Annotated in this window: 55 protein-coding genes (1 of these 55 running past the window's edge); 31 read left to right on the top strand and 24 right to left on the bottom strand. The window is 71.2% G+C overall.

Annotated features, from left to right (window positions below):
- Together ACLHRZ_RS31825 and ACLHRZ_RS31820 are read left to right on the top strand one after the other, a co-directional pair.
- Window positions 1-647 carry the 3' portion of a hypothetical protein gene (locus ACLHRZ_RS31825; protein WP_490422060.1) on the top strand. It extends 913 nt beyond the left edge of the window, so only the last 647 of its 1,560 coding nucleotides appear in the window; the start codon falls outside the window, past its left edge; it ends in the stop codon at window positions 645-647.
- Window positions 644-1,912 (top strand): glycosyltransferase family A protein, encoded by a 1,269-nt coding sequence (locus tag ACLHRZ_RS31820; RefSeq protein WP_490422059.1) that lies wholly within the window; start codon window positions 644-646, stop codon window positions 1,910-1,912. The genes ACLHRZ_RS31825 and ACLHRZ_RS31820 overlap by 4 nt, the downstream gene beginning before the upstream one ends.
- Here ACLHRZ_RS31820 and ACLHRZ_RS31815 read toward each other — a convergent pair.
- Window positions 1,899-2,942: a phosphotransferase gene (locus ACLHRZ_RS31815; protein WP_490422058.1), complete on the bottom strand. Its 1,044-nt coding sequence runs from the start codon at window positions 2,940-2,942 to the stop codon at window positions 1,899-1,901. The genes ACLHRZ_RS31820 and ACLHRZ_RS31815 overlap by 14 nt on opposite strands.
- Before the next feature lie 80 nt (window positions 2,943-3,022).
- Here ACLHRZ_RS31815 and ACLHRZ_RS31810 point away from each other — a divergent pair, with 80 nt between their 5' ends.
- The 7 genes from ACLHRZ_RS31810 (at window position 3,023) to ACLHRZ_RS31780 (ending at window position 8,580) form a co-directional block, all read left to right on the top strand.
- Window positions 3,023-3,682: an AAA family ATPase gene (locus tag ACLHRZ_RS31810; protein WP_490422057.1), complete on the top strand. Its 660-nt coding sequence runs from the start codon at window positions 3,023-3,025 to the stop codon at window positions 3,680-3,682.
- Entirely contained in the window at window positions 3,679-4,572 is an 894-nt protein-coding gene (locus ACLHRZ_RS31805; RefSeq protein ID WP_490422056.1) for a phosphotransferase, read from the top strand. Before ACLHRZ_RS31810 ends, ACLHRZ_RS31805 begins: the two co-directional genes overlap by 4 nt.
- A complete protein-coding gene (locus ACLHRZ_RS31800; protein WP_490422055.1) occupies window positions 4,572-5,204 on the top strand; it encodes a class I SAM-dependent methyltransferase in 633 nt (210 codons plus the stop codon). The genes ACLHRZ_RS31805 and ACLHRZ_RS31800 overlap by 1 nt, the downstream gene beginning before the upstream one ends.
- Window positions 5,205-5,233: 29 nt before the next feature.
- A complete protein-coding gene (locus ACLHRZ_RS31795) occupies window positions 5,234-5,938 on the top strand; it encodes an HAD family hydrolase (RefSeq protein WP_490422054.1) in 705 nt (234 codons plus the stop codon).
- Window positions 5,935-6,399 carry an NUDIX hydrolase gene (locus ACLHRZ_RS31790; protein ID WP_490422053.1) on the top strand — a complete coding sequence of 155 codons (465 nt, stop codon included), beginning with the start codon at window positions 5,935-5,937 and terminating at the stop codon, window positions 6,397-6,399. Before ACLHRZ_RS31795 ends, ACLHRZ_RS31790 begins: the two co-directional genes overlap by 4 nt.
- Before the next feature lie 514 nt (window positions 6,400-6,913).
- Entirely contained in the window at window positions 6,914-7,687 is a 774-nt protein-coding gene (locus tag ACLHRZ_RS31785) for a ParA family protein (protein WP_490422052.1), read from the top strand.
- Window positions 7,687-8,580 carry a hypothetical protein gene (locus ACLHRZ_RS31780; protein WP_490422051.1) on the top strand — a complete coding sequence of 298 codons (894 nt, stop codon included), beginning with the start codon at window positions 7,687-7,689 and terminating at the stop codon, window positions 8,578-8,580. Before ACLHRZ_RS31785 ends, ACLHRZ_RS31780 begins: the two co-directional genes overlap by 1 nt.
- 62 nt (window positions 8,581-8,642) lie before the next feature.
- On the opposite strand, the gene ACLHRZ_RS31775 is transcribed toward ACLHRZ_RS31780, so the two are convergent.
- From ACLHRZ_RS31775 to ACLHRZ_RS31715, 13 genes are all read right to left on the bottom strand, one after another.
- Window positions 8,643-8,894 carry a hypothetical protein gene (locus tag ACLHRZ_RS31775; protein ID WP_490422050.1) on the bottom strand — a complete coding sequence of 84 codons (252 nt, stop codon included), beginning with the start codon at window positions 8,892-8,894 and terminating at the stop codon, window positions 8,643-8,645.
- A 61-nt stretch (window positions 8,895-8,955) separates the two neighbouring features.
- On the bottom strand, window positions 8,956-9,438 hold the full coding sequence (locus ACLHRZ_RS31770; protein ID WP_490422049.1) for a hypothetical protein: 483 nt from the start codon (window positions 9,436-9,438) through the stop codon (window positions 8,956-8,958).
- 96 nt (window positions 9,439-9,534) lie between these two features.
- On the bottom strand, window positions 9,535-9,681 hold the full coding sequence (locus ACLHRZ_RS31765; protein WP_490422048.1) for a hypothetical protein: 147 nt from the start codon (window positions 9,679-9,681) through the stop codon (window positions 9,535-9,537).
- 49 nt (window positions 9,682-9,730) lie between these two features.
- Window positions 9,731-11,125, bottom strand: coding sequence for a DNA/RNA helicase domain-containing protein (locus ACLHRZ_RS31760; RefSeq protein ID WP_490422047.1), 1,395 nt, complete (start codon window positions 11,123-11,125; stop codon window positions 9,731-9,733).
- Window positions 11,126-11,129: 4 nt separating this feature from the next.
- Complete coding sequence (locus ACLHRZ_RS31755) at window positions 11,130-11,972, bottom strand: hypothetical protein (protein WP_490422046.1); 843 nt, start codon at window positions 11,970-11,972, stop codon at window positions 11,130-11,132.
- A gap of 100 nt (window positions 11,973-12,072) precedes the next feature.
- The gene (locus ACLHRZ_RS31750; protein WP_490422045.1) at window positions 12,073-12,486 is read right to left on the bottom strand and encodes a hypothetical protein; all 414 of its coding nucleotides are present in this window, start codon (window positions 12,484-12,486) and stop codon (window positions 12,073-12,075) included.
- 3 nt (window positions 12,487-12,489) lie between these two features.
- A complete protein-coding gene (locus ACLHRZ_RS31745) occupies window positions 12,490-14,625 on the bottom strand; it encodes a hypothetical protein (protein WP_490422044.1) in 2,136 nt (711 codons plus the stop codon).
- 143 nt (window positions 14,626-14,768) lie between these two features.
- Window positions 14,769-15,008 (bottom strand): hypothetical protein, encoded by a 240-nt coding sequence (locus ACLHRZ_RS31740; RefSeq protein WP_490422043.1) that lies wholly within the window; start codon window positions 15,006-15,008, stop codon window positions 14,769-14,771.
- 3 nt (window positions 15,009-15,011) lie between these two features.
- Window positions 15,012-15,461, bottom strand: coding sequence for a hypothetical protein (locus tag ACLHRZ_RS31735; protein WP_490422042.1), 450 nt, complete (start codon window positions 15,459-15,461; stop codon window positions 15,012-15,014).
- Window positions 15,462-15,540: 79 nt separating this feature from the next.
- Window positions 15,541-17,553 carry a hypothetical protein gene (locus ACLHRZ_RS31730; RefSeq protein ID WP_490422041.1) on the bottom strand — a complete coding sequence of 671 codons (2,013 nt, stop codon included), beginning with the start codon at window positions 17,551-17,553 and terminating at the stop codon, window positions 15,541-15,543.
- A gap of 56 nt (window positions 17,554-17,609) precedes the next feature.
- Entirely contained in the window at window positions 17,610-18,035 is a 426-nt protein-coding gene (locus ACLHRZ_RS31725; RefSeq protein WP_490422040.1) for a hypothetical protein, read from the bottom strand.
- Window positions 18,032-18,676 (bottom strand): hypothetical protein, encoded by a 645-nt coding sequence (locus tag ACLHRZ_RS31720; RefSeq protein ID WP_490422039.1) that lies wholly within the window; start codon window positions 18,674-18,676, stop codon window positions 18,032-18,034. The genes ACLHRZ_RS31725 and ACLHRZ_RS31720 overlap by 4 nt, the downstream gene beginning before the upstream one ends.
- Before the next feature lie 130 nt (window positions 18,677-18,806).
- Window positions 18,807-19,193: a hypothetical protein gene (locus ACLHRZ_RS31715; RefSeq protein ID WP_490422038.1), complete on the bottom strand. Its 387-nt coding sequence runs from the start codon at window positions 19,191-19,193 to the stop codon at window positions 18,807-18,809.
- 431 nt (window positions 19,194-19,624) lie between these two features.
- Here ACLHRZ_RS31715 and ACLHRZ_RS31710 point away from each other — a divergent pair, with 431 nt between their 5' ends.
- From ACLHRZ_RS31710 to ACLHRZ_RS31680, 7 genes are all read left to right on the top strand, one after another.
- Window positions 19,625-20,377 carry a GntR family transcriptional regulator gene (locus tag ACLHRZ_RS31710; RefSeq protein ID WP_490422037.1) on the top strand — a complete coding sequence of 251 codons (753 nt, stop codon included), beginning with the start codon at window positions 19,625-19,627 and terminating at the stop codon, window positions 20,375-20,377.
- A complete protein-coding gene (locus ACLHRZ_RS31705; protein WP_490422036.1) occupies window positions 20,374-20,949 on the top strand; it encodes a P-loop nucleotide/nucleoside kinase family protein in 576 nt (191 codons plus the stop codon). The genes ACLHRZ_RS31710 and ACLHRZ_RS31705 overlap by 4 nt, the downstream gene beginning before the upstream one ends.
- A gap of 564 nt (window positions 20,950-21,513) precedes the next feature.
- Window positions 21,514-21,708 carry a hypothetical protein gene (locus tag ACLHRZ_RS31700; protein WP_490422035.1) on the top strand — a complete coding sequence of 65 codons (195 nt, stop codon included), beginning with the start codon at window positions 21,514-21,516 and terminating at the stop codon, window positions 21,706-21,708.
- Complete coding sequence (locus ACLHRZ_RS31695; protein WP_490422034.1) at window positions 21,705-22,760, top strand: helix-turn-helix domain-containing protein; 1,056 nt, start codon at window positions 21,705-21,707, stop codon at window positions 22,758-22,760. The genes ACLHRZ_RS31700 and ACLHRZ_RS31695 overlap by 4 nt, the downstream gene beginning before the upstream one ends.
- Window positions 22,761-22,855: 95 nt before the next feature.
- The gene (locus ACLHRZ_RS31690; RefSeq protein ID WP_490422033.1) at window positions 22,856-24,268 is read left to right on the top strand and encodes a replicative DNA helicase; all 1,413 of its coding nucleotides are present in this window, start codon (window positions 22,856-22,858) and stop codon (window positions 24,266-24,268) included.
- Window positions 24,269-24,391: 123 nt separating this feature from the next.
- The gene (locus ACLHRZ_RS31685; protein WP_490422032.1) at window positions 24,392-24,682 is read left to right on the top strand and encodes a hypothetical protein; all 291 of its coding nucleotides are present in this window, start codon (window positions 24,392-24,394) and stop codon (window positions 24,680-24,682) included.
- Entirely contained in the window at window positions 24,675-24,971 is a 297-nt protein-coding gene (locus tag ACLHRZ_RS31680; RefSeq protein ID WP_490422031.1) for a hypothetical protein, read from the top strand. The genes ACLHRZ_RS31685 and ACLHRZ_RS31680 overlap by 8 nt, the downstream gene beginning before the upstream one ends.
- A 153-nt stretch (window positions 24,972-25,124) precedes the next feature.
- On the opposite strand, the gene ACLHRZ_RS31675 is transcribed toward ACLHRZ_RS31680, so the two are convergent.
- Window positions 25,125-25,325, bottom strand: coding sequence for a hypothetical protein (locus ACLHRZ_RS31675; RefSeq protein WP_490422030.1), 201 nt, complete (start codon window positions 25,323-25,325; stop codon window positions 25,125-25,127).
- 7 nt (window positions 25,326-25,332) lie between these two features.
- Window positions 25,333-25,713: a DUF6415 family natural product biosynthesis protein gene (locus tag ACLHRZ_RS31670; RefSeq protein ID WP_490422029.1), complete on the bottom strand. Its 381-nt coding sequence runs from the start codon at window positions 25,711-25,713 to the stop codon at window positions 25,333-25,335.
- A 226-nt stretch (window positions 25,714-25,939) separates the two neighbouring features.
- Here ACLHRZ_RS31670 and ACLHRZ_RS31665 point away from each other — a divergent pair, with 226 nt between their 5' ends.
- Entirely contained in the window at window positions 25,940-27,223 is a 1,284-nt protein-coding gene (locus ACLHRZ_RS31665; protein ID WP_490422028.1) for an NsdA family TPR-like regulatory protein, read from the top strand.
- Window positions 27,220-27,756 carry a GNAT family N-acetyltransferase gene (locus ACLHRZ_RS31660; RefSeq protein WP_490422027.1) on the top strand — a complete coding sequence of 179 codons (537 nt, stop codon included), beginning with the start codon at window positions 27,220-27,222 and terminating at the stop codon, window positions 27,754-27,756. The genes ACLHRZ_RS31665 and ACLHRZ_RS31660 overlap by 4 nt, the downstream gene beginning before the upstream one ends.
- 94 nt (window positions 27,757-27,850) lie before the next feature.
- Here the strand turns inward: ACLHRZ_RS31660 and ACLHRZ_RS31655 are convergent, their stop codons facing one another.
- The gene (locus ACLHRZ_RS31655; protein ID WP_490422026.1) at window positions 27,851-28,228 is read right to left on the bottom strand and encodes a hypothetical protein; all 378 of its coding nucleotides are present in this window, start codon (window positions 28,226-28,228) and stop codon (window positions 27,851-27,853) included.
- Between the two features lie 408 nt (window positions 28,229-28,636).
- Between ACLHRZ_RS31655 and mobF the strand changes: the two genes are divergently transcribed.
- Window positions 28,637-32,566, top strand: coding sequence for a MobF family relaxase (gene mobF / locus ACLHRZ_RS31650; RefSeq protein ID WP_490422025.1), 3,930 nt, complete (start codon window positions 28,637-28,639; stop codon window positions 32,564-32,566).
- A gap of 67 nt (window positions 32,567-32,633) precedes the next feature.
- A complete protein-coding gene (locus tag ACLHRZ_RS31645; RefSeq protein ID WP_490422024.1) occupies window positions 32,634-34,205 on the top strand; it encodes a Helicase associated domain protein in 1,572 nt (523 codons plus the stop codon).
- 72 nt (window positions 34,206-34,277) lie between these two features.
- On the opposite strand, the gene ACLHRZ_RS31640 is transcribed toward ACLHRZ_RS31645, so the two are convergent.
- From ACLHRZ_RS31640 to ACLHRZ_RS31630, 3 genes are read right to left on the bottom strand one after another with little or no spacing between them, the layout of a single operon-like run.
- Window positions 34,278-34,862, bottom strand: a complete 585-nt coding sequence (locus ACLHRZ_RS31640) for a hypothetical protein (protein ID WP_490422023.1) — start codon at window positions 34,860-34,862, stop codon at window positions 34,278-34,280.
- 22 nt (window positions 34,863-34,884) lie between these two features.
- Entirely contained in the window at window positions 34,885-35,976 is a 1,092-nt protein-coding gene (locus ACLHRZ_RS31635) for a C40 family peptidase (RefSeq protein ID WP_490422022.1), read from the bottom strand.
- 26 nt (window positions 35,977-36,002) lie between these two features.
- A complete protein-coding gene (locus ACLHRZ_RS31630) occupies window positions 36,003-36,164 on the bottom strand; it encodes a helix-turn-helix domain-containing protein (RefSeq protein ID WP_490422021.1) in 162 nt (53 codons plus the stop codon).
- Between the two features lie 293 nt (window positions 36,165-36,457).
- On the opposite strand from ACLHRZ_RS31630, the gene ACLHRZ_RS31625 reads away from it, so the two are divergent.
- From ACLHRZ_RS31625 to ACLHRZ_RS31585, 9 genes are all read left to right on the top strand, one after another.
- Window positions 36,458-37,381 (top strand): hypothetical protein, encoded by a 924-nt coding sequence (locus tag ACLHRZ_RS31625; RefSeq protein ID WP_490422020.1) that lies wholly within the window; start codon window positions 36,458-36,460, stop codon window positions 37,379-37,381.
- Entirely contained in the window at window positions 37,350-37,655 is a 306-nt protein-coding gene (locus tag ACLHRZ_RS31620; RefSeq protein WP_490422019.1) for a hypothetical protein, read from the top strand. Before ACLHRZ_RS31625 ends, ACLHRZ_RS31620 begins: the two co-directional genes overlap by 32 nt.
- Before the next feature lie 2 nt (window positions 37,656-37,657).
- Window positions 37,658-38,392: a DUF8175 domain-containg protein gene (locus ACLHRZ_RS31615; protein WP_490422104.1), complete on the top strand. Its 735-nt coding sequence runs from the start codon at window positions 37,658-37,660 to the stop codon at window positions 38,390-38,392.
- Window positions 38,382-40,202 carry a hypothetical protein gene (locus ACLHRZ_RS31610; RefSeq protein ID WP_490422018.1) on the top strand — a complete coding sequence of 607 codons (1,821 nt, stop codon included), beginning with the start codon at window positions 38,382-38,384 and terminating at the stop codon, window positions 40,200-40,202. The genes ACLHRZ_RS31615 and ACLHRZ_RS31610 overlap by 11 nt, the downstream gene beginning before the upstream one ends.
- The gene (locus ACLHRZ_RS31605; RefSeq protein WP_490422017.1) at window positions 40,199-41,728 is read left to right on the top strand and encodes an SCO6880 family protein; all 1,530 of its coding nucleotides are present in this window, start codon (window positions 40,199-40,201) and stop codon (window positions 41,726-41,728) included. Before ACLHRZ_RS31610 ends, ACLHRZ_RS31605 begins: the two co-directional genes overlap by 4 nt.
- A 1-nt stretch (window position 41,729) precedes the next feature.
- Entirely contained in the window at window positions 41,730-43,256 is a 1,527-nt protein-coding gene (locus ACLHRZ_RS31600; RefSeq protein WP_490422016.1) for a type VI secretion protein, read from the top strand.
- Entirely contained in the window at window positions 43,253-44,965 is a 1,713-nt protein-coding gene (locus ACLHRZ_RS31595; protein WP_490422015.1) for a type IV secretory system conjugative DNA transfer family protein, read from the top strand. The genes ACLHRZ_RS31600 and ACLHRZ_RS31595 overlap by 4 nt, the downstream gene beginning before the upstream one ends.
- Window positions 44,958-45,488 (top strand): hypothetical protein, encoded by a 531-nt coding sequence (locus ACLHRZ_RS31590; protein WP_490422014.1) that lies wholly within the window; start codon window positions 44,958-44,960, stop codon window positions 45,486-45,488. The genes ACLHRZ_RS31595 and ACLHRZ_RS31590 overlap by 8 nt, the downstream gene beginning before the upstream one ends.
- Window positions 45,489-45,859: 371 nt before the next feature.
- The gene (locus ACLHRZ_RS31585) at window positions 45,860-48,214 is read left to right on the top strand and encodes a hypothetical protein (protein ID WP_490422013.1); all 2,355 of its coding nucleotides are present in this window, start codon (window positions 45,860-45,862) and stop codon (window positions 48,212-48,214) included.
- Window positions 48,215-48,309: 95 nt separating this feature from the next.
- Here ACLHRZ_RS31585 and ACLHRZ_RS31580 read toward each other — a convergent pair whose 3' ends face one another.
- From ACLHRZ_RS31580 to ACLHRZ_RS31565, 4 genes are all read right to left on the bottom strand, one after another.
- Window positions 48,310-52,344, bottom strand: a complete 4,035-nt coding sequence (locus ACLHRZ_RS31580; protein WP_490422012.1) for an NUDIX domain-containing protein — start codon at window positions 52,342-52,344, stop codon at window positions 48,310-48,312.
- Between the two features lie 71 nt (window positions 52,345-52,415).
- Window positions 52,416-52,985 (bottom strand): hypothetical protein, encoded by a 570-nt coding sequence (locus ACLHRZ_RS31575; protein ID WP_490422011.1) that lies wholly within the window; start codon window positions 52,983-52,985, stop codon window positions 52,416-52,418.
- A gap of 53 nt (window positions 52,986-53,038) precedes the next feature.
- Window positions 53,039-53,962, bottom strand: a complete 924-nt coding sequence (locus tag ACLHRZ_RS31570; protein WP_490422010.1) for a CehA/McbA family metallohydrolase — start codon at window positions 53,960-53,962, stop codon at window positions 53,039-53,041.
- 325 nt (window positions 53,963-54,287) lie between these two features.
- Window positions 54,288-55,031: a hypothetical protein gene (locus ACLHRZ_RS31565; protein WP_490422009.1), complete on the bottom strand. Its 744-nt coding sequence runs from the start codon at window positions 55,029-55,031 to the stop codon at window positions 54,288-54,290.
- A 171-nt stretch (window positions 55,032-55,202) separates the two neighbouring features.
- Between ACLHRZ_RS31565 and ACLHRZ_RS31560 the strand changes: the two genes are divergently transcribed.
- Entirely contained in the window at window positions 55,203-55,541 is a 339-nt protein-coding gene (locus tag ACLHRZ_RS31560; RefSeq protein WP_490422008.1) for a hypothetical protein, read from the top strand.
- 577 nt (window positions 55,542-56,118) lie between these two features.
- A partial coding sequence (locus ACLHRZ_RS31555; protein ID WP_490422007.1) for an RNA polymerase sigma factor occupies window positions 56,119-56,423 on the top strand: 305 nt, incomplete at its 3' end.

The following is a 56,423-nucleotide window of genomic DNA, read 5'->3' as shown; positions in this document are numbered from 1 at the left end:
ACCTGGCGCACTGTGTCGGGCACGGCTTGTTCGTCCGCGGCGACCAGTGGGCGGCGTGGGGCGGGCTGCCGGTCGAGACGATGAACGAGGACCTCGCGGCCGGTTTCTTCGCCTGCGCGGCGGGTGTGCCGATCGATCCGCTGCCGGTGCTGGAGACCGGGGACTCCCCCACCAGCCCCCGCGCCCTCATCTCCCAGCAGTCGCAATGGTTCTGGTCCTACGTCCAGTACCCGGCCATGGGCCGCCTCGCCGCCGATCGGGGCCTGGGCACGCGGGCCGTGCGGTGGCGGCTGGCCGCATCCGGTGTGGGGCGCGGTGTGCTGTGGCTGGGGCAGTCCCCGGCCGTGGCCGTCACGCTCGCGCTGCCGCTGCTGCACCGCCGGGCCGGCGGCTCGGCCCGCTCCTGTGCTCTGGCCGCGCTGATCTCCGCGGCCGCCGTGGGCGCCTACGTGGTGCTCCCCGCCCGTCTGCTGGCCGCCCGCGCGCAGGCCGATGGAGAAGCGGCCAGCGGGGTGTGGCGGCGGGCGACGGCCGGGACGCTTCCGGCGGCGCTGCTGTTCTCCGCCGGGCCCTGGCACTGCCTCGCCCGCGCCGCGTACTGCCGCCTGAGTGGACGTCAGGCCCGGCACGGGAAGACCGAGCGGTGAGCGCGGCCGAGGGGCCCGTGCTGCGCGAGGTGGTGGCTGCCCTGCGCGCGGAGGAGCCGCTGCTGACCGAGGTGCTGGGTACGGCGCCGCCCGCGCTGGGTCCGGTGTCGGCGGTGCTGGCCACCTACAACCGGTGCCCCTTCGTCCCCGAAGGCCCCCAGGGTGGCGACAACCCGCTGGTGTGGGCGCTGGATTCGCTGCGGGCCCAGGCGGGGAGCGCGCTGGCGGAGATCGTTGTGGTGGACGACGGGTCCGCCGATCACACCGTCGCCGTCCTCGCCGCGTACGAGCACCGGGTCGGCGGGGTGCCGGTGCGGGTGGTGCGGCTGGGCGGGCACGCCGGGTCGGCGGCCGCCCGGACGGCCGGGGCACGCGCGGCCCGGCACCGATGGCTGCTGTACGCGGACGACGACTGCGTGATGCCGCCGCTGTGGGCCGCCGGCGCAAGCGCCACCCTGGCCGCCGTACGGCGCCGGGACCAGGGGGCGGCGGCGCTGATGCTGCCGGTCTACTACCGCGCCCTCTCCCCCGCCGAGACCGCCCAGGCGTATACCGTCGGGCGGCTGGACATCGAGCGGGCCCAGTTCTCGACCCGGTTCCACTGCTGGCCCGACAGCCACCTGCCGCCCCGGCGTCTGCCCGGCGCCGGCGGGCTGCTCGCCCCGCTGCAGGTGCAACTGGTCGGCGGCATGCTCCTGCTCGACCGCGACGCGCTCCTCGCGGTCGGCGGGTGGGCGGACCAGAGCGCCTGGGCCACCTCCTACGCGGACCAGATGACACTCTCGGCCGACCTCACCGACGCCGGGCACTCCCTGCACTTCACCCCCGACGTCCGCCTGGGCTCACCGCACCTGAAGTTCGGCGCCGCTGGCCGCTACCCGGCCGGGGAGCGCGACCAACCGGTGCCCGGCTGCGGCCGACCCCTGGGGGAACTCGTCGACATCTCCGCCGTCCCGCGGACCGCGACCGGCTGCCGCACCAGCCCGGAAGCCTTCTTCGAGGAGGAGACCGGCGCGCTGTTCGCCTTCTTCGCCGCCCGCAGCCCCCGCGGCGCCGCGGCGTGGGCCCAGCGCACGCACGCCGAGTTCGTGGTGCAGGGCATCGTGCACTCCCGCGCAGTGGCCGCGCGGCCGCCGCTTCAGGAACGGCGGCGGCTCTGGCGCCGAGGTCTGGCCCGCGGCGCGGCCGCCGCCGGGCCCAGAGGCTGGGAGATCGCCGCCCGGGCGGCCGCCGCCGTCGGCGAGGAGCCGCTCAGCCCCGCGTGAGGGCGTCCGCGACCTGCTCGCGGTTGCGGCACCACCAGCCGATCAGCGCCGACGCGGCCGTGAACAGGTGGTCACACGAAGGGTCGCCCTTGTCGTAGTGGACCTTGAGCTGCCACACGTCGCAGATGCGCTCCCACCGCAGCCGCTCGGCCGCCTCCGCCAACGGCGCCGCGGGCATCCCGCTCGCCTTGCGGTAGCCGGCGACGAACGCGGTCACCAGCGGGAGGTCGAGCCCGTACTCGTCCCCGCTTCCGAACATCAGCGGCAGCGTCGCGGTGCGCACGACCTCGTCGGCGTAGGGGCGCACGCCCAGCCGGTCCCAGTCCAGCACCGCGCTCACCTCGTGCCCCTGTCGGAGGAGGTCTTCGGACCCCTGCCAGAGGAGGTTCAGATCGTGGAAGTCGCCATGGCACCATCCGGCCGGACCGCGCTCGCCGCCGTCCGGCTGCTGCCCGGCCCACTCGGCCAGCAGCCCCTCACGCTCTGCGAGCGCCCGCTCCACGACACGGTCGAACGGCTCGTCGCTGGCGGCGGCCTTGCGGCGGTAGTCGGCGATCCGGGCGGCTGCCTTCTCCGGGGCGGTGACGGTCACTGGCACGGTGTGCGGGGCGGGCGGCATGGCGGTGGCCAGCTCGGCGTGCAGCTCGGCCAGCAAGACCCCCACCGCGGCCGCCTGGACCAGGTTCCAGGAACGCGCGGGCACCATCTCCCCCGGCGCCCAGGGCGTGAGCGCGTACGGACGACCGTCGACGGTTGCGAGGGTGTCGCCGCCGGGCGTGGACAAGGAGGCCGGGACAGGCAGGCCGGCGTCGGCCAGAGCCCGCGTCGCGGCGTGCTGCCTACGGGCGGCGTCCGGGCCGACGTCCAGGACCTCCTTCACCGCGTACCGAGTCCCGCCGACGGTGCGGACGTCCCAGTTGCGGTTCATCAGCCCCTCAGGGATCGGCCGCACCAACTCCGGGGCGGGCAGGCCGAACGCGGCCAGCACCATGCCGCACAGCTGCACGTCTGTTCGGTCCACGCTCTCCACGCCCGTTCTCCTCACCGGCCCCGCTGCTCTCTGGAGTGCCCGAGGGTAGCGAGCGCACCCGAGATCACGGAGGCGTTCCGGTGAAGCGGCCCCCGAACGCGCACACCGCCCTGGTCGGGCAGGCGCAGGTGGCGGTCGAGGGCCTGTGCGGGGCCGGGAAGACCAGCCTGGTCGGCCCGCTCGCCGAAGTTCTGGGCGGGCACGTGGTGCCCGAGTACGCCGATCTTGCCTCGCTGCCGCCGTGGCCGCCGGCCGATGCCGCAGCCGCCCGCGCCGGGCTGGATCATCTGGCCGCCGTCGAGCAGGCCCGCCAGCGCGCGGCCGCCACCCACGCGGTGGTGGTGTTCGACCGGTGCCCACTGTCGCTGGCCGCGCACGAGGCCGGGATGCGCGCCATCGGCGTCCCCGATGACCTCGCCTACGCGGTCCGCCTGTTTACCGGGCTGCGCCCGCCGGACGCCGTGCTGCACCTGACCGTTCCCGAACCCGTCGCCCGGGCCCGGCTGCACGCCCGCGGTCCCCTCCCCGCCCACCTGGTCGCCCCAGCCGTACGAGCGGCGATGGCCCGCTACTACGCCGCGGCGCTCGCCCGGCTGCCCGGCCGGGTGCTGCACCTGGACGCCACCGCCGCGCCGGCCGTGCTGCTCGACCAGGCGCTCGGCTTTCTCCGCGGTCTGCCGCCGCAACCGCCCGGCCGCTGGCCGCTGCCCGTCCCCGCCACCGAAGGGAGCACCCCGTGACGACCGTGTTCGTCGCCTCGGCCGTGGAAGAGGCCGTCGCCGCCGCCCGAGCCTGCACCCCCGGCTTCACGCCCGACGGCGCGCCGCTGGCGACCGAGACCTCCCTGCTGGTTCCCGGCACCGTCGACGACCGGCATGCCTTCGTGAAGGTGCCGGTCGACCGCCGCCCGTTCTGGCTGGGCCGGGCCCGCCACGAGATCGCCGTCTACCGCGCCCTGCAACGGGCCCGGCCGCCGGTGACGATGCCCGAGCTCCTCGGCGCCGACCACCAGTCCCCTGCCCTGGTCATCTCCCGTCTACCCGGACGCCCCCTCGCCCCCGAGCGGTACCCGCGCGCACCGTTGCCGCCGGATGCCCTCGGCGCACTGCTGGGCGCCCTGGACGCGGTGCATCGCTGGCGGCCGCGCGGCGCGTGGGCGGACGACAGCGACTACCCCGGCCAGCTCGCCGCCCTTGACCTGCTCACCCCCCAACAGCTCGACACCGCACGCCACGCCTTCGAATGCGCCCGCCGACGCCTGCCGCTGCGGCTCGAATTCGGCGACGGGCACCCCGCCAACACCCTCGCCCCACCCGGCGACGGGCCGCTCGCCCTGGTCGACCTGGAGTTCCTCGCTCTGCGCCTGCCCGGCTACGACCACGCCGTGCTGTGGGTCCTCCTCGGCGACCACCCCGCCAACCGTCACGCCATCACCATCGCCGTGCCCGCCGGGCTTTCGCATCAGGCGGCCTTCTGGCTCGCCGCCGCCCTCGCCAGCGCCCGCGAACTGCGCTCCCACCAGCGATGGGCCCCCACCCCCAACCGCCGCCATCGCATCCCGCGCCTGCACGCCGACCTGCACCACGCACTCGACCAGCTCACTGCCCTCACCCCGAACGGAGCTCAGTGATGACGCAGCCCGCCCTCCAGCTCCCGAGCGTGCCGGTCTCGGACTTCTACGGCTACGACCGCGGCACCCCCGTCGACCGCCACTACATCGACCGCTTCCTCGCCCGCCACACGCACCTCATCCACGGCCACGCCGCCGAGATCAAGGACGACACCTATCTGCGCACCCACGGCACCGGCGTGAGCACCACCACGGTCATCGACATCGACCCGGCCAACACCCGCGCCACCCTGCACGCCGACCTCACCGTCCCCGGCTCCCTGCCGCCCGCCGCCTTCGACGCGATCGTGCTCACCCACACCCTCCAGCTCCTCGCCCCGCCGGACGCCGCGCTGGACAACTGCCACCGCGCGCTCGCCCCAGGCGGCACGCTGCTGCTGACCGCCCCCACCGTCGGCCAGCTCTCCAAGAGCACCCCGGACAGCGACTTCTGGCGCCTCACCCCGCCCGGACTCGCCCGACTGCTCTGCCGCTGGAACGGCGACGTCACCGTCACCGGTCACGGCAACCTCACCGCCTGCCAGGCCATGCTCCTCGGCCTGGCCGCCGAGGAACTCCCCGCCGAGGCCCTCGACCGCGACGACCCCGCCTACCCGCTGCTCGCGTGCGCCGTCGCCACCAAATCCCGCTGAACGCTCCTCACCAGGAAGGACACAGCGTCATGACTCTCACTCGGTTATCCCGGCAGCAGATCCGGCACGCCGCCGTCGTCTTCGACTGCGACGGACTCCTGGTCAACACCCAAGGCGCCTGGGACCGCGCCTACGAGACCCTCGCCGCCCGGCACGGCCGGCGCCTGCAGCCCGCCGACCGCCGCGGCCTGGTCGGCCTCCAGCTCATCCCCCTCGGACACCGCCTCGCCGAGCTCCTCGGCCACCCCGCCCCGCCACACGTCCTGGGCCAGCAGCTGTACGACCTCGTCCAGACCAACCTCGGCGACGGCCACGCCCCCATGCCCGGCGCCGTCGAACTCGTCGACGCCCTCGCCGGCACCCGGCCCCTCGCCATCGCCTCCAACACCCCGGCCCCCATGGTCCGCGCCTACCTCGAACCCCACTTCGACCTCGGGGCCTTCAAGTCGATCCTGGGCAGCGACACCGCCGCCCACCCCAAGCCCGCCCCCGACGTCTACCTCGATGCCTGCGCCGCACTCGACACCGACCCCAGGCAGACGATCGCCCTCGAAGACTCCCCCACCGGGGCCACCGCCGCCCGCGCCGCCGGCATGCACCTCATCGCCGTCCCCTCCGCGCCGGACCTCCACTTCGACGCCCACCTCCACGTCCCGAGCCTCACGGCCCGAGAACTATGGGACCACCTGGGCATCCGGTCCGCACAGGCCGAACCGGCCACACTGGCCCCATGACCCCGCCACCCACTCGCCAGGCCGCCCGCGCCATCGCGCTCGACGACCAGGACCGCGTCCTCCTCCTCCACTACGACGAGCACAGCGGATTCTGGGCAACGCCCGGCGGGTCACTCGACGAGGGCGAGGACCACGAGACCGCCGTCCGGCGGGAGCTACGCGAAGAGCTCGGCGTCGATGACGCCGAGCTCGGCCCCCAGGTCGCCGAGCGCAGCCAGGACCACGGGGTCGGCGGGCAGACCGTCCACCAGGTCGAGCGGTACTACCTCGTCCGCCTCGCCGCTGGCGCCGCGGACCTCGCCCGGGCCACCCAGCCCGACACCATCCGCGCACTGCGCTGGTGGACCGTCACCGAGCTGCGCATGACCAGCGAGACCATCCACCCCGGCGGGCTCGCCGACCTCGTCACCAGGCTGCTGGCCAACGGCGCCCCCCAAGAACCCGTCGCCCTCGGCAGTTAGCCCACACTTCCGGGTGTCCGTCTCCGACCTCTTCTGGCTGGCATGAAAGAGTGTCTCCGCCGCAGGCGGTAGGTGCTCCCGATGAGCAGTGAACCAAGCCGGCGGCACTCCGCAGTACCCGAGCGCTTCGACGCACGGGGACGCGATGCGCCCGTCCGCACCGAAGACGGCGCTGGAGGCCCGGGACAAGCTCCGCCGCCAGGTCGTGACTGTGGGAGACCTGCTGCGGGCTGCCGTTGCCCGCGCCAGCCGCGACGGTCAGCAGACGGAAGTGCCTGTCGAAGCGTCACCAGTGCCGCCCGTCGCGGAGGAAAGCGCTCGACCGTAAGCAGGTCGTTGTCCAGGGTCCGCGCCACGCTATGCAGTGAAGTGGCTCCAATTGGAGCCTTCCGCTCTTCACGTGCCTGGCTTCGAAACTGCAGACGGCGCGGTGGTCATTGGCACCGTGTTACCTCTGGCAACATTTAGCGCGTCCGAGTACCCACCCGGGGAAGCCCACGGAGGAGAGTTCCGCATGCCCCTGCCCCCCACCTCGCGAAGAGCGGCTAGTACCGCTCACCGCGCCAAAGTCATCTCGTTCTTCCAGCAGAAGGGCGGCGCGGGGAAGTCGACCGACGCCGTCAACATCGCGGCTGTGATGGGCGAGAACAACCCTCCCCCATCACCGGATGCTCCGTGCCCGGTCGTCGCCGCCGGCATCGACCTTCAGGGATCCCTGGAGAAGTGGGCCCGTAAGGTCCCTGAGGACCGCCTGCCGTTCGACTACGTGATCACCCGTGGCAAGGTCGGCGAACTCACCAAGCTCGCCGAGGACCCAGACGTGCTGAGGATCATCGTCGACACCCCCGGCTTCGCCGACATCGACCCGGACGCCGACATCGACGCCCTCGACCCGCTCAGCCACAGCCCTGCCGCAGAGGCGATGCGCGAGGTCATGGCCCTGACCGACCTCGCCCTGGTGCCAATCGTGCCGGTGGAGACGCTCACCCACGACCCGGCGGAGTACACCATCGAGCGGCTGCTGCGCCCCAACGGCGTTCCCTTCCGGGTCGTCATCAACAACTGGGACTCCGGAACCGACCGCACCAAGGCAGATCTCAAAGAGATGCAGGAGTGGTGCACAAAACGGGGCTACCAGTACATGACCCAGCCCATCCGCCGCTACAAGATGCACGCCCAGGCGCCGGCCAAGGGACTGACGGTCATCCAGTACCCGGAGAGCGGGACGGCGCTGCGAGCCCGCGAAGACTTCTACAAGCTCGCCCTGGGCGTGGAAGGACTGATCTGATGGGCAGGCAACGAGGCGGCTCCGCGCAGGAGCGGTTCGAGTACAAGAGCGCCATCGACATGGCGAAGGCGCTCCAGCCGCTGCGCCGGCCTCTGTCTGAGCAGCCGAAAACTCTGACCTCGGAAGAGCAGGAGATGCTGGCCCAGTGCAAGGCTGCGGTCGACACCCTGCAGTGGGCTTTCTGGCTGGCGGGCAAGGCGCTGGAGAACATTCGCGAGGGCCGGCTCTACCGTGTCGAGGCCGATTCCTTCGACGAGTACGTCTGGAAGCACTGGCGGATGCGGAAGGCGTACGCCAACAAGCTGATCCGAACGTGGCGGATCGCCGAAGCCACGTTCGAGGTGCTCGAGAAGGCGGTGGCTCCAATTGGAGCCACCGCCAAGAAGCAGACCGCGCTGAGCGCGAATGCCGAGAAGGCACTCAGGGCCCTGAACCAGGCCCAGGTGTGGGAGCTGGTGCCGGTGGCTGACGCCTGGGACGTCGACGCGGCGGTGCTCGTCTACCAGACCCTGGTCGAGGTCGACGGCGTGAGCGTCACGGCAAAGGTCCTCAAGGGCGCGGTGGAGGCCCTACCGGAAGGCGACTTCGATGCCGAGCAGGTAATCGACCATGTTCGGGCCTATCTGGAGTCCCTCCGCGAAGACGAGGAAGAGGACGACGAGCCGTTCGACTTCGCGGCCCAGGTGGAGAAGGCGGTGCCGTCACGCTGGATGCGTCGTCTGGCGAGGAAGGACTCAGCAGCCGCCCATCGCTACCTTGACGAGTTGCAGGCCCACATCGACAAGGTGCGCTCCGAGTTGAAGCCGACGGCGCGGAAGGCCAAGGCTGTACCCGAGGCGCGTGGTAGCGAGGAGGCCCCGGCCGAGCAGCACGAAGAGCCGGCAGCGGCCTGATACTCCCACAACGCAGAAGAGGCCCCGTCCATCAGGACGGGGCCTCTTCTGCGTTGTGGGGCTTAGTTGTTCTGGGCGTTGTCTTCCGGCGTAGTGGCGAAGACGTCGTCATGGCGGGAATCCTGATCCGCTTTGAGCGCACGACGCAGGGCGTCGTTGTGTGGGATGTCGAGCTCATCGAGGAGCTGCACGGTCTGCCGGATGCGCTGTTCGGCATTGTCAGCACGGGTCTTCTCGACGCTGGCGCGGTCGTGGAGTTCTGTGATCGAGCGGTCGAACTGGTTCAGAGTGCGGGTACGGATGATGCGAAGCACGGCGGTCTCCCGTGGGATCAGGCGTACTGACGTGGTCGATGGCTCTGGGCAGAGGCAAAGGTCAGCGGCGCAGGTCGTTGTGGGTGCGGGCGATCAGGCCGCGGGTGTGGGTGGTGATGGTGGTGCGGTCCTGCACGACGGTGCCGGTGTAGTGGTGGTGGTGTTCGGTGTGGAGGCCCTTGAGACCGCGGAGGAGGGCTCCGAAGGCGATGACGAGGCCGATGGGGGCGCCAGCAGCGATGGCGAGGGTGGCCGGGGCGACTTGGCCGAGGCCGTGGAGCACGAGGGCGGTGGAGCCGCCGACGGGCAGGGAGGCGATGCCGCCCGCGATCATCACGCCGCTGATGTCGGTGGCGCGCTGGCTCATTGGGGGCCGTCCGGGCTGGGGGACGGGCGGGGTGGTGCCGATGGCGGGGACGGGGCTGGTGTCGCGGTACGAGGTAGGTACGGCCGGTGCGGGGCGGTAGAGATCGTCGATCAGGCGGCGGGCCTCAGCGGCGGCCTCGGATTCGGTCAGGGGCGTGGAGTTGGCGGGTTGGGGCACGGTGACGGGGCTTCCTTCCGCAACGGGTTGGGGTGGGTGAGAGAAGGCCCTGGAGGGCGAACCCTCCAGGGCCTTCGGCGTGTGTGCAGTTGTTGATCAGTCGTCTGGGGTGATGTTGGTGGCGCCGCAGCGCCAGCAGTCCCATTCGCCTGGTAATCGGTACTGCTCGGTCCAGAAGCCGCACGGCTTGCCGTAGACGGCGTTGGTCTCGCCACAGCACCAGCAGTCGTATTCGAAGTCCATCCCGTCTCCCCTTCTCCGGGGACAGGATGGCGGGCGGCACCGACAGCCACTAGAGCGGGACGATGCGCCCGGTGCCGTCGGGACGGGCGAGCAGGGGCGGGCTTTGGTTGCGCAGGTTGCTGATGGTGGTACGCAAGGTGCCGCGCCGGACTTCGCGGCCGCCGTCGTCGTCCAGGGCGGCCGATAGCTCCGTCTCGGTCATGCCGTCCGGTGGCAGGGCCGCGAGGATGCGCTCCGCGATCGTCATGGCCGCAGCATCGGGTGCGGGTCCCTGACCGGGCGGTGCTGGCTTGCCGTCATCGTCGCCCGTGCTGTCGCCACCGCGGGCTTCCTTGAGTTCCTTGTGGGTCATGTATGCCTCCAGGTCGATGGGTTCGCCGGGAGGTGCGCTGTCGCCGTACAAGGCGAGGATCAGCGGGTCGTGGCCGGGGCACGGGGCGACGGAGCCGACGACGTGGGTGCGGGCCATGCTGGTGGGGCGTGGCCCGGTCAAGTGGTAGAGCATGCCTTGGCTGTTGACGTCGTCGTCATCGTCGGATGCCGTCTCGTTGTAGCGGCGGATCCGTTGCACGCGGCCGACCACCTTCGGGATCGGCTGCAGTGCTTCGCCGCTGGGGACCAGGCCGTCGCCGACGAGCTGCTGCATCATGGCGGACGACCAGCGCAGCAGAATGACTTCGCCTTCCTTGAGCATGGCGCGCAGGGTGTCGCTGCCGCCGAGCTCGTCCAGGTGGCCGGCCTGGGCGGCGATGATGATGCCGACGCCGACGGACCGGCCGGTCCTGCCCAGTTCCTTGATGAGCCTGGCCGCCTCGTCGCGGAACGGGGCGCCCTTCTCCAGCAGGCGGTTGGCCTCGTCGACGATGCCGTACATCAGCGGGTCGGGATCGCCGATGACGAATCCGCTGCGGCCCAGCGCGGCGTATTCCTTCATGCGGCGTTCGGCCTCGGCGACCAGGCCGCGCAGCATCAGGATCGCCTCGTACTGCGTGGTGACCCGGGTGGCAACGTGGCCGGCGGCCTCGGGGACGGACTGCCCGCGTTTGAGGTCGGCCAGGTGGACGACGATCCCGGAGTGCTTGCAGGCGACCAGGATCGCCTGCATCAGGCGGGACTTTCCGGCGCCCGTGGTGCCGAAGACAGCGCCGCGCTGCGCATTGCCGGTCTTGGGGTCGAACAGGCGGAAGCGCAGCGGCGCTCCGTCGTAGTAGGTGCCGATGGTGATGCGCCCGCGCTCGTCCATCAGCAGGTCCTGCACGCTGATGTCGCGCATGTTCATGAGCGGGTTCGCCGGGTAGATCCGGACGATGGCCTCCCGCCCCACGCCCTGCTCGAAAATGACCCGCGACCGGTCCTCCACATCCAGCAGGTCGCACAGCGCGTCGTGGTCATAGCGTTTGACCCCGCCCGGGGGAGTGCGCAGGACGTATTCCTTCACGGCCATGGCGTCAGGTCAGTTCCTTTCGCATCTCGTAGGTGTTCACTTCGAGGAGTTCGACGCCGGGCATGGCCGTGGCCGCGATTTCCGCCCAGGTGGCTACGTCGCCCGAGGCAGTCGTCGGTTCAGGTTCGGGGGGCTGTGGGCGTCGGCCCACGATGAGCAGCCGCACGCCGGCGCCGCGGCCCGGGACCGGTTCGATTTCAATCAGGTCTTCCGGCAGGTCCAGATGCGCCGAAAGGCGGGCCTTGGAGATTTTGGGCACGGGCATGGCGTGCTGTGCCGAGCCGATGACGGCGGCCACGCAGTGCGGGCTCACCTGCTGGTGTTCCAGGAGCACGGTCCCGGGGGCGATGCCGTCCTCGGTGGCGATCTCCTCGGCCCACCAGCGGGCCGCCCGACTGGCGGGAGGGGCGGGGGAGTCGACAACGGCGTCGGGCTCCGTGCTCTCCTGGTCCGTCCCGGCGGCCTCGGCGGCCTCCTGACGCGCCGTCTCCTCCACCACCTCGCGGGCGAGACGGCCCGGGCGCACGTACCACGTGGCGCCGGTCCACAGTGCCGCCGCGCCTGCCTGCACCAGCAGGCTGACGCCGCCGACGGGTGCCAGGAGCTCGCCGACGAGGATGGCCGCGCAGCCTGCGTGCGGTGCGGCGTAGACGGCAATGGCCGTAGCCCTCACCGGCGCCGGAGCACGCAGGATCTTGAAGTTCGTCGCCAGGCCGACACCGGCCACCCCGACGGCGGCGAGTGCGCCAGGAGCGGTCAGGGAATCGGTGGCAAGGCCGCCGGTGAGCACCACGGCTCCGGCCACGGTGGCGATGCGGCCGGCCCCGGCGCGCACACGAGCAAGCATGGTGTTCTCCTCCGTGAAGGGGCGAGGACGGCGCGCTCGTGTGCACCGCCCTCGCCCTGCTGCCCTCAGCTGTTGTCGTAGACCGGCTGCAGCGTCCGGCTCACCGGTTGCTGTAATACGTGCGGTCGGCCACGGCGCCGGGCTTGGTCGTCATGGCCTCGTGGACGGGTCCGTACTCGGCCTCGTGGTCGTTGCTGGCCTGCTGGAAGTCGGCGGCCATGGCGGCGGCCTCGGCGGCCAGGGCCTCGGCGTCGTCGAGCACGCGGCGCATGACGGCCGCCGCGTCGTGGTGGGCGCTGGTGACAGCGTCGTCGACGCCGAGTCCGGCAGCCGTGTCGGCCAGGTTGTCGACCGACTTGGCGCACCCTTCGACGTAGTTGTAGGCGCCGCGCACGGACTCGCTGAGGGCGAGCATGGCGGCCGACGCGAGAGCCAGCCGCGCCGTGATGATCGTGTAGGTGACGCCCGTGCCAATGGTGTCGGCGACCCTGGCGCCGACGCGTGCGAGATCCATGAGCTACTCCCGGTGGTACGAGGCGGCGGCGGGTGCGGTGTGGCCCATGTCGCGGGTCACGTCAGCGGGGTGCTTGTCGTAGTCGGCGGCCACCTGCCCGGCGTGGGCGATGGCCTCCGACGCGCGGGGCAGGCCCTGGGCAAGCACTTCGGCCTTGGACTCCACGACCCCGGCCCGGTCGATCAAGCGGGCGCACCACCTGATCAGGGTGCCGGGGACGCTCTTGGCGATGAGTGCGACGCGCAGCTCGTCCAGCGTGCTCGCCAGGCGCTGGCAACGGTCGGCGACGAGCTTGGCGTGCTCGGCGCCCGCGAGGATCTCCTCCGCCATGTCCTCGTCTGACTCGATGACGTCGTAGACCGTCAGTTCGGCGTCGGCGAACTGGGTGTCTCCTACGGCTAGTGCTCCGCCCATGGGCCGTGCTCCTTTCCTGTGGTGCCTTGGGGCCGGGCCACTCGGCACGGCGGTCTTGCTGGTCACTGCTGCCGCCGACGGCGGCGGGGTTGCGGCCTGAAGTTCCAGGCGGCCGCGGGTGATTGCGGCTGGCGCTCTGGTGCTGGGGGGCTTGCCGTGGTCGAGCCGGGTGAGCGTGACGGAGTAGGTCGCCGTCATCCCCGGAGGCGGCCGCAGCCACTGTCCGTCCGCACGGGGCTGCTGCCGCGGCGGTGGCTGGTGCTGACGGTTGCGGCGAGACCGCGATCCGGGCCGGGGGCCCTTCGTGTTCCCGCTGCCCGTCGGGCCGCTACTGCCGTTGCCCTTCGGGGGCTTGGCGGTGGGACCGGCCGCCGGGCCCTTGCGCCACGGCCGCGCCCCCGCCTTCCCACCCGGCGTGTACGTCGCCCGTGGCGGCGACTTCGCCGAGGGCCCCTTCGGCGGGGCGGTGTTCGCGTTCTTGCCGCCCGTCGGGCCGCTACTGCCGTTGCCCTTCGGGGGCTTGGTGGTGGGACCGGCCGTCGGCCCCTTGCGCCACGGCCGCGCCCCCGCCTTCCCACCCGGCGTGTACGTCGTCCGCGGCGGCGGCTTCGGCGACGCCCCCTTGGGCGGGGTCGTGGGGGCTCCCTTCGGCGCCTGGGGCTTCTTGGTGAGATCCACCTTCTGCCCCGCGGGATCGCCCTTGCCGCCCTGGGCCTGGCCGGGCTTCTTCGTCAGGTCGACCGGCTTGGTCTTCGGCGACCCGCCCGGCCCCTTCCCGCCGGGTCTGGTCCTCCCGGCCGACGGCTTGGCGCCGGGGCCCTTACCACCCTGTGCGCCGCCCGTACTGCCCGGCTTCCCGGACCTGCCCTTTGCCGGATAGGCGCCGCCCTGCGCCTTGCCGCTTGGGGAGGCCTGATTCTTCGCTCCGTTCCTCCCGGGCCTGTCGTCCTTGTTCGCGTCGTTCTTGCGGCGCAGGCGTTCCAACGGGCCCTGCTTCTTGGTCTCCGGCCTGGCAGAGTCCTTCTTCGCCTCACGGCGAGCGGCGGCCGCGTGCTGGGCGTCAGGCGTCTTCCCTGCCGTCTTCCTGGCCGGCAGGGCGCCCGAGGAGTGGCCCAACGCCCTTCCTTTCGGCCCGGTGCCCGTCGCCCCGGGCTTCGCGCCGCCCTTGGCTGCGCTGCGGCCGAAGTCCGTGGGCGACTGGATCCGGCGCTTGGAGCGGGCCTGCACCGCGCCGTCGTGGATCTGCTGCAGCACCGCCGCGTGCTCCGCCTGGGCCTTGATCTTCTCGGCCTGAGCCTTCGCGGCGGCCTCGCGGACGGGGGAGTGGTCCTGGAATCGCTGCCGTCGGTCGTCCAGCCACTGGGTCATGCCACGCAGGGCAGCGACCGCGATGCCGACGGCGACGACCATCGCGCCCCGGGCACCGTCCTGGCCCACCCCGTCGTCGGCGCCTTCGTCCGCGGCCTCGGACCGCAGTACGGCCGGGATCCCCGGCGAGCCGGCGCCGGGCAGAGTCGGGACCGGCGGGGGAGGAACCGCGGGAGCGGGGATGGCGAGGGTCGGGTGGGTCGGTGCCTCGTCGTCGTCCGGCGCGGGGCCGCTGTCGGCCTCCGGGGCCGGCGGCGCGGCGGGCGGCGGGGGAGGTCCTGGGGGTGGGGGAGGCGGTGGCGGGGGTGCCCCCGCCGGAGGCCGGAACGGGATCACCCGGCCCTCGTCGTCACTCATGCTGCTCTCCAAGGGGGTTGACAGGCTGTGACGGCCTCGCGTAAACGCGCGCGTCCGCGCGCCCGTGTGCCCGCGCGCCCGCATAATGCGCGCGCGAGGCCGTCACAGCCTGGATTGACCGGTGAATTGATTGACCGTCGCGGTCACGCCTCGTAGCGGCTGACCCAGGTGGAGACGGTGCGGGCGAGGTCGTTCCACGCCGCCGCCGGGTCCTCGCCCGCCGCGCGGGCCGCGCTCTCGTGGGCGGCGGCAATCGCCCGGGCCCGCTCGATCCACGACTCGGCCAGGCCGCGCGGGCCGCGTGCGCTCCGCTCCTGCTGGCGCTGGTTGAAGTGCGCCAGGCGGTTGGCCGCCTGGCGCTCGGCCTTGGACTGCGCAGCCATCGGTCAGGCCCCCTTGCGCAGCCCGTCGAAGACGTCCCCGAACCGGGCTTCCCCCGGGGGCGCTTTTCCGTCGGCCGATTCGAGCGCCTGCGGCTGCTTGCCCTTGCCCAGCGCCTTCTCCGCCTTCTCCGCGCGCTTGTCCGCGCGCTTCTGCGGCAGGTCCTCGTACGCCCGCTTGAAGCGGGCGTTGAACGCAATCAGATCGGTGATCGCGCGTTCCACGTCGTCAGCGGCCTTGAACAGCGGCCGGGTGACGTGCCAGGCCCGGACCCGGGACTGCCCCGGCAGGTCGCCCTCGATGCGGTCGTACTCCTTGGCCGCGGCTTCCATCTCGCGCGCCAGGCGGCGCAGGTCGTCCACGATCGGGTGCAGCTGCGCCCGGCGCTGCTCCAGGTGGATCGCCCGGAGGCCCGGGCTCTGCAGACCCTCCGGGGTCCACTTCTCGGCGCTCATGAGCGTCCTCTCAACTGTCGTGCTGGGGCTGGGGGAAAGGGGGAGCGGGCCCGGCCCGCGACGTGCTCACCGCACCGCATCAGCGAACGGCGCGGATCTGGTTGCGGAACCACTCGGGGTCCGCGATACCGAGCTCGGAGAACTCGGCCTGCAGAGCGGTAGGCGAAGGGGCCTGCCCCGCCGCGATGATCGCGGCGGCGCGGTCCCGAACCGCCTTGCGCTGGGCGGCGGTAGGACGCCCGCCGGGCCCCTTGCTGCCGCCGGGAGAGCTCTTGCCGTTGGGGTGAGGTCCCCGGTTACCGGGGTGGCGACCGGCACCGGCAGGACGGGGTTTACCGGTACCGGCAGACGGCGGTTTACCGGTGCCGTTACCGCTGCCGGTAGCTGCGGGTTTACCGGTACCGGTAGGTGCCGGATTACCGCTGGTGGTACCGGTACCGGCCGGGGCTCGCTTACCGGTCTCGCTACCGGCTGCCTCGGCGGGGGCAGTTGTGCCGGGCGCCTCGTCGTGACCGTCTTCGTGGAGGCGGTGGACCCGCCAGAGGATGGCGACCACGACGATCACCGCGACGACGATCAGTGCGACGCTCGGGTGTGTCCTGCCGCCGGTCACTTCCATGCCGGCGCCGGTCAGATCGGCCACGTGGTAGGCGATGTTGGTCGCCGCCATCAGGCCGAGCGCGAACGCAACGTCGCGCTTGGTGCGGAAGGCGGTGACCGCGTAGACGTCCAGCCCCAGCGGCAGGGCCCAGCTCGCGTCTCCTACCGGGGTGTCGCCCAGCCCGATGAGCCGGGCGAACTTCCACTCCCCGCTCGCGGTCAGAAAGATCACCGCAACCAGCGCGAGCCAGATGCTCCCCTCTTTGGCGACCTCGGCCCATGTGCGGCTGCGCTCAAGGCTCGCCGCCCGTTCCTCGACCATCTGGTGCTTCTCACGGGCCGCCACAAGCTCTTCGCCAGCCTCCTGGCGGGTCTGCTGGGCGGCCCGGAGCTGCTCTTCGGCCTCCTGGCGGATCTCCGAGGCCTGCGTACGGGCCCGGGCCTCCGCGTCCCTGCGCAGGGCTAGCGCCTGGGCGGCAGCCCGTTCGCCGAGCTCTCCGGCCTCCCGCTGCGCCTGGGCCCGGATCGCATCGGCCTCGTCCTCGGCAGCGCGCAGGGCCTTGGCCCGCAGTTCGGCCCGTTCCCCGTCCGCCTGACGGCCGTGCTCGGCGAGTTCCTCGTCGAGCTCCAGCCGACAGCGGCGGCGGAGCAGGTCCGTCTCGGCTGCGACGGTGGCATGGGCCGCCTTGATCTCGCTGGCCTGGTCCTGGGCCTCGCTGACGAGCTTGGCCGCATCCGCCAGCGCGGTGCGGTAGGCGGCCTCGGCCGAGGCCCGCCGCAGCGCGGCCAGTTGATTCGCCTGCTCCTCAGCCTCGGCGAGCAGGGTGCGGGCCCGTTCCTCGGCGCCCCGGACGGTCTCCTCGGCCGCCCGGACCGCATCGGCCCGGGCCTCGTCGAGGACCTGCTGGGCGTCCCGGCCGGCGGCGGTGCGGACGGCATCCGCCTCGCTCTCGGCCCGGCGCAGCCGTTCACCGGCTTCCTCGGCCGCTTCCAGCAGAACCTGCTTGGCGTCGGCCGCCGTGGCCAGGCGGGTCCGGCGGGCCTTGGCCTCGGCACCCGTGGTGATCTCCTGCGCCGTCCGGGCGGCTTCGGCCCGGGCACCGTCGAGAAACTCCCGTGCCTGGATTCCGGCGGTATTGCGGAGGTCTTCCGCCTCGGCCTCGGCCCGGCGCAGCCGGTCCCCGGCCTCCTCGGCGACCTCGACCAGGACGTGCCTGGCGTTGGCGGCCGCCGCCTGCCGGATCTGATGGGCCTGTGCCTCGGCGGTGCGGATCAGCGCCGCCGCCTCGTCGGCGGCGGCCTCCCGGGCACTGTCGCGGATGTCGGCGGCCCGGTCGCGCACATCCGCGAGCCGGACATCCGCCTCCTCCCGGACCGGTACGGGCGCCACCGGAGCTGAACTGTGCTGCGGCGGCGGGGTCGTTGTGGTCTTGGCCGACGGCTTGCGGGCCGTTGGCGTCTTGCGGGGGCGGGGGGCTTTGCGGGCCGCCACGCGAACTCCTCTCGTGCTGGTGGCCGCCGTGCGGCGGCCACCTGGTGTGCGGTCCGTCAGCCCCGGACGAGACGGGCGGTCAGGCGGTCGACCGCGCCGTTGACGCGGCGCCCCACCCGCTCGACCCGCAGCCGGAAGGCGACATCGCCCGAGCGCCGCAGCGCCATCTCCGACCGGGTCAGCGGCCCGGTCACCACCGCGTGCAAGTGGTCCTCCAGACGCGGCGAGAAGATGCCGCGCCACGCGCACAGCACCTCGACCACGGCGTACAGCGCAGTGGCGTAGGCGAAGACGACCACCGCGGTCGTCCGCCGGCCCGCCGTACGAACCATCCCTCCGCCGGGGCGGGCGGCCAGGGCGGCGATGGCGGCGAAGTTCTGATGGACCTCGAAATCGACGTCCGACCAGGTCCTCATGTCGCCGTGGCTCCGGCCGAACGCCTCCACCGCCTTCTGGGAGCCGGACTTGAGCAGGACGTTCATGCGGTGACCACCTCTCCGCCCAGCAGGGCGTCGCACGCGATACGGATCTGCTCGGCCATCTCGGGCCGCTCGCCCTGGAGCTGCTGCAACAGCTCGACGACAAGGGCCTCACGGGGCATCGGAACCGGCCGGTCGTCCGGCGGCAGGGCACGGTGGGAGACGACGAAGTCGTCCGGCTCGGGCGCGGTCTCCCCCGACGGCCGCCACCGGGCGGGGTCCGCCGACACTGCCGGGTCGATCTCGTGTGCCCGGCGCGTCGCCGCCTGGTATGTGCGGGTGACGCCGAGAACCTTGCCGCCACGCTGCAGGACGTGGACGACGATCTCGCCGTGGCGGGCTACCGCCAGCTCCGCGGACAACTCCCGGGCCAGCTTCTGGGCGCTCGCCAGGTCGGCGGACAACTGACCATGTTGGGTCCGGTGTTGGCGAGCGACCGCTTCGGCGCTCTTCAGCTCCGCCTGCGCGTCCGTCAGGGGCGAGCGAAGCCGGTCGATTTCGCCGCGGAGGGCCTGCTTGGCGCCCAGCGCCGTACCGAGCCGACCAGCAAGAGCCTGCCGCTCCGCCTCAACGCCCTCCAACTGGGCCGCGGCATCAGCCGCGTCCAGCAGTTCCCGGTACCGCTTACGGCTGATCAGCTTCACCGACGGCCTCCCACTCCGGAGACAGCCCGCCCATGACGCTGCAACTCCTCCTGCGCTTGACGGCGGGCAGCTTCGGCGTGCTTCGCGGCGTCGGCGGCCTCCTTGGCGGCCGCGGCCTGCTCCTGCCGGGTCACAGCAGGTGAGAGGGGTCGGCGGTCGCGGTGCCGGTCAGTACCGCGAGCTCCTCGGCGGTCACCCAGTCTCCCGGGATCAGCACCCGGAGGCTGACGACGCCCTCGCACATCGACCCGGTGACGACGAGCCGCCCGTTGGGCAACGTGCCGGGGCGGGCGTCGTCGATCTCGGCGAGCAATGCCGGCAGGCTGTTCGCAGCGCAGGGCAGGGCGGTGATGTTCGCGACGATCGTGGACGGCGCCACCTGGAAGGCGACCCGGACGCCGAGCCGGGCCAGGCTCTGGATGTCCTCGAACAGCGGCCACACGGCACCGACGGCGTCGTGGACGGAATCGACGATGCCGGTGGGGTTCAGCGGCAGGTCGGACGGCATGATGGACATGCGGATCAACTCCTGTGAATGGTGGATCCGTGGGCCCCCGGCACACATGGCGCTGCAACGCCGTGCCGGGGGTCGCGCCGTGGCCGGCGCAGTGGACGAGTAGGGAATCGAACCCCCGCTCCGCAGAGCCCCGAACCTGGGCTCGCCCGTGGATCTGCCTCCGCCTCGCCCCAACACCTCCTTTCAAGGGGCTTTTGGCGGGATCCCGTACACGCACTCTTTTGAGTTCTCAAGACCTCGATCACTCCTCCGGCCTGGCCCGCGGGGACTGGTTCCGGTGGCGCATTTCGGCTGGTCAGCCGGTAGATCAGGCATGTCTTCACCTTTCGGTCCCTGCGGACCGCCCGGCGTGATCCCTAGGGTTCCCTATGGTTCCCTAGGGTGTCAAGCGGTACAGTAAGGTCGGCAACGACCGATGAGGGGAGTGAGAGGTGACCAGAGCAGCCGACAACCGGCCGCCGAACGCCAGGATCGCGGCTCATTACCGCGAGCTGATCAGCTCCGAAAAGCTCCGGCCTGGGGCACTACTGCCGAGCATCAAGGCCCTGGCGGCGGAATGGGGCGTCAGCACTGCGACCGTCGAGAAGGCCCTCGGCAAGCTGCGTTCTGAGGGCCTGGTGCGAGGCATCCATGGCGTCGGAACCGAAGTTGTGGGGAAGCCTGTGCCCCTCTCCTCCGGGGCCCAGCGCCATGACCGAGGGGCGCGCACTGGTTCCTCCTGGGGGGCAGGAGAAAGATCGGATTCTCACACCGCTGAATACACCGCGGCCCCTGGCGGGGTGGCGGCAGCACTTGGAATCCAGCCCGGCGACCGGGTGCTCCGACGAACACGGGTCTACCGAGATGGGCACGGCATCGTTGCCCACTCCACATCGTGGATTCCCGAGCAGCTTGCCCAGGCCGTGCCCGAACTGCTGAGCAATGCACGTTTGGAGGGGGGCACGTCAATCGACCTCATGTCCAAAGCGACTGGCCGACAAGCCGTGAAACGGGAGGGCATCACAGCCTCCCGCATCGCCACACCTGAGGACATTGAGCTCCTGGAGCTGGAGCCCGGCACCGTCGCCGCGATCCTCGTCCTGTCGGTCCGCTTCCTCGACGCCCAAGGCCAGCCAATGGAGTACGGAGTAGATCTCGGGGCCCCCGGGCGCACCCGCCACGAGACTTCGGACATCACGCCGTGAGCAACCAGCCGGCTACCAGCTCTCGGCGGACCCCGCGCTGCGTTCTGATGAGCGGGCTGCCCGGCTCCGGCAAGACACGGCTCGCCATGGCCCTTGCGGGGCAGGGCCTTGTCAGGCTGTGCCCAGACGAGGAGATGTTCCGGCGCCACGGCCGCTACGGGTACGACTTCCCCAGGGGGGAGTTCCTAGTGCGCGAGCGTCCTGTTCTCGACGATCTCGCCGACGAACTTCGCACGCTTTTGTCCGCGGGGAAAGACGTCGTCTTCGACCACGGTTTCTGGACCCCGCAGGAGCGGCTGCACTGGCGGACTCTGGTCACCGAAGCCGACGGCGTGCCACTCATGGTCTACCTGCCCGTGCCACACAAGGTGCGGTGGGCGCGGATCCGTGAACGCAATGAGAAGGTTCATTCGGACCCGAACGCCATCGAGTTCTCAGAAGGCGATCTCATCAGATACGCCAGCCGTTTCTTCCCGCCGGTCAAGGGCGAGCCCCATCTCGTCTACGACGGCCGCCCGGAGTCCGTGCTGGCTGTGCTCGGGCTCGGCGACACTCCGGCAGGGGCCCAATGAACCTCTGGCCTGGTGGGTGGAGGAAGATGTTCCCCAAGTCCGAGTACCCGTCGTCTTCGGGGAAGCCCACGGAGGTTCGCATGGTCGCCGCTGTCGTTCAGTCACCCGCGGCTCCTGGCCGCAGAGTTAGCGGCCGCTACCAGCCTCGCCTCTTCGGCTACCGGACTTCGCCGCTCGATACCGCAGAATCAGTTCTCGGCACCCCTGCCGACCCTGTGCTCGGCCGCTCCGTGCAGAGGTCTGCCGTGACCACCCACGAGCTCGCTGGCGCGGCCCGCACCGGGAGGAAGAGCCTGACGATGGCTGCGCACGACCGAGGCCCATAAACGAGTGATGGCCGCCCCTGCGCCAACAGGTGCGGCCATCAAAAACGACTCCCCAGCCCAACCAAAGCGTTGAGTCGTACGTCGGCGGAACGCCGAGGTCCCGTCCCCACGGGGCTCGGCAACCGATACCAGAATAGCCAGAGACGCTCAGCACATGCAGCAGGGCGTGTCAGGTGTCACTGATTCGGCGATCATTCGTTGACGTGCGGCTCCCATCCTCCAGGGAGACCTGCACCACATGCCCCAGCAGCCCCCCGCGGCGGTCGCGCCGGGAGGTGTCCGCTTCCGCGGATACGACTGCGCGATGGACCACGCGACGCTAACCACCCCGGTCACATACGAACCGGAGATGTTCTTCATCTCCGCCGCCGGCCGCTCGATCACGGCCACTACGAACGCTGTCCTCCGAGCCACCTCGGGGGTGGCCCGATGACCGCTGCGCACATGGGCATGGTCTTTGCCGCCCAGGGCCTGGACGGTTCCGAGAAGCTGCTGCTCCTTGCTTACACGAACCGCACAGACGACCACGGGTACTGCTGGCCTGGGCAGAAGCGCCTGGCCGACGACTGCGGCACGTCCCCGGCCACGGTGAAGCGCGCCAAGGCCAGCCTGGTCAAGAAGGGGCTGATCGCTTCGGTCCGACGTGTGCACCCCGTCACGGGCGACCCGATCACGAACCTCACCCGGGTCAACCTGGAGCTCTTGGCCGCAATGGCCCGGCCGACAACCGTCTACGACGACAACGTCGTCGAGCAACTGACCTTTGCCCCGATCGAGCAGCCCCCCCGTCCCACGAAGCAGCGGAAGACGAAGCCGAAGACCACTACTGAACTGCTGAAAGCTCAGAATGAGCCCGACCCCCACCTGCTGATGGATCAATCTGAGCCCATCCCCGGCTCAGATTGCGCCCGCCCCGGGTTCAACTTGAACCCACCCCGGGGTCAGGATGAGCCACTAAACCTCAGTGATCACTCAGAGAACTCTCACCTCTCCACGGCGCCCGCCGCCGCACTGGTCACGCCGCTCTCGGCTGAGGCAGACACGAATGAGAGAGGGACCTCGGCTTCGCCGGACAAGCCCACCCCACCTGCTGTCGCTGCCGTTGTCGCAGATGCCTTCGCCGAGCAGTGGAAGACGAAAAACGGCACAAGCCCGGGCCGTCGGCAGCTTCAGGCCGTGGCTGCTGATGCTGCCGATGCGGTTGAGGACGGCGACGAGGCCGAGTGGCTGCTCAAGTTCGTTGTCCCGTTTATGGTCCGCAACAACTACCTCGACCTCGGCCGCGCGAAGACCCATCCGCAGTGCCCCGCTCCCCTTGGTACGAAGGTGCCCAGCCAGAGCTCCGGGGTGCCGAACTGGTGCGGCGAGTGCAACGACGGCATCCGCCCCGAGCTCGTCGCCGAGCGGTTTCGCAAGGTCGGCGGTCGCTTGACGAAGTGTGGCGCATGCCACCCCGGCGCGATCAAGCAGACCGCCGCTGTCTGACCACCCAGTCCCGAAAAACGGCACGGCGGCCGTTCCCGTCAAGAATCCGGCCGCCGCATGATCCCAACCTGTTGGAGAAGAGATCAATGTCCAGCATGACACCTCCGTCCCCGAACACCGAGGGCAGCCTGTTTGACGGCGACCCGGACGTGGTGCCCGGCCCCCGCCGGGCCGCCGACGGTTTCGACCGGATGCCTCCGCAGGACCTCGAGGCCGAGCAGTCCGTCCTCGGTGGGATGCTGCTGTCGAAGGACGCCATTGCCGACATCATCGAGATCCTCAAGGGGCACGAGTTCTACCGGCCGGCCCACCAGACGATCTACGCCGTCATCGTTGAGATGTACGGCAAGGGCGAGCCCGCCGACCCGATCACCGTCGCCGCAGAGCTCACCCGGCGCGGCGAGATCACGCGGATCGGTGGCGCTGCCCACCTGCACGCCCTGGTGCAGTCGGTGCCGACCGCGGCGAACGCCGCGTACTACGCCGAGATCATCCTGGAACGCTGGAAGCTGCGCCAGACCGTCGAGACCGGCACGCGCATCACGGCCATGGGCTACGCCCAGGAAGCCGACCCGGACGAGGTCGTCGAGTCGGCGGCCGCTGAGCTGCTCGCGTTGAAGGCGTCGTTCGATACCGGCAAGGATCCGGCCGGGTGGGACACTCCGCTCGCGGAGCTCTTGGAGGAGTGGGAGGAGGCCCAGGCCGAGGGCGCGAACCCGGGCCTGCCGATGCCGTACGCCGACCTGCAGACCATGCTCGGCACCGTGCCCGGCCACCTCGTCGTCATCGCCGGCCGACCCGGCATGGGCAAGTCCGTCGTGCTCCTGGACATCATGCGGCACCTGGCCGTCGTCCACGGCCGCCCCGCTGCCTTCGTCTCCCTGGAGATGGCCCGCCGCCAGATCATGAACCGGCTAATTGCCGCCGAGGCCGAGATCCCCCAGCACGCGGTGCGCACCCGTTCCATGGACGCCGACCAGTGGAAGAAGTACGACCGGGTCAAGAAGATCCTCACGCAGGCCCCGCTGCGGCTGATCGTCCCGCCCGGCGGCATCACCGTCGCGCAGATCCGCTCCAACCTGCGCCGCTGGGCCATTGAAGAGCGCCTTCCCGCCGCCCTCGCCGTGGACTACCTCCAGATCGTCAAGCCCGAGGCCAGCAAGGGCGCCAATCGGACCAACGAGGTCGACGGCATTGCCCGCGGCCTCAAGGAGCTCGCGCTTGAATTCGACATCCCGATCTTTGCCGCCGCTCAGCTCTCCCGGCTCACCACCGCCTCCTCGGACCGCGTCCCGCAGCTGTCCCACCTGCGCGAGTCCGGCGAGATCGAGCAGGCCGCCGACGCCGTCGTCCTTCTGCACCGCGAGGACTACTACGAACCCGAGCACGAGCGTGCGGGCGAAATTGACCTAATTGTCGCTAAAAATAGGGAGGGCAGTACGGGCATCGTCTCGTGCGCCTTCAGGGGAAGGTTCAGCCGCGTTGACGACATGGCCCAGGATGGCTGACCAGCACGTTTCCCTTTCGCGTGACGGCCGTGGCCCCACCACTGCGGTCGCCCTCCCGAGGATGGAGACTCGACCCCCACGCGGTGGCGCGGCAGACTCGTGGCAGACGGAAGGGACCGACCGATGAGTGCACAGCCAGTTCACCCGCACCAGCCGGACCGCGTGCCGCGCAACGCCGAGGGCATCGGCGCCGCGCTGTCCGGCGAGCGGCGGATGGAGTTCTACCGCGAGCTCCTGGCGGCCGCGCCGGAGGACGCCGAGGCGGTGCTGCGCCGCTGGTGGTGCGAGGCGATGCTCGACACCGACCCCAAGGGTGACCGGCTCACCGAGGCCGCGCTGAACGGCACGCTGGCGACCAGGAGCGTCGCCGAGGCCATCGAACGTCGTCGCGCCGCTGGACTGCCCGTTGAGTGAGCCCGCTGGCGAGGAGCCGGAGGGCTGGCCCTGCGAGGTGTCGGAAGAAGTCGATGCGCTGCTGCAAGATCTGTCGCTGCCCGGCGAAGTGTTCGGGGCGATCATCGCCGCAACGGTCGCCATCAACCAGACCAAGGGACAGGTGCCCGGCAGCACAGCCTCCCCGAAATGGCCGCAGCAGCGGCGCATGCCGCTGGGCCGCGACGGCTCCCTCGGCGTTGCCGAGTACGTCATTGTTGCCGACGCCGAGCCGCCGCACTGCGTGCTGACCCGCGTTCAGCTCTACTGACAACGAGGATCTGGCGCCCCCTGGGCGACGGCAGGAAGCGGTACAAGTTCCGACGGTGAAAAACGGAGAGAGCCCCCGGCGAGATCACCTCTCGCCAGGGGCTTTTTGCTGTTACCGCCGGGAGGGGAGTGGGCGGTGAACAGGACGGTGGGGCTATGCGGTGCGGGCGATCTCGAGGCGGGCGGTGGGATGAACGCGCAGGACTGGGCCACCGTCGCGGAAGTGCAGCACGAGGCGGGGTGCCGCGGGGCCGCAATGGTCGGTACGGACCGCCGTGACGAGGCGCCGGCGGCCGCCGATGTCGACGACGTCGTTGCGGCGGATCGTGCACGCGGCTCGCGATGCGGCGGCCATGCCGGCCCTACGCGGAGAGGCGGTCGAGGAGGTGTTTGCAGGTGCGGCCAATGTCCTGCATGTGCCGCAGGGCCGACACCAGCCCGTCGCCCGCGCTGCTGGTGAGGTCGGTGCGGGCGCGGTCGGCCAAGGCGTTCCACTGGTGCCAGTCGCCGTCACGGCCGGCGCGGGCATCGCGCCGGGCTTCGACCTCGTCCGCCATGACCGCCAGATGCCCGCGCAGCGTGTCGGTGAGTTCGAAGATTTCCTTGTGCGGGGGGATCGACGAGGGGCGCACCTGAAGGGCGCGGTCCACCGTCGCGCGGATCGTCACCAGGTCCAGCGGTCGGGTGTCGCCCACCATCATCGACTCGATCTGCGTCGGCGGGCGGTCATTGGTGGCGGTCACGTGGGGTCTCCTCCTGGGGTGTGTGGACGGCGGCCGGGGTCGTGCGGGGGAGGCACGGCCCCGGCCGCCGGTGCACCCCCGCAGGCCCGTCGGGGACGCACCTTTAGGTAACGGCTGTTGACGGCGGGGTGGCAGGTCGATGTGGCCGGTTTCCGCGTGCACGCCACCGGACGAGTTGACCGTCCTTTTGCCGTCTGGGGGTGGAGGTCGGTCCTACGGTGGCGTTGTGACGCGTGTGCCCAATACGACGCTGGCCGCGTGGATGGCCGAGGCCGGGATGACCGAGGGCGATCTCGCCACCGCGGTCAACGACGGGTTAGGGAACCTGACTGGCGCCGATGGTCTGGTGACGGACCGTACGGTGCGACGATGGCTGTCCGGCGAGAGCAAATGGCCTCAGACTAAGCAGCGAACGGTCTTGGAGCAGCTGGCCGGCCGCTCGGCGCCGGACCTCGGGTTCATCCCGCACAGACGCAAGAGCGCGCCGCCCGCCGAGGAGGTGGAGCCCGTGCAGCGTCGCGCTTTTCTCACCGCTGCTGGAACAGCATTGGCCGCCACCACCGCGCCGCGCGCCGCGGTGGCCATCGGACACGCGCCGCCGCCACGCATCGGCATGAGCGACGTGCACCGGCTCGCCGTGCGCCTGGCCGACGTGGTCGCTTCCGACGACCGGCACGGCGGCACCACCACCTTGGAGACCCGCGCCGCCGCCCTGGCCCGGCAGGCCCTCGATCTCCAGCAACGCGGCACCGCTACCGCCCGCGTGCGCAGCCACCTCTACTCGCTCGCGGCGGCATTCACGTCTAGCGCGATGTGGGCGGCGACCGACGGCCATCGGCTCGACAATGCCCAGCAGCACCTGCAGCGCGCCGTCACTCTTGCCGGCCTGTCCGGCGACCCCGCCGTGCGCTACCGCGTCTGGGGCCACGCCGGCGCGCTCTACCGCCAGCTCGGCCGCTACGGCGACGCACTTGCCGCCGACGACGCCGCCCGCGCGGTCGTCATCACCCGCCGCGACCCGCTGTACGCCTCCCTCGCCCACGCCCGCATCGCCGTCACCCACGCCGACCTCGGCACCCGCACCGCCGCGCTGCGCAGCCTCGGCTGCGCCGAGGACGCCCTCGCCCGCGCCGACCGGGACGTGCCCCGCCCGCCATGGATGCGGTTTTTCGACGAGGCCGAGCTGGAGTTGCTGACCCTGATCACCCACACCGTTCTCGGACGGTGGAGCGAGGCCGAGGCACACGCCCACCGCCACCTCGCACTGGTGCGCCCGGAGCTCGTACGCAACCGCTCCCTGGCGCTCGCCTACCTCGCCCACGCGCAGCTGGAACAGGGCGCGCTCGAGCCGGCCGTCACGTCCGCTCGCGCGGTGTCGGCCGAGGCGCGGCAGGGGAGGGCCGGGCAGGTACTCGGCCAGTTCTCCGCACGGCTCGCCGAGACGGCACCGCGAACCCCTGAGGCCCGCGCATGGACCGAACACCTCCACGAAGGGACGAAGACCGCGTGATTGAGCTCCGGCATCACACGGACGTCGAGACCGCCCGCCAGGATCTCCTGCGCATCTACACCGACGTCCACGCCGACGACGCCTCCGAGTTTTACAGCGCGGACCGGTTCGAGGACCGGTTGCGCGGCCACGCTGGCGCCGGGTGGGAGGCTGTCATCGCCTACGACGACGGCGACGAGCCGGCGGGCTTCGCCTACGGGACCCCACTCAGTAGGGACACCGCATGGTGGGAGGACATGCTCACCCCGCTCCCCGACGGGTACACCGTCGAAACCGGACGCCGGACGCTGGCGTTCAACGAGCTGAAAATCCGCTCGCGGTGGCGCGGGGTGGGCCTCGGCCGGCGTCTGCACGACGAGCTTCTGTCCGGCCGCCACGAGGAGCGCGTCACGCTCTTGGTGGACCCGGAGCACCCCAAGGTTCTGACGCTCTACCAGTCGTGGGGATACGAAGAGGTCGGGCGCCAGAAGCCGTTTCCGGACTCGCCGGTCTTCGCCTGCATGACGCGCCCGATGCACCTTCCTCAGGCGTAGTCGCGGCGTGAAGCGCGGGGCCAGCAGAAGACGACGGTGCCCTCGGCGAGAGGGTTCGCCGAGGGCACCGTCGCGTTGAGAGAGGGGCCGGGGGTCAGGCGGCGTGAGATTCTTCGGCGCTCCCCGTGGCCGTCACGGCATCATTTTTGCGCGCCGGGTCGTGCTGGGTCTCCGGGTTTTTTGACGACGGCTTGGAGGAGGCCGACGAGGATTTCTTGCCGGGTCGCGGCGTGCGCGGGCGTCCCTTGGGCCGGCGGGCCGGTTCCTCGGCGCCGAGGGCTTCCAGCTCGATGGCGCTCCATCCTGCTGCCTCCGCGGCCACGTAGGCCGCGCTGTATGGTTCCTCGGTTTCCGCGAGGGCCTTGCACAGCTGCTGCCGCTGGGCCATGAGGTCCGCGAGCGGTGCGAGAGCCTCGTTGCGGGCGGCATGTATCTCCGCCCCCTGACGCATGATCTCTTCTTTGCTTGGCATGCCGCGATGGTAGCCACGTGATCATTTAGAGCGGGAGGGCTTTTCCTCAACCCGCCCCCGATGCGGCACCGCGGCCAACTCCCCGCGCGCTTCTGCCCGATGGCGCACCGAGCGTGGGACAGCCGGTCGATCGGCAGATCCTGGCGCGGTGTCGCCGAGGCCGTTGTGTTCTCTATGGCGATCGGCTCGTTCTCAGGATGAGCATTCCACTTTCGGACACTCGATCCGATACAGCTTCACCGAGCGTCCCATCGTCCCCAATTGTTCCTGTTCATTCCGTTGACTGCCTCCTGTCCCAGAGCTACCGTCAGAGGCCAAAAGATCAAAAACGGAGGGACAAAGGTACGTCCCCTGCGGGGACGTACGCGGCTTCGCCGCTGAAGAGCGCTTGGGGAAGGGGGGTGTCAGGTGGCCTGGGTCACGGCGATCGTGGACGACGAGCAGGTCGAGTACCGCCTTTCCGAGCATTCCGGTTGCTACGTCCAGGGCACTGCCGAGAGCGCCTCCCAGCAGGCCGCGCAGGCGGCGGATCTGCAGGTCGACTACCGCATGAAGGGTGCCGAGACCGGCACCCTGGTGTGGATCGGTGAAGGCCTTCCGGAAGTCGGCCTCACCCCCGGGGCCGTCCTGGACGAGGCCGGCAAGGACGCGGCTCGGGCCCTGACGAAGGGCATCCACCCGGTCACCGGTGAGCGCCTGGTGCGCGCGGAGATGCGGGCGCACCCGCGCTCCCAGCTGACCGGCGCGCGGCTGGTCGAGGCGATCGAAGCCGCCGCCGCGGCCGCCGGGATCGACGATCCGCAGGAGCTCTTCCACGGCAAGCCCAAGCAGGCGGTGAAGTGGGCCACGCTCGTGCGGATGGTGCACCAGCAGGGCGAGCGCCACCGGCTCCAGGTCGACACGCTGCACCGCATCGCGCGCGCTGCCGGCCTCGATCTCGCGGACGTCTACGACGCCGCCGAACTCGCCGAAGCGCGCGCCCACCAGGACGAGCGGGTCAACGTCCGGGTGCGCGCGTACGACCTCGACGCAGACCTGCCCAAGGGTGACTCGGTGCTCTGGGCGATGCTCGCCGAGCGCGACGAGCAGGGGTTTCGGCAGCTCGTCCATCAGGCGAAGCGCGAGGCCTTCGCACAGCTGGAGAAGTGGATCGGCTACGGGCTGGCGAGCGAGGACGGCGAGCTGCACCGCATCGCCACCGGCGGGCTGCTGGGATGGACGGTGGAGCACCAGTCGGCCCGGCCGGTCGACGACGAGACGCCGGGCGACCCGCACCTGCACGTCCACATCATCATCGCCAACCTCGCCCGCTGCGAGGACGGACAGTGGCGCGCGATAGCCAACGGCGGGATGGACCTGCACCGCCACGCCCGTGCCTTCGACGCCCTGTTCAAGGCGCGCGTGCGGGCCCTGGCCGGCGAGCGGTACGGCGTGCGGTACGAGCGGGACGAGACCACGCGGGCGTGGAACGTCGTGGGCATCCCCGCGCGGCTGCGGGAGCACTTCTCCCGCCGGGCCGCGCAGGTCGATGCCGCAGCCGGCGCGGACGCCAGCCGCGACGAGAAGATACGGGTCTCCGCCGAGACCCGCCGCGCCAAGCACGACATCGGCGTCCTCGACCTGCGGGCGAACTGGCGGCAGCAGGCCGAGGCCTTGGGCATCGACGTCGATGCGATGGTTGCGGCCGCCGCCCCGGGCCCGCCCGGACCCGACAGCGGACTCACCCACGACGGCCCCACCGGCCCCCGCGTCCCGCCGCCCGGGCGCATCGCCGCGGAGGTTTTCTCACCCACCCGCGGCCTGACCGCGCACGAAAAGACCTTCTCCCGCGCGCAGCTGCTGGCTGCCGTCGCCAACGCCTGCCCGCACGGTCTCGGCGACGGCGAGCTCGAGGCGTTGGCGGACCGGGTGCTGGCCGTGGAGGGCTACGCGGTCGGCCTGCCGCACCGTGGCTCGGTCGTCATGTCGAACACCGACCGGTACACCACGGCCGACATCCTTCAGGCCGAGCAGGTCATCGTCGACCAGGCCCGGGCGCGGTTCAACGACGGCTCGGTGCGCCTGACCGGCGACCAGGCTGCGGCCGCCCTCTCGGTTTTCCAGGTGGCCAACGGCTTCGACCTTTCGGCGGAGCAGCGCCGGGTGGTGGTGCGGCTGTTGACCGGAGGGTATGGGGTCGATGCTGTCTTCGGCGTCGCCGGATCCGGGAAAACGACGCTCATGGAGGCGTGCCGTGTCGGCTGGGACGCGGTCGGTGCCACCTACGCCGGTGCCTGCTTGGCGGCGGTCGCCGCACAGAATTTGGCCGAGGGCTCGGGCATCCCCTCGCACACCATCGCTTCCCTGCTGCGGCGCGTCGAAGACGGCTCCGGACTGCGTGGCCTGGACGTGCTGGTGGTCGATGAGGCAGTCATGACGGACGACCGGGCGATGGCCGTCTTGCTTGCCGAGGCCGCCCGCACCGGCACGAAAATCATCGGCATCGGCGACCCGCAACAGCTCCAGTCGATCGGGCCCGGCGGCGGGTTCGCCGAGATCCACCGCATCGTCGGCGGCGAGGTCCTCACCGAAAACCGCCGTCAGAAGGACGCCGGCGAGCGGGCCGCGCTCGAGGTCTGGCGCGGTGGCGCCGCCGCGCGCGAGAAGGCGCTGCGCATGCTCGCCGACCGCGGCCGCGTGCACGCCACGGACACCGCCGAGGACGCCCGTGCGGACATCCTCGCCACCTGGAACGAGGCCCGCCGCCGCTGGCCCGACCCGCATGATGCCCTGTCCAACCTGGTGGTGCTCGCCGCCCGCAACGACGACGTCGACGCCCTTAACCGAGGGGCGAGGGCACTGCGGCGTGCCGCCGGTGAGCTCGGGCGGGAACACACTTTTGTATTGCCCCGCCGCGAGCGGCTGACCCTGGCGGTCGGCGACGTCGTGCGCGTACGGCAGAACGACTACCGCCGCCGCCGCGGCGAGGGCCCCGACGTGCTCAACGGCTTCCGCGCGGTCGTCACCGACCTGTCTGCCGACCACCGCGTGCAGATCACCTGGCGCCGTGAAGAGGCCGACGGCACCCACCGCTACGAGCGGGTGTGGCTGACGCCCGGCCAGATCAGCCAGGGCGCCGTGAGCCTGGGCTACGCGATGACCATTGCCGCCTCGCAAGGTCTGACGGCACAGACGAGCCTGATGTACGGGCTCGGCGCGAACGCCTACAGCCTCTACCCCGGCATCACCCGCGCCAAGGCCGAGAACCACCTGTGGCTGCCGGCCGCGGCACTTGAGGACGAGCGGACCCGGACCCAGCTCGGCGAGCCCCGCACCGAAGCCGAGCTGCTGGACCGCGCGGTCTACGCGTACGCGCAACTCCTCCAGCAGGACCGGCCCGAGGGCATGGTCAGCGACCAGCTGCGCGCCGCGCCCGAGCCCGTCGCACCGCCCGCGCCTGCGGCGGACGCGCCGGTTTTCCCGGCGTGGGACGACGTCGTCGCGCGGCCGCACGGAGTGCTGACGGACGCGGACCTGGAGTCCCGGATCGCCGCAGCGGCGCAGCGCGCGCAGGCCGCCGACCGCGCGGTCGCCGACAAGGAGCGCGAAGTGGCCAGCGCGGCCGCCGAGCTCGCGGCGCACCCCTCGCCCGGCCAGCGCACCGCCGACGAGGCTGCCGCGGTGCTCGACGAGGCCGACCGCCTCGTCACCCTGGCCCGCCAAGAGACCGCGCGGGCCGACCAGGCCGGCACAGACAAGGCGACCGCCCAGGCGCTGCGTGCGGAGGCGGAGAAGGCCGCCGGCCGCGGCCGGCTGTCGCTGCGCACCTCCGGCACGTCCCGGAGTGAGCAGCAGCGGCTGCTCACCGCGTACGCGGAGCAGGTGGCCCGGGCGCAGGAGGAGCAGCAGCGCGCCCGCCAGGCGGCCCGGGACGCGCAGCGCGCGGCGTGGCAGGCGGTTGCGCAGTCGCCCTACGCCGGGGTTTTCCGCGCGCAGGGTGCCACTGGTGCCGCGCCTGGCGACGTGGGGGAGATGGAGCAGCGGTTGGCCGCGATGCGCGAGCACCTGCCGGTGCTGGCGGCGCAGGTCGATGCCCGGCACGCCGAGGACCTCGAGCTCGCCCGCGGCCGCGCAGACGGCCTGCGGGCCCGCGCCGAGCAGTTGCGGACGACCGCAGGTGCGCTGCGGGCGGAGAGGGAATTGCGCGAGCGGATCGCCGCGGAGGCCGAGGGCCAGCACCAGGCGGAGCACGACGCGCGGCCGCCGGTGGTGCCGCCGGCCCGCCGGGCCGCCGCCCAGCAAGGCCAGCACCCCGAGCAGACCCTCCGGCCGGACACCGTGCCCCAGCAGAAGTGGTGACGCGCCGGGCGGGCTAGGGGGCGCTTACGGTGGCCTCGGCGACCCTGGGGCGGAAGGAACAGTTGCGGTGGGGACATTGCGGATCACGGATGCGAACCGGTTGTCGGTGGTGAAACCGGAGCTGGCCGCGACGCTGAACGTCAAGAAGTCCGGGATCAGCGCGGACGAACTGACTGTCGGGTCCAACCGCAGGGTGTGGTGGAACTGCCCGGACTTCCCCGACGAGCACGAGTCGTGGAAAGCCGTGGTGAACAACCGCACTGGAGGGTTCCGCAAGCGCTACGGCACTGGCTGCCCGACCTGCCGCCTGCGACAGACATCGGTACAGGAACTGCGGTTGAAGGCCGAGCTCAGTACCGTCCTTCCGATCGACGTTACCCGTGATGCCGTTCATTCCGGGCAGGTCGAGCGGGTCGACATGCTGGTCGAGGCCGATGGACTGCGCCTGGTCCTCGAGTTCGACGGGTCCTACTTTCACGGGACCGAGAAGTCGCGCAATACGGACATCGCGAAGTCTCGGCGGCTACGCGATGCTGGCTGGACCGTGGTGCGCATCAGAGAGGCCCCGCTCAACCTCCTCGACCCGACCTTCGACGTGCAGGTCGGCTTCCTCGCCGAGCCGGAGGCCGCCACAGCCGACATCCTCGACCACCTGGCTGTACTGGGCTTTCTGGCCCCGGCCGCGGCCGAGAATTACCGGGCCCTGGACGCGCCGCAGGCGGAGGAGACGGCGCGCATGTGGATCCGCCAGCGCATCGGCGAGCAGGCAGCACGAAGGCTGGAGTACTCGGCGCAGAACGACGCGTGGGACTCCATGTTTGAGGCGCTGGTGGACTACGCGGCTGAAGTCGGCGACTGCTACCCCTCGGACGAGGTCCGCGTCGACGGGCGGAGCCTGGGGCGTTGGTGTCGCAAGCAGCGGGATCTGCAGCGCACCGGTCGCCTTCGGGCCGACCGGGCCGAGCGCCTGGCGACGATCGCCATCTGGTCGGCCCAGACCGTGCACGAGGCTGGCTTCTGGGCCGGCTACGACCGCTACCTGCAGTGGGCTGAACTGACGGTCCCGGGTGAGCGGGAGCAGGTGCTGTCGCGCCGCGACGCGACGGTGTGGGCGAACAATCTCCGTGGGCGGCGGGCGGAGCTGATCGCCCGCGGAGAGGATCTGTCTGGCGATCAGCTCGAAGCCATGGAGAAGGTGCCCGGCTGGTCCTGGGACCCCTACCAGGACGCCCACGACGCGAAGGTCGCGGTGATGCGGCAGTTCTGCGACGCGACCGGTCGGCCCGTCTCGTCGATCAAGCAGCGCGAGGAGTGGAACGGCTACCCAGTCGGCGTGTGGCTGAACTCCTGGCGCACCCGTCGCGATGTGCTGTCGGCCGCTCAGACGGCCGAACTCGAGGCGCTGCCGGGATGGACCTGGAACCAACGCGGAGATCAGTGGATCTCGATGCTCCAGCAACTCACGGACTTCGGATCGGCGCGGGGGCACATTCAGCCGAGCCTGACCCTTGGCCACGAGCAGGAGAAGGCGCTCGCCAGGTGGAAGCGCAACAACAAGAACCGCCTCCAGGGCCGCAACGACGGCAAGGCTCTTCAGCTGCGGGCACTGCTGGCTCAGTACGGGGAGATCCTGCCCTGACCGCTGTAGGCCTTGGCTAGCCTGGGTCGCACAGTCCCTTGCGACCCAGGCGGAGGGCTCCGAGCGCTTCTACTACCCGGCGGCCGGGTCGAGGGCTGCCCGCACGGCGTGGTGCGCGGCGCTGCTCTCGCCGGTGACGACGGCGAGCAGGGGCAGCAGTTCGGTGGCGAGCGCGTGGCGTTCGGCGGGGTCGGTGACCCCGCGCCAGTGCTGCACCGCCCGCTCTGCCGAACCGCGGGTGAACGCGTGCGCGGGGCCCCAGGCCTGGGCCTGGAGGCCGGCGGTGTGCAGGTACCAGCGGGCAGCGACCGCGGGATGGCCCATCAGGTGGGCGATCCACCCGCGCAGCTCCCGCACCTGGATCGTGTGGGAGTGCACGGCTCCGAACGCGGCGGTGAACTCCTCATCGAGCGCCTCCGCTTCGAGGTTCGCTGCGGCGAGGCGCTGCGGGTCGACGGGCGGGGCGAACGCCGCGGTGACCGCGGCGATCCGCCACTGGTACTGCGCGGGCGGCGGCGGGATCTCTGCCGGTGCGCCCGGCTCGGCCGCGGGCCGGGCGGCAGCTGGTACGGCCTCGGTGGGGGTCGGGTCGTCGGTGTGCCAGAAGTCGGGCGTCACGGTGCCCCAGGGGGCGTGCAGCGTGGTCTCGGTACTCATGGTGCTCCCTGGCGTACGGGCCCTATTGGGGGACGATGCGGCGGACGGCGACGATCCGGGTGATGGCGCTGGAGCTGTTGCGCCAGCTGCTGTAGGGGACGATGCGGGTCTGCAGTCCGGTGCGGGGCGCCTCGATCAGCAGGCCGTTGCCGATGTACATCCCCACGTGGCCGGGGCTGTCGGCGGATCCGTCCGATCCGGCGCTGAAGACGAGGTCGCCGATGATCGGGGCGTCGATGCTGACGGGTTGGCCTTCCTTGACCTGGTCGTAGGTGGTGCGGCTGATGGACACTCCGGCGGCGGCGTAGGCCTGCTGTACGAGGGAGGAGCAGTCGCACCAGCGCGCGGGGTCCTGTCCCTTGGCGTTGGTGCAGTCGCCGCCGAGGTGGTACCAGCCGCCGCGCTGGTAGAGGGCCCAGGCCACGGCGGCGCGGACCTGCTGGGGGGCGTCGGCCGGGATGGCGAAGTCCGGCGGTAGCTCCACCGGGCCGGAGGGACCGGTCGGCGCGGTGTACTTCTTCGCGCTGGCCATGATGGAGCGCACGTAGTCGTAGGTCTGCCCGCTGGCGAAGGAACTGGGCGGGACGCCGTGGAACCGGACCACCGCGCCCCATCCGGCGTTGTAGCCAGCCAGGGCAAGCTCGATCGGGTCTCCGGAGAAGCCGGACTTCTTCGCGTCCTGCAGCAGCTCGCACATGTACTTGCCCTGCGCCATGATCGCGTCCGGCGGGTCGAAGGGGGATATGACACCGTTGCCGTCCGAGTCGACCGCGTACTGGCGAAACGTTTCGGGGATGAACTGGCTGATCCCCTGCGCGATCACGTTGCCGTGGGAGTCCCGGGACTGCGCGTTGGGGTCGAAGTTGCTCTCCGCTTCGATCTGCGCGGCCAGGACGGGGGCGGGCAGGCCGGGGCAGGCGCCGGCCGCCTTCTCGATCCACGGTGCGTACTGGGACGGGACCGAGCCCGGTTTCAGGTTGCCGCCGATGGCCCCGGGACTGTTGGGGTTTGCGCTGGCGACGTCGGATGTGGTGGTTTGAATGGCCACCCCGGCTATGAGCACGAAGACGGTGGCCACGGCCGCCCCCGCGCCGATGATCAGTTTTTTTGGCACCCCGCCCCGGCCCCCCCCGTCCGTCGTTACTGGCGTATGGAGCCAGCGCCCATCGCCTGTTCCAGCGCCCGCCGGTGGTAGCGCCAGGTGCGGCCCGCCTTCAGGGACGGCAGACTCCCGGCGCGGGTCATCCGCATCACGAGCTGGTAGTCCAGCCGCAGGTACGCCGCGGTCTCCCTGGCGGTCAAAACCTCTGGCCACACCGGCGCGGCTGCGTTGCATGTGCAATGTGCTGGGGCGGTGCCCTCGCAGGCGTCGCCGCCGTCACCAGTTCCCTTGGATGCCACCAACGGCCTCCCATCCAGTCGGTCAGCTCCGTGAACTGATCAAGCACCGTAGCAACTGCGCCACTGAAACCACAGGGGTCTAGAACGGTCAACAAAAGTCGTAGACAGACTCAGAAGCACCTTGCTAAACATGCTTTTTGATCACCTGTCGGTGATTGCGGCGTGACGAGGGGCAACGGGGGGAGCGGTGCGCCATGGCCAAGGGGGAACCCGCTGGGGGACCCGCTCCGGAGCGGCTGGCGCCGCACGTCCGCCTGATGGTGCCGGTCCTGGCGCCGGTCGGCGGCAGCGGCCGGTCCGTGGTGGCCGGACTGCTGGCCGATGCCTTCGCCGCCTACGCCGACACCGTGCTGCTCGACACCGCGCAGCGTCTGGCCTCGCCCTGGCCCGGCTGGACCGGCACCCCGGGCGACGGCCTGGCCGCCGTGCCGCCCGAGCGCCCGGCCAGCCGGGGCCAGGTCCGCGCGGCCGCCGCGGCGGCACCGGCCTCCGGGCCGCACGCCTGGCAGGTGATGACTGATCACCAGCCCTGGCACGCCGCACCGCTGACGGTGCCGGACGCGCCGGAGGCCTGGCACCAGCTGGCCGCGCTCGGCGGCTGGCAGGCCGTCATCACGGACACCGCCCACGCCTTCACGCACGACGTGATCGCATCCCGCCACGCCGGCATCGCGGGGCTCAGCGCGCGCTGGTGCTCCCTGCCCTGCGCGGTCCCGGTGCTGTGCGCTGCCGCGACCCGGGAAGGCGCGGCGGCACTTCAGACGGCGGTGATGGCGGCCGAGGCCGAGGGCCTGCCGCTGGCCCGTACCGCGGTGGCCCTGGTCGGCACGAGCGACGGACGGCTGGCCGCCCCGGTCAAGGCCGCCGCCACCATGCTGCAGCCCAAGGTCGCGACCATCGTCCAGGTCCCCTACGACGAGCGGATCCGCTCGCACGGGCTGCGCGACCTCGCCCGCCTCAAACCCCGAACCCTGACCGCCGGCCGCCGACTGGCCGAGGCCGTCCTGTCCTCGGCACACGCGTCTTGGGGCGAGACACTCCCGTCCGCCGCCGTCCCTGCCGCCTACACGGAAGGAAATCCGCACCGTGGCCCCGCACTTCACGATGTTCCTCGCTGACGGCGACCCGCTGACGCCCAAACAGCCCAAGAATCTGCCGGGAAACCTCGGCACCAGCACGGACACGCTGATCGGCTGGTCCCTGACGGCCGGGCTGGTCGCCTGCCTGCTCGGCTTCATTCTCGGATGCGCCTTGATCGGTGTCGGTCACAACACCGAGCGGCCCGACATGGCGGCCAGGGGCAAGAAGTCGGTGATGTGGTCCCTGATCGCAGCCGCGGGCATTGGTGCGGTCTTCGGTTTGGTCAAGGCGTTCTACAACCTCGGGAAGTGACGATGTCGCTCACGTCCTTCGAGCAGAGCCGCCGGTCCGCCCGGCGCCGTCTCGTGCTGCTCGTCGTCGGGATCCTGGCGGCTGGCGCCGGCATCACGGCCTTCTTCGTTCTGGGCCCGGGCGACAGCAAGGGCGGCGCCCACAGTGCCGGGCCGTCGGCCGCGTCCGCACCCACCCCGGCGCCGACCGGGGACTCGGCCGTACCGACCCTGTTGCCCAAGCCCGGTGACGTGAAGGACGGCGTGCCGGTCGGTTATCCCCATTCGCGGGAAGGTGCCATTTCGGCTGCGGCCCACTTCGCTGACGTGACGGACCTGTTTAGCCCGCAGGCGTCGGAGAAGCAGGCTCAGGTGATGGCCGCGCCCAACTACCACACGCTGATCGGTGATTACAGCCGCCTGGCGGCCCGGAAGGCGCGGAAAGACAGCGGTCTGCCGGAGGACGGGGAATCCGATGTCGCTAACTACTACGCGACCCAGTCACGGGCCTATTCCGTGATCTCGGCTTCTGCGGACAAGGTCTCGGTGTGGCTCCTGTTGGACGCGACGGTCTCGGTGAAGGGCGTCAGCACGAAGAGCACCCAGGTACGCGGTGCAGTGATGGAGTGGGCGGACGGCGACTGGAAGCTGAGCGCTGACACCCTGACCGAGCTTCCCGATCAGCAGCCTTCTCCGGCGACTCCCGGCAGCCCGCAGGCCCGGGCGGAAGGGTGGCATGACCTCGCCTATGAACACTGACAAGCTCAAGAAGACCCTCGCGATATTCGCGCTCCTGTTCTCCTTCCTCGCCGCGGCGGCCGTGTCGTCGACTGCCAAGGCGGACCCGAAGCCCCCGACGACCCTCGCGGAATGCATCAAGGTCTTCGACCAGATCAAGAAGACCCCCGCCGTCAAGACCTGCGATGCACTCATGCGCAAGGAGTGCGGCGACAACCCGCGCAAATACAAGGGGAACGACTGCACGGGCTACCTCAGTCTCCTCCTGGGCCAGAAGGTCCCGAAGGACGGCGAGAAGTGCCAGGGCGGACCCATCCTCTCGGAGCCCTGCAAAACCGTGAAGGGTACCGAGGACGTCGTCAAGGACCCGGCAGGAACCCTGGCTTCGGCCGCCTTTGACGCCGTTTCCGGGAAATTCGGAAACGCGGCAACAAAGATCCTCAACGGGCTGACCGACGTTTTTTTGAAAGTGTCGGTCATCGACCTGAACAACGACGGTCTGCTCAGCGTCTACAGCATGACGTGGGCGCTGTCGTCGCTGGTCGCCCTGCTGTTGCTGATCTGGCAGTTCACCAAGGTCGCCTACAGCGGACAGGCGGTCTCCGCGGCCACGGCCATCGCGGGACTGGCCAAATGGGCCGTCACGACCATGGCCTCGCTGGCCGTCACGCAGGTTGCGCTCGGCACGGTGCACGAGGTCAGCGTCTGGCTGATCGACGAGTACAAGGGCGGGGGCGGGGAGAAGGCGTTCAAGGATGCCTTGAACCACGCCTTCACCTTCGACGGGCTGACGAACACGGCGCTGGTCCTGCTGCTCGCGATCATCGCGGCCCTGGTGTCTTTGGTGCTGTGGGGCGAGATGCTGCTGCGGCAGGCCGCCATCCAGGTCCTGGTGGCCTGCATGCCGATCGTCGGCGCGGGCGGGATCATGGAGGCCACCAAGGAGTGGTGGCCCAAGGCCCGCAACGCCTTGATCTCCTTGATCCTGATCGAGCCCGTCGTGGTGCTGATCATGGTGATCGGCTTCTCCACCACAGGCCAGTCCAAGGACCTCAAGGACGTCCTTGTCGGCCTGTTGACCCTCGTCCTGGCGGCCCTGGCCTGGCCCGCCCTGGCCAAGTTCATGACGTTCACGAGCGTGGGGTCCGGTGGCGGCCTGGCCAGCGGCCTGCTCGGCGCGGCCGGCGGTACGGCCGCCAGCATGTTCGGCTACGGGGGTGGCACCCCGTCCGGGGCCGGCGCGATCGGCAACGGCCGCAACTTCACGCAGGCCGTCGAGGCGGAGAACGACGGCGCGGTCGCCCAGGCCGGTGCCGCGGGCCGCGCCCGGGGCGGATTCGCCGGCGCGATGTCCGGAGGGCTGGGCAAGCTCGGTGTCGCCGGGATGGCCCTGCAAGGGGCCAAGGCGGGCAAGGAGATGCTCGAGGGTGGCATGGAAGCGATGGCTGCCCACGCCGACCTCGGGCCCGGCAAGGACATGGGCGGGCACATCAGCATCCCGCCGCGCAGCGGCGAGCCGGTGCCCGGACCGGAGCCCGTGGACAGCGCGGGCGGCGCCCCGCCGCCTGCGCCGACACCGGACGGGCCGCCGACCACGGCCCCGCTGGAGACCACCGAGCCCCCGCCCGCCCCGACGCCACGGGACGGAGCACCGGCCGCGGACAGCGCCCCGTCGGCGGAGGTCGATATGAGCTGGCCGTCGAAGGCCGCAGGACCGGACATGACCTGGCCGTCGAAATCGTCCGGGCCGGACATGAGCTGGCCCTCGAAGCAGGCCACGCCGCCCCCGCCGCCGACGCGGGGGTCCGGTGAGAACGGGGGGACGACGTGAGCCAGGACCGACCCGCGATCTACGCGGGATGGCAGTCCGAGCGGCAGGGCTTCATGGGCTCGATGTCGCTGACCGGCTGCGTGCTGGTCGCCGCGGCCGCGCTGTGCGTGCTGATCCCCATCTACGTCCAGGACCTGTCCGGCGAACTGGTGTCCCTGCCGGTCGCTGGCGTGCTGATGGCCCTGGCCACGATCCGCATCTACGGCATGACCGCCGACGAGTGGGCCGTACTGGCGATCCGTCACCAGATCAACACCGCAGGAGGCAGAACCGTGTTCCTGTCCGGGGCGTTCGCCCCCCGCCGCCGCTCGGACGACCAGCAGCCGATGGACCTGCCCGGCGTGCTCGCCCGCCTGCGGATCCTGTCCGCCCCCACCGGCGGCCAAGAGGAACTCGCGGTCATCTACGACCCGCTGGAGAACACCTACGCTGCCGTCCTGGAGATCCGCTACCCCGGCCTGGCCCTGGAGGACACCGACCAGATCAACCGCCGGGTCGCCGCCTGGGGCGCCTTCCTGCGCACCCAGTGCGTCGAGGGCGGACCGATCGTCCGCGTCGCGGTGCACGAGCGGAGCCTGCCAGACGACGGCACCGCGCTGCAGTCCTGGACCGCCGCGCACACCGACCCGGCAGCCCCACCCGCCGCGGTATCGGTGGTCAAGGAGCTCGCCGCGCGAGGCGGGACCGTGGCCAACACCCGCGCCACCTACCTGACCGTCACCCTCTCCGCCACCCGGGCCCGACTGGCCATCAAGGGCGCCGGCGGCGGCCGACTGGGCGCCTGCGCGGTGCTGGTCCGCGAGATCACCGCGATGCACTCCTCGCTCGCCGCCGCCGACCTCACCGTCGTACGCCGCCTCGCCCCCCGCGAACTCGCGCAGGTCATCCGCGAAGGCTTCGACCCGGACTCGGTCGCCGAGATGGCGGTCCGCAACACCGCCGCCGCCCAACGCACCTGGGAAGGCCTCGAACCCGGCGTCGCCCCGGAACTCGCCGGCCCCGCTGCCGCACAGACCGCATGGGGCACCTACCAGCACGACGGCGCCATCTCCGTGACCTACCAGGTCCGCAGCTGGCCCGCCTCCGCCGTCTACGCCACCTGCCTGCAAGCCCTGCTGCGCCCGCGCCCCACCGCACGCCGATCGTTGACCCTGGCCTACGAGCCGCTCGGGCCGCGCCGGGCCCGCGCGGAGCTGTCGAAGGAACGCACCAAGCGCGACGTGGCCAGGCGGCTGCGGGCGAAGACCGGCCGCATCGAGAGCATGGACGAGCGGGCCGAGATGGCCCGCGCCCTCGAGCAGGACATGGCCCGCGCTTCCGGCCACGGCATCGTGCGCTTCGTCGGCCTGGTCACCGTCACCGTCTCCGACCCGGACGAACTCGAGACCGCCTGCGCCGAGCTCCAGCAGGACGGAGCCGCGGCTGGCCTCGAGCTGCGCCGCATGTGGGGCGCCCAGGACAGCGGTTTCGCCGCCGCGGCGCTGCCGCTCGGGCAGGGCCTGCCCGCCCGCCGGGCGGTGATCTGACATGGCCTTCTCCTTCTCGCGCTCCGCGGACAAGGACGACGAGACCGCACTGCCCGCCCAGCAGCTCGGGCACCTGCTGGGCGAAGGGCGGCCGCGCCCGGCACCGGCCCCCAAGTCCGGGAAGAAGACGCGCGAGGGCATCGGCTACGTGCCGCCGCGCCGCGGTACGAACGCCGCCTTCGCCGGCCGGGCCGCCAACGAGGCGGCACCGGAGGTGCACCGCGCCGACACCAGCCAGGTCTCCGGCCTGTACCCGTTCCTGCATGCCAGCTCGTTGCCGCCGGTCGGCGCCTACATGGGCTGGAACGTCCTGAGCATGCGGGCGTTCTCCGCGCACCCCAGCGTGTGGGTGGCCGAAGGCCTGGTCACCAACCCCAACGTGATGATCACGGGCATCCCGGGCTCGGGGAAGTCCGCGCACATCAAGGCCCTGGCACTGAGGTTGATGGCGTTCGGTACCCACACGTTGATCGCCGGGGACGTCAAGGGCGAGTACGCCGAGATGACCCGCTACCTCGGCTACGAGCCCCTGCTCCTGGGCCCGGGGATGAAAGGCCGTCTCAACCCCCTGGACGCCGGCCCGCTCGGGCAGGGGCTGGACAAGGTCACCGACCGCGGCGAACTGCTAACCCGGCTCACCGAGATCCACCGCCGCCGCCTGTCGCTGCTGAAGGCTTTGTTGGAGCTCCAGCTGCGCCGGACGCTGTTGGCGGAGGAGGAAGAAGCGGTCTCCGCCGCGATCCGCGAGGTCACCGGTGAGCTCGCCGGCAACACCAAGCTCACCCCGCCGACCCTGCCGGCCGTGCATGCCGCGCTGAAGGACCCGACCAAGGCGATGGCCTACGAGCTGCGGGTCCGCGACGAGGACATCCAGACCACCCGGGAGCTCACCCGCAGCATCCGGGCCGCCCTCGGCGCCATGGTCAACGGCCACCTCGGCGGCCTCTTCGACGCTGAGACCTCCAGCGAGCTCGACTTCTCCGCACCCATCCAGTGCGTGGACATCTCCCGCATGAAGTCCTACGGCGACGACATCGTCTCGATGATCCTCACCTGCGTCAGCAGCTGGGCACAGGCCGCGATCGACACCCCGGGCCCGCCCCGGCTGGTCGTCCGCGACGAGCTCTGGCGCGCGATGCGCTCCGGCGGCTCCTCCATGGTCCGCAAGATCGACTCAGACCTGCGGCTCTCGCGTGCCGACGGCACCATCCAGGTCCTGGCCACGCACCGATTGACCGACTTCGAGTCGGTGGGCGCCGCGGACTCCGAGGCCGTCGCCATCGCCAAGGACATGATCAGCAGCTGCGAGACGCGCATCCAGCTCGCCCAGGACTCCCGCCCGCTGCAAGCGATCCAGGAAGCCGTCGGACTCACCGACGCCGAATACGAGCTGATCAGCTCCTGGGGCAAGGCCCACGCCGGCCGGGCCCTGTGGAAGGTCGGCAAGGCCGGCTCCCACCCGGTCCAATTGCACCTCACCGCGCTGGAGAAGAAGTTGTTCCACACCGACGAGCGGATGACGGTATGAGCAGCGGTGGGAAGAACGCCAGCAACGGCGGTCTCGTGGCCCCCGCTCTGCTGCTGTCCGGCATCGGGGTCGCGGCCTGCACTCTGGTCACCGGCCCGGCGGCGGCTCTGCTGTCCGGCCGCGGCTGGGCCAGTGCCGACGCCGACCCGGCCACAACCGTCATCACCGCCGTCGCGAAAAGCCCGGGGCAGGCGTGGACGCCGGGCCCGCCGGCCTGGCTGTTCTGGGCGCTGACGGTGCTGGTGTGGGGGGCGCTCGGCTGGGCCGCGCTGTGGCTGTGGAAGCGATTCGGCGGCCCGCAGCAGGGCGGGGCCCAGTGGGGCGGCGCCCGCGTCGAACGGAAGCTGAAGGTCGCCGAAGAGCCCGAGAAGCGGCGCAACCAGATCACGGCCGGCCGCGGCCTGCGCACGAAGAAGATCGTGGCGTCCCGCCCGAACATCAGCGCCACCGTGTTCGGCGTCCCCGGCTCGTCGAAGACCACTGGCCTGGTGCTCCCGAACGCGGCCGAGTGGCAGGGCCCGCTGGTCGTGACCACCACCAAAGCCGCCGACTTGGACATCATCTACGCCCGGCGCCGGGCACTCGGCCCGGTGTGGGTCATCGCCCCCGCCGGGATTCCCGGGCGGAGCAGCAACAAGTGGTCCCCGGTCGACTACTGCGTGGACGCGAAAGCCGCCGACCGGATGGCCGCCTGGATGGCGGAGGCCGCCTCCTCGAGCGACGACAAGCGCGCCGCGCCCTGGATCGACCAGGCCAAGAACGTCCTCAAGGGCGTGCTGCTGGCCTCCCACCTGTCCGGGGGCGGCATCAACGGCATGCGCCGCTGGCTCAGCCTCGGCAAGGACGCCCTCGACCACGTCCGCGCCGTCCTGCTCCAGCACGGCTACACCGACGTCGCCGACGACTACGCCTCACCCTGGCTGCGCCTGCACGAAGACGGCATCGGCAGCATCCAGTTCTCCCTGAACGTCTTGGCCCGCGTCTACGCCGATGAGGAGGTCCGGGAGACCTGCTCGGGCACGGACTTCACCGTCGAGGAACTGCTGGACCAGAACGGCACCGTCTGCCTGATCGCCTCCGAGGCGGACGCCGAGCGGTTCGCACCGCTGATCACATCGATCGTCGCCAGCATCATCCACGGCGCCGAAGTCCGCTACAACAACACCGGCCGCCCACTGGACCCCTCGCTCGGCGTCATGGTCGACGAGGCCGGCAACATGCTCCGCTACCCCCGCCTGCCCAACATCCTGACCACCGGCCGGGGCATGGGCATCGACGTCCTCACCGTCTGGCACGACCTGTCCCAGCTGCGCGAACGCCTGGGCACCGAGAAGGCCAACACCGTGTTGTCCGCCAGCGGCTTGCGCATGTTGCTGCCCGGCTGCGGCGATCTGGAGACCTTGCGCTACTTCTCCACCCTGTACAGCCGTACCGAGGTCCAGCGCACCTCGGTCGGCTACTCGCGGGGCGAGTACTCCACCAACACCTCGCCCACGGAGACCGACCTCGCCCCCATCTACTCCCTCCAGCAACTCCCCGACTTCACCGCCATCGCCCAGTACTCCAACCTGCCGCCCATCAAGGTCCGCATGCGGCTCACCTTCCGCGACAAGGACCTCAAGAAGCTCCTCGCGGCCCCCGCCCCGGCTGCGGGGACGGTCAGCCTCGGCAAGAACCCTGCCCCGACGGGAGGAGCGAGCCGTGTCTGACCCGCTGACCGACCCCGCATCTGCGTGGCCCGACCTGCCGGACGGACAACCGGCGGGCGAGGGCGAGGAAGAGCCGGAACCGCAGCGGTGGGTGTGGGCGGCCATGGAGCCCGCCGAACGGCGCACCCGGCTCCGTGAACTCGCCGAGTGGGTCGACTGGCTCCGGTCCACCTTCGAGCTGCACAACCAGATCCCGCTGTGCTGGTACCAGCACTCCGCCGTCGTCGAACACCTCACCGCGCTCTACGCCGGCTGGCTCCGCGTCTACGCCGGCGACCCGCCCGCCGGACTCGCCGAGGCCGACTGGATCAGCACACTCCACAACTTCACCCCACGCCTCCAGCTCGCCGCCTGCGCCACCGGAACTCACCAGGAGCCGCCGCCGGTCGTCCCGCCGCCGCCCGGCACCGAGGAGGCCTTCCGCCTCTACCTGTCGACGTCCGACGCGACCACGGCACCGGCCCGGCACCCGGCACAGGCCGAAGTCGACCGGCTCGCCGCCGAGGCCGACCCGCCGCTGTAACCCACCGCACACCTTTGAACATGTCTCATGTCCTTGGGGGAGGAAGCCTTGAGCACCCTGCCGCCGCTTCCCGCCACCGCCGTCCCCGTCGACGGCGGCCTCGAGGGATACCACTACACCCGCGAGTCCGGGCAGATCACCGTCTACGGTCCAGACAACGAGCCCATCGTCACGGCCGTGCACCCGCCGCCGAGGAGGACCGGGCGGGAGGCCTCCCGCAGCAGGACCAGGACAGCCACACCGAGCGGCCTACCGCGCCGTCCGGGGATCGAAGAGACTCTCCGGCACCGGCAGGCCCGGCTGAGGCTGAGGATTCCGCAGAACTCGCCGCCGGCCAGCAACCTGCGGCGCCGTCGAAGGAGGGGCCGAGCATGGCCGAGGAACCGCAGCAGACCGCTGCAGTGGTGGCGGAGCAGGAACGCTGGCGCCGTCAGGATCCGATCGAGAGCACCGTGACGTTCAACGGGCAGCCCTTCCTTCTGGTCCAGGCCGGGCCGCAGGGCGGGACAGCGGAACAGGTGGAGATCACCTACCCCAACGGGGACACCCTGGCCACGTTGCACGAGGACCTCATCGGCATGTGGTCTGCTGCCGTCGGGGCGGACCACACCCCGCTCGCCGAGTCCATGGACATGGCCGTGCGTGATGTCCTGGGCCTGTGGGCGGTGGACGCCGGCCGGCCGCTCGCCGAGGCGCACCCCTACCGGGCCGACGGCGACGTGCGGGCGTCCGCCGTCATGGCCACCGAAGTCCGCCGCGTCCTCGAAGCCAACCGTGCCCGGATCACCAGCGCCGCGGCCGCGGCCTGGCCGTATGGAGTACAGAACCCTGAGTTCCTGCGGTTCGACGCCGTGCTCGCGTCCGTCCTGAACACGGTGACGGAACAACAGCCGACAGCGGCGAGCGTGTCGGGGGCGCGGGAGCTGTCCGTGGACCTGGACACGCTGCGTGGTGACGCCGAGCGGTGGCGCCGACGCCTGACGGGCGCGGAGCGCCGGGCCATGGGCTTTGCCCTGGCGCAGCTGATGGGACAGGCCGCTCACCTCGACGCCCGGATCCGCAGGACCATGGAGCAGATAGAGACCCCGCAGACCGATACCGGTACACCCTCGCCGCAGCAGGCTGCCGAGCTGAACACCGCTGCTGTGCCGCAGCCGCAGCAGAGCACGGACCAGGGCCGGCAGGCGCCGTCTCGTCAGGAGGCGGCCGCCGCGGGCCAGGAGGCAGCCCCTGCTGTGGGGCCGGGCGCCTCCCGCCTGCTGCAGGTGGCGCAGGCACGGGCCGCGGAGGCCGAGCCGGCCGCGATGTCCCCGGCCGAGGCCACCGCTGGTGACCGCAATGTGCAGCGGGTGGAGGAGGCAGCGCGGCAGGCAGCTGCCCGCGCCCGCCCCGAGTTGCCGCTGTGGACGGGAACGGAGCTGCCGCCCGGCCGCTGGCAGCAGGACGGCAACATCCTCTCCTCCGAGGGCGCTCCCGTCTGGCGGCTGAGGGACCAGCCCTCGCAGCACCCCGACGCGGCACCGCAGAGCCCCCCGCCGGCCGAAGCGGGACGCACCGAGGACCTCGCGGGCGCCCTGGACGCCGCACTGCAGGCGTGGCAGGACCACGTCCCCGCCGACCGCGGCACGCCCGAGGACCTGCGTGCTGCTCTCGCCGGTGACCTGCGCATCCTCGACGAGGCGTTGGACGAGGCCCGCGCGGCCCGGCCCACCACCCGCGCCACCGAAGAAGAAGAGGCCTCCGGCCCTGCCGCGGCGGCCGACGCCGTCAATGCTGCCCTGGAGAAGGTCGACCAGCAGGCCGACTTCAAGGACTCCCCGGAATGGCAACGCCTGCAGACCATCCGCGGCGCGGCCCGGCACCTGTGGGACACCCTCAAGGAGAAGGCCGGCGCCTACTGGCACAAGCTCAGCAAGGACAGCCGGTTCCAGGGGTTCTGGAAGAACCTTTCCATCCGCATCTGCGAGAAGATCGCGGAGATCGCTATCAAGACGGCGGACAAGCTCAGCGGCGCCACCGACCGCGAGGTGCCGACCGCCGATGCCCTGCTCGCACTCGGCGACGCCTCCCTCAGCTACAGCTCCGCAGCACGCACGGAGCCGACCGACCAGGCCGAGGCACCCGAGGCCGAGACCAGCGCCCAACAGGCCGTTGACAGCCAGCAGGTGAAGGAGGCGGCTGCCCCGGCTCCGGCAGCGCAACAGCCCGCGGCAGCTCCCGAGGCCCCCAGGGCAACGCAGCCGTACGCGTCACGTGATGATGCGGTCCAGGCCACGCACGACGTCGTCCGGTACTTCCAGGCGTGGACTAAGACCCCCATGGGACAGGACCTGCTGGACTCCAGCCACCCGAAGCTCGTCGCCTTCCGCGACGCCTGGAAGGCGCTCCCCGAGGCCGACCTGCCCACCGGCCCGGCGCCGGCCGCCGCCGCATACAGCAAGGTGGCCGACACCGCGCTCTCCCTGGCGCGCCGGGCGGCGGTGCAAGGCCGCTTCGCCGAGGCGGACCTCAAATCCCTGCGTGTCGTGGCCGACACGGCAAAGGCCCACGCCGAGCGCCTGGCCGCGACGCACTCGGGCACCACCGGCTCGGCTGCGTCCGCTACCGCTGCATCCCCCCGGGCAGCGGTCCCCCAGGCAGCCGCCGCCCAGCGTCAGATCGCACCCCGCCCCCGTGCTGCGGCTGCCACGCAACCGACGGCACGCTCCCCGCGCGCTTCGGGCTGACGTGCGGTGGGCGTGCCGCCGAGATGGTTCGGAGTATGTTGTGCGTCAGCTGCGCGAGCCCGGACCGGCACTGCCCCACGCACCGGGTACCGCGCCTACAGCGAGCGGCCCTTGCCCTGCGGAGGTTGCTGCGGTCCGTGGACCCGGGGCGCCTGCGCACTCGGCGGAGCGGGGGCTGCGGTCTGCGCAGGACGCGCCGCCCTGGCTCCCCGGATCTGCTGGCGCACGCCTTCCTCAGCCTGCCGCTCCGCGGGGGAGAGGCGGCGGCGCCGCTCGATCTCGCTGGCGGTCTGCTCCCGCAGATGCCCCAGCCTGGTCGCCTGAGTGGCTGCGGCCGCGGACTGCGCCCGCGCGTACTGCTGGTCCTCCAGCGCCGAGTTCCGCGCGCGCTCGATCATCTCCTGCGATGCGCCCTGGTCGGCGAGTCGCTTGACGACGTCGGCCGCCGCTTCGTTCTGGGGCGGGTTGGCAGCCCGCCGGGCGGCTTCCTCGGCGCGGGTCAGCCGTGCGTGCAGCTTGGTGATCTCGCTGTCCGGCAGCAGCTGCAGGGGCACGTCGGACCCCGGCGGTTCGGACACCACGGCCTGGAGCACGGTGTGCGCGGCCGCGAAGGAGGTGCGGAATGCGCCGCGGCGGTCCGCGTCGGCCGTCACTGCGACCGTCTCGGCGTCGGTGGCCAGGCGCTGCAGGACCGGGCGGGTGGCGTCGGTGATCTCGTCGCGGGCGGCGAGAGCGATCACCACGTCGCGGTAGCGGGTAAGCCAGCCGACCGCCTCGGGCGGGGAGAGGGGCCGTGCCCGCTCGTCAAGGAGCCCCTGCACGGCGCTCGGCACTGCGGCTTGCTGCTGGGGCCGCTCGGCGGCAGGGACGGCCCGCTGCTCCAGGGCCGGCGCGTCCCGCGGATCGGCCTCCGGTTGAGGAGGGTTGTGCGGTTGTCGGCTCTCTTGCGGCGATGCGATCGGGGCGGGGATCACTGACCGGGGGGTGCGCCAGGCCATGGGGGTGTCGGGGCTGTGGATGATCCAGTCGGTGCCGCGGAAGTGCGAGGAGAGGGAGCGGCCGAGCACGGTGGCATCGAACGGTCCGCTGGATTCGAAGACCCCCAGGGACAGCGGCCGGCTCAGCAGCTCTTCCCACCGGCTCGCCCACGCGGCCAGCGCGGGTAAGGTGCCCGTCACTGCCTGCTTGTCGAGGTATCCGTGGCCGTTCATGAAGTCGCCGGCGTACCGGTCGGCGTGGTGGGACCTCCAGTGGGCGCGGGCGGCCCGGACGATCGCGGTGCTGTTGATGTCCAGGTCGAAGTCGCTGGGTTCCGGTTCCAGGCCGAGGCGCCACATGGCGTCGTACGGGCGGCGCAGCGGACGGTCCTGGTCGCCGCCGAACCACTCGCGCAGGCGCTGAGCCGCCGCCGGTCTGTCCGCCAGCTCGTCCTCGCGCGGCAGTGTCTTGTGAATCCCGGAGAAGAACCCGGCTCCGGTCCCCTTGAGCCGTATGTCGACCTGGGACGGAGCGATGCCGTCGCGTTCCAGCGCCGCCAGCATCTCCGTGCCGAACTGCCGGTAGAGCGCCGGGGTCAGGCCCATGGGAGCCTCGCCCGTGAGCAGCCACTTCACCTGGACCGGGCTGATGCCGAGGAAATCGAGGTCGCGCCGGGTGATGGCGTAGCCGGAGTCGTCCCGCGGCCACCAGGCGGGCGCCTCTTCCGTGCCGTCGAGGATCCGGATGATCTGGCTGTCGAGCGGGTCGGCGGGGAGGAGCTCCCCCGTGACCGGTAACGGCCGCCACTGGGTGCCGGCACCCAGTGGCGGCGCTGCCGTTTCCGCCGGGCCGTCTGCGGCGTTGTCCAGGGCAGGGGCACCCAGGGAAATGCTGCTGGCCGCGGTCTGCTCCGCGGGCAGCGCCTGGGCCGTGTCGGTGAACACGCCGTCCAGGGTGACCAGGCTGTCGCCCGGCAGGGTCACCCACTCCTTCTGGGCGAGGTAGCCCATGCCGGTCGTGGGCAGGGACAGGATGTCCTGCGCGGGCTTGCGGTCGGCGAGGACGACACCGCTGCCGCCCCGCTGTTCCAGCCAGTCGGCGACGATCCGGCGGTCGGCCGACCAGCTCGCCAGCGGCCGCTGGCGAGCCTCGAAAGTGTCGCCGACGTCCAGGCCTGCCCAGTCCGGCTGCTCTGCCCCTGCGGGCCAGCTCAGCGCCCGGTAGCAGACCACTTCGGTGATGCCGCGGGCGGCGAGGACCTCCTGGGTCATCGCGTACTGGGTGCGGAGGAACTCCCGCAGCGCGTCGCGGTTGTAGTCGAGCTCGAGGTCGACGGCGAAGCGCGTCTTGCGGTCCATCCGCCATTCCAGCACCTGGGTGAGGCCGAACTCCTCCTGGGCGGCCTGCTGCAGGGCCAGCACCCGCACGTTGTTGTTGGAGCCGTAGGCCCAGGAGCTCATCAGCTCGCTCACCGCGATCATGCGGACCAGAGCGTCGGCCTGCGGGGTGTCCATGCCCACCACCCGGTCCGGGGCATGCCTGGGGTCCGACGGGTCGAGCTCGCCGGCATGCAGGACGTCGGCTCCCATGGAGGGGTACCGCTCGTTGTGCGGGACCAGCACGTAGCGGCCGTCACCCAAGTGGTCCGCCATGTCATTGCCGACGCCCAGGCCCATGGACGCCAGGACGAGTTCGGGTGTGGAGGACCGCATCTGCGCGGCGAGGGCCTGGATCGCGATGGTCTTGGCCTGGGGCGTCTCGGTGATCCGGCCGTCGTCGGTCAGCAGCGCCTCGCCGATCCGCTGATGGTCGAGCCGTTCCTGCGACCCCTGCGGGGGCGGAAGCGGATAGTGCCGCTCGGGTACCGGGTCCGCGAGCACGACGCGGTCTGCGGGTGGCCGGGGCAACAGCGGCCTGGTTCCGGTGGCGTGCTCCGCCACCTGGCCGAACCGCTCCAAGACCGTGTCATGGAGATCGAGCCGGCCGACATGCTCGAACAGCGGCCGCAGACCGTCCAGATGCCGCCGCATGATCTCGATGTCGCCCGGCGGGACCGGGTTGTCCACCCAGGAGAACACATGCGCCTCGACCTGCCGGAAGAAGACGCCGACGAACGGGTTCGTGGGGTCCGGGAGCGGACCGCGCGGTGCGACCCGGTCGTCGACGGGGATCAGGCTCTGCTGCTCCCCGACGACGAGTTGGCCGACGGTGACGCCGTGGGCGGCGGTCAGGGCATAGTGCAGACCGAGGAACACGCCGTCGCGGGTCGCGGCCGCCCCCTGGGCCGCGAGACCGGCCAGGCTCTGATGGCGGGTGGAGGCTGGCTCACCGGGCATGTGATCGGTGTAGACCCCGCGAGCGGCCACCGGGTGGGACAGCGGGACACGGGCACCCACCGAGCGGCCGACGTAGGCATCGAGGACCTTGACCGTCGCGTCCTCGGCTCGGACGAACTCCTCGTAGACGGCCCGGGAGCCATCGGCGAACGTGACCAGCTCTCGCGTCGCGATGCCGTCACGGTGATGAAGGGCCTCGCTGGCAACCGCGTGCGCACCGGTGAGCGGGTGCGCGGGCAGCAGAGGCACGGCCTCGGGGGATGGGGCACCCGATGTGGCGGGCTCGCCGGCGAGCACCAAGTCGAGCGCGGCACGGACCCTCGGCCAGCTCGTGGCGAAGCCGGGATGAAGAGTCATCCCCGCGACGTCGGAAAGCGGAATCCAGGACAGCGCCAAGGACTCGCCTTCGACCGGCCGGACCGGCATCTGGTGGTCGACCGAAACGATCACGGTGTCGTAGGACCAGCCGCCGTGGTCGTCCCGGACGACGTGCTCCACGCGGACCCGGGCGGGGTCGAGGGTGCTCTCCTCGACGGCCTCCCGGATCGCGGCTTCGGCCGCGGACTCGTGACTGTCGCGTGCGCCTCCGAGCAGCGACCAGGTCTCTCCCTGGTCGGTGTCCGCGCCCCGATGGTGCATGAGCACATACGCTTCACCGTCCGCCGCGCGATGGACGGGCAGCAGCCCGGCGGCGCCGAACCGGCCCCAGTGCCCATGCCCCTGGGCACAGTTCACCCACCCGTCTCCCGCCATCGCGGGCAGCGCAACGGTACGCGCCGCTGCCCCGCCCGCCTCGCTGGCCGGCTGCTCGCTCATCGCAGTTCCCCCGCTGATCTCTGTGCTTGGTGTCCAGGTCGCGACCGTTGCCCTCCCGGGCGGCGGCCGGGTCAGCCGTCGCCGAGGAATTCCTCGGCCTGGTGCCGGAGAGCCGCGGGCGCGTCGGACCACGCCGGGGTGCGCATCAGTTCGCGCAGCTTGACCTCCTTCACCTCCCGGGGGCTGTCCGGCCGCAGACCGACGTGCGGCCACACACGGTCCAGGTCGTCGTAGGGGAAGGCCCAATGGGCGCCGACCGCGGAATCGGGAGCGCCGGCAGGAGCCGGGGGTGTGACGAGGACTTCGTCGGCGGTGGCGGCGGGGGTGATCTCGACGAGGGTGAGACCGAGCCGGTCGACGGCGTCGCGGAACAGGGCCCGATAGCCCTCGACGGTGCTGGCCGAAGGCCGTTGCCCCGAGTAGAACAACGTGAACACCCAACCGGAGCCGCCGGTGCGGGCAAGATCCAGAACGAGGCTGGTATCCGGGCCGTCCTGGAAGGAGCGGTGCGCGATGCTCTTCGCCGCGCCGGGCCCCTCGGTGCGGGGTACCTCCTCAAGCCGGAACGTGCCGAGCAACCACTGCAACTGGTCGGGTGTCAGCTCTCCGTGGGAGAGCGCGCGGAGCGCGGGCCAGAGCATGACGAGGATTCCTTTCTCCGGTCTCGATGCAACGGACGGTCTTGTGATCGGGGTCAGGCCCCGGTTGACGGGGCGCCAAGCGGTCCCAGGCGGATCGGGTTGCTCCAGGCACGGCCTCCGGAGGCATCCTCGACGGTGACCCGGCAGAATCCGTTCCCGAACATCGCCACCGGCAGGGAACACTCCGTCAGCGCCTCGCCCTGGACCACCTGCGCGCCCGGGGCACCTCCGGTGAGCAGCACCTTGCGCACGGGCGAACAGCGCACTGTGATCAGCCCGGCATCGAGGCGGATGTCGTGCAACTCGGGCCCGGTGCTCGAGTAGTAGTGGCCGGCCTTGAGGGACGCCAGCAGCGCCTCCGGCTCCAGGGACTCGGCGCGTACCTGGACCCAGGCCGCGCAGGCCGGCGGGTCCTGGGGCTGGAAGTGCGCGTCATCGGCGGCGTAGGCGTTGAGCCGGTGTCCCCGGTTGAGCAGGACGTCGGTCAGATGCCAGCTGTCACCCCGGTCCTCACGTGCCGAAAGCGCATTGAAGACCTCGACGGCGTGGGCCGCGTCCAGGCTCTCGGCATCGGCAGCCGTGAGCAGCGAGGCCGCCGGATGGGCCATGCCGATGAACGCACCCGCCTCCCGCGCCCGGCGCGCCAGTTGAGGACCGCTCTCGCCGGGCTCAGGAGGCAGGAACCCCAGGGGCAGCCCCACAGCGACAATGTGCCACTTCGGCCCGGCCTCGGTGCGCGGGGCGTGCAGTTCGGCTCCCAGCATCGTGGTGAACCCCGGGGCGCGCAGCGGCCGGGTGTCCGTCAGAGGGAATCCGTACTCGGCCCGGAAGTGATCGGTGATCGCCAGGAAGTCGTAGCCGGCCTCCTGGTAGTGACGCGCTGTCTCCCGGGGCGACAACGCGCCGTCGGACTGGTCGGAATGAGTGTGCAGATTTCCCCGCCAGAAGCGACCGGGCCGGGCGAAGGGCAAGCTCATCACGAGCGCCCTCCGCCGGTCCTGAATGCCCGATCCGTGCCTTGGCGGATATGACCGTTGGACTCCATGCCTCATGCACCCCCCAGTTCATTGCGGCAATGCGACGACCGTACTGGAGACCGCCCCACGGCGATCGTTAATAAAGCGCTGTCCCACGCGTGACATCTGCAACTCCCTTCACGACGGCCCAGCGTTGGCGATGCAGGCCAGAGCTTCCCGGAAGACGGGGACGTTCTCGCCGGTCATCTCGTAGCGGATGGCCTCCGCAGCTGCACGTCCAGGCGCGGCGGGCGCTCCTTGGCGGCGGCGAGGTCGGTGTCGTAGGTCAAGGTGTCTGCTCCTGGTCTCGGTTGATCTCGGCGGCGATGGCGCGCTGCTTGGCGGCATCGGTCCGGTGGTCGTCGGCGATGTTCGGCTCCACGGCGGCCAGCTGGTCGTAGACCTCGGCCTGGTCGAGGTGGGTCTGCGCCCAGCGCCTGCGGGCTGCGGGCTGCTCCTCGGTGCCGGTGGCGGCGAAGGCGGCGTTGAACGCCTCGGTGTTCTTGACCTTGAGCATGGCGAGCTGGCCCTGCAGGAAGGCGGCCATGGCGCGGTTGCGGGACGCGTTCTGCGCGGCGGCGAGGGTCCGGGCGGCGTCGGAGTCGAGGCCGGCGGTGATGGCGTGCTTCTCGTCGGGGTCCAGCTCGGCGTACCAGCGGTCGAGGTTGCGGGCAATCTCGGTGGCGGAGCGGCTGGCGGAGGCGCGGCGGTGGTTGATCAGGGTCCAGGCGCGTACGGCGGTGGCCCACTTCGCGTTCGCGGTCTGCTTGGTGATGCCCGCGGCGGCGCCGATCTCGCTCCAGCTCGCTCCTCGCTCGTTCTCCACGACGATGGCGGCCTCCACGACGCGGTCGGCGAGGTCGCGCAGGGCCAGGGCGTCGCGCAGGGTCTCGCCCTTGTCCCGGAGGGTCCGGGGCCGGAGCGGGAAGTCCTGCAAGACCGCGTGGGCCAACTCGCTGAGCTTGTCGGCGTGGGCGACGTACGCCTCGTCGAGCGGGGCCAGTCTGGTGATCTCGTGCTCGCTGTCCATATCGTCAGGCTATCCCTGACGGACACTCGCCGTCAGTAGATTACTGACGAACGGCCGGATCGCTCCGCACGAGTGGCGCAGAATGAACGCACAGGATAATTACGGTTATTCTGGGGCGAGTTGCACCCATTGGGGCAGACACTCCATGCAGGGATCGCTCGTTGTCGGAGCATGGACAGTGAGCAGATCGAGGCCGGGCTGTACGGCAAGGACCCCGAGCAGCGGCCGGCAATGAAAGCAGTGACCGCGCTCGGCGCCGAGATCCACCGACTGCAGGAGACGGACCCACTGAAAGCCCTTCAGGTGATCGGGTACGTCAGCCTCCAGGCACAGGCACGCCTGCTGACAGGGATCGGACCAGCCCGGCGGGCGGGAGCCTCGTGGGAGGACATCGGGAACGCGCTGGCGATGACGGCGGAGGAAGCCCTGGCCGCGCACGGTTGGCGTGGGCTGCCGGAGGACCAGGAGGCCCTCGTCAACAAACGCACGGGGCGACACCGCGCCGCGTGACCAGCGCGCCCGGCTTATCGGATGCCGCCGAGGAAGTTCCTTCTTGCGGGCGCGGTCGCGGGCAGAGCGAACGACCGCGACGCCCTCGCGAGCCGGGCGTAGGGCATGGCTTCGATCTGAGCGGCTGGATCCCGCGGGCCATCGACGGCCCGCACTGCGCTATCGGTCTGCCCGGCGTGGAGTTCGGCCGGCCTCCCGGCGCGGCGAGGCGGATTGTCCCTTCTCGCGGGCGCGCGCCCGCACGCATTGGACCAGTGCAAAAAGCTCCCCCGCCGTACCCGGCGGGCACGCGGGGGCGCCCCGCCAAGACTCGAACATTCGCTTCATAGTGTGATGCTCCATCAACTCTTTGCGTTTGCTGGCTGGACGCGGTGCGGCTGCAGCGCGGCATGAGGGGTGAGAGCGTTGTGCTCTTCCGGGGGCTGGGGGAGGCCTCCCCGGATCCCTGCGGACCAGAAGGAATCACTTTGTCTGAAGGCACAGCGCAACGGCGCGGTGCAGGGGAGGGCTCCAGCAGGCCGGCACCCCCCTGCCCCTTTTCACAGGCCCGGTCCGTCGGTGTCCCGCGGACTGCCTCGTGAGCGCCGGGGAGGGTGTGCTGCGCGAGGCGGCCTTGCGGCGCAAGGTGGTGGTGTTCGAGTCGTTCGTGCACCGCAAGAGCGCCGGCTACACCAAGTGGGCCTACTCCAGGCTGTACTCGTGGCACGACGCACGGGAGGCGGCGAACATCGCCTTCTACCGCATCTACGTGCGGTGGGATGCCCTGATGGCCAGCGACAGCGTCGACGCGTTCAGCTTCAAGATCCTGCGCGACGCGGTCATCGACGTGCTGCGCAAACGCGACCGCTGTCCCTTAGGTCCTGTCTGGAGTCCAGATCACGT

It is taken from the genome of Streptomyces sp. AM25 (assembly GCF_058146165.1).
Note: the sequence above shows the minus strand (reverse complement) of the source record. Positions and strands in the feature narration are given on the sequence as shown.

Bases quoted from the DNA above. Each gene is read 5' to 3' on its own strand.
- ACLHRZ_RS31800 (WP_490422055.1), top strand. From the start codon at position 4,572: ATGACGCAGCCCGCCCTCCAGCTCCCGAGCGTGCCGGTCTCGGACTTC.
- ACLHRZ_RS31795 (WP_490422054.1), top strand. From the start codon at position 5,234: ATGACTCTCACTCGGTTATCCCGGCAGCAGATCCGGCACGCCGCCGTC.
- ACLHRZ_RS31790 (WP_490422053.1), top strand. From the start codon at position 5,935: ATGACCCCGCCACCCACTCGCCAGGCCGCCCGCGCCATCGCGCTCGAC.
- ACLHRZ_RS31785 (WP_490422052.1), top strand. From the start codon at position 6,914: ATGCCCCTGCCCCCCACCTCGCGAAGAGCGGCTAGTACCGCTCACCGC.
- ACLHRZ_RS31780 (WP_490422051.1), top strand. From the start codon at position 7,687: ATGGGCAGGCAACGAGGCGGCTCCGCGCAGGAGCGGTTCGAGTACAAG.
- ACLHRZ_RS31765 (WP_490422048.1), bottom strand. From the start codon at position 9,681: ATGGACTTCGAATACGACTGCTGGTGCTGTGGCGAGACCAACGCCGTC.
- ACLHRZ_RS31760 (WP_490422047.1), bottom strand. From the start codon at position 11,125: ATGGCCGTGAAGGAATACGTCCTGCGCACTCCCCCGGGCGGGGTCAAA.
- ACLHRZ_RS31755 (WP_490422046.1), bottom strand. From the start codon at position 11,972: ATGCTTGCTCGTGTGCGCGCCGGGGCCGGCCGCATCGCCACCGTGGCC.
- ACLHRZ_RS31750 (WP_490422045.1), bottom strand. From the start codon at position 12,486: ATGGATCTCGCACGCGTCGGCGCCAGGGTCGCCGACACCATTGGCACG.
- ACLHRZ_RS31745 (WP_490422044.1), bottom strand. From the start codon at position 14,625: ATGAGTGACGACGAGGGCCGGGTGATCCCGTTCCGGCCTCCGGCGGGG.
- ACLHRZ_RS31740 (WP_490422043.1), bottom strand. From the start codon at position 15,008: ATGGCTGCGCAGTCCAAGGCCGAGCGCCAGGCGGCCAACCGCCTGGCG.
- ACLHRZ_RS31735 (WP_490422042.1), bottom strand. From the start codon at position 15,461: ATGAGCGCCGAGAAGTGGACCCCGGAGGGTCTGCAGAGCCCGGGCCTC.
- ACLHRZ_RS31725 (WP_490422040.1), bottom strand. From the start codon at position 18,035: ATGAACGTCCTGCTCAAGTCCGGCTCCCAGAAGGCGGTGGAGGCGTTC.
- ACLHRZ_RS31715 (WP_490422038.1), bottom strand. From the start codon at position 19,193: ATGTCCATCATGCCGTCCGACCTGCCGCTGAACCCCACCGGCATCGTC.
- ACLHRZ_RS31700 (WP_490422035.1), top strand. From the start codon at position 21,514: ATGCCCCAGCAGCCCCCCGCGGCGGTCGCGCCGGGAGGTGTCCGCTTC.
- ACLHRZ_RS31695 (WP_490422034.1), top strand. From the start codon at position 21,705: ATGACCGCTGCGCACATGGGCATGGTCTTTGCCGCCCAGGGCCTGGAC.
- ACLHRZ_RS31690 (WP_490422033.1), top strand. From the start codon at position 22,856: ATGACACCTCCGTCCCCGAACACCGAGGGCAGCCTGTTTGACGGCGAC.
- ACLHRZ_RS31685 (WP_490422032.1), top strand. From the start codon at position 24,392: ATGAGTGCACAGCCAGTTCACCCGCACCAGCCGGACCGCGTGCCGCGC.
- ACLHRZ_RS31675 (WP_490422030.1), bottom strand. From the start codon at position 25,325: ATGGCCGCCGCATCGCGAGCCGCGTGCACGATCCGCCGCAACGACGTC.
- ACLHRZ_RS31655 (WP_490422026.1), bottom strand. From the start codon at position 28,228: ATGCCAAGCAAAGAAGAGATCATGCGTCAGGGGGCGGAGATACATGCC.
- ACLHRZ_RS31640 (WP_490422023.1), bottom strand. From the start codon at position 34,862: ATGAGTACCGAGACCACGCTGCACGCCCCCTGGGGCACCGTGACGCCC.
- ACLHRZ_RS31625 (WP_490422020.1), top strand. From the start codon at position 36,458: ATGGCCAAGGGGGAACCCGCTGGGGGACCCGCTCCGGAGCGGCTGGCG.
- ACLHRZ_RS31615 (WP_490422104.1), top strand. From the start codon at position 37,658: ATGTCGCTCACGTCCTTCGAGCAGAGCCGCCGGTCCGCCCGGCGCCGT.
- ACLHRZ_RS31610 (WP_490422018.1), top strand. From the start codon at position 38,382: ATGAACACTGACAAGCTCAAGAAGACCCTCGCGATATTCGCGCTCCTG.
- ACLHRZ_RS31600 (WP_490422016.1), top strand. From the start codon at position 41,730: ATGGCCTTCTCCTTCTCGCGCTCCGCGGACAAGGACGACGAGACCGCA.
- ACLHRZ_RS31595 (WP_490422015.1), top strand. From the start codon at position 43,253: ATGAGCAGCGGTGGGAAGAACGCCAGCAACGGCGGTCTCGTGGCCCCC.
- ACLHRZ_RS31585 (WP_490422013.1), top strand. From the start codon at position 45,860: ATGGCCGAGGAACCGCAGCAGACCGCTGCAGTGGTGGCGGAGCAGGAA.
- ACLHRZ_RS31580 (WP_490422012.1), bottom strand. From the start codon at position 52,344: ATGAGCGAGCAGCCGGCCAGCGAGGCGGGCGGGGCAGCGGCGCGTACC.
- ACLHRZ_RS31575 (WP_490422011.1), bottom strand. From the start codon at position 52,985: ATGCTCTGGCCCGCGCTCCGCGCGCTCTCCCACGGAGAGCTGACACCC.
- ACLHRZ_RS31570 (WP_490422010.1), bottom strand. From the start codon at position 53,962: ATGAGCTTGCCCTTCGCCCGGCCCGGTCGCTTCTGGCGGGGAAATCTG.
- ACLHRZ_RS31565 (WP_490422009.1), bottom strand. From the start codon at position 55,031: ATGGACAGCGAGCACGAGATCACCAGACTGGCCCCGCTCGACGAGGCG.
- ACLHRZ_RS31560 (WP_490422008.1), top strand. From the start codon at position 55,203: ATGGACAGTGAGCAGATCGAGGCCGGGCTGTACGGCAAGGACCCCGAG.